This window comes from Kitasatospora cheerisanensis KCTC 2395, from assembly GCF_000696185.1.
In the GTDB taxonomy this organism is placed as follows: Bacteria; Actinomycetota; Actinomycetes; order Streptomycetales; family Streptomycetaceae; genus Kitasatospora; species Kitasatospora cheerisanensis.
The window spans coordinates 1,407,550-1,463,003 of the sequence record NZ_KK853997.1; the positions used below are offsets into that span (position 1 = coordinate 1,407,550).

General features: G+C 73.1%; 54 protein-coding genes, 2 pseudogenes and 1 riboswitch (1 of these 57 running past the window's edge). Of the genes and pseudogenes, 10 read left to right on the top strand and 46 right to left on the bottom strand.

The window, feature by feature from the left end; translation table 11 throughout:
- Both KCH_RS45875 and KCH_RS06255 read right to left on the bottom strand, forming a co-directional pair.
- A protein-coding gene (locus tag KCH_RS45875; RefSeq protein ID WP_157031918.1) for a P-loop NTPase family protein crosses the window boundary here: on the bottom strand, positions 1-1,253 show its beginning. Its footprint begins 4,726 nt before the window's first position; the window shows 1,253 of its 5,979 coding nt (coding positions 1-1,253); it begins with the start codon at positions 1,251-1,253; the stop codon falls past the left edge of the window.
- A 78-nt stretch (positions 1,254-1,331) separates the two neighbouring features.
- Positions 1,332-1,664, bottom strand: coding sequence for a trypco2 family protein (locus tag KCH_RS06255; protein WP_035859872.1), 333 nt, complete (start codon positions 1,662-1,664; stop codon positions 1,332-1,334).
- Between the two features lie 120 nt (positions 1,665-1,784).
- Between KCH_RS06255 and KCH_RS06260 the strand changes: the two genes are divergently transcribed.
- Positions 1,785-2,474, top strand: coding sequence for a TetR/AcrR family transcriptional regulator (locus tag KCH_RS06260; protein WP_035859886.1), 690 nt, complete (start codon positions 1,785-1,787; stop codon positions 2,472-2,474).
- A 174-nt stretch (positions 2,475-2,648) separates the two neighbouring features.
- Here the strand turns inward: KCH_RS06260 and KCH_RS06265 are convergent.
- The 3 genes and pseudogenes from KCH_RS06265 to def form a co-directional block, all read right to left on the bottom strand.
- Positions 2,649-4,064, bottom strand: a pseudogene (locus tag KCH_RS06265) (RsmB/NOP family class I SAM-dependent RNA methyltransferase); the annotation flags it as partial.
- Between the two features lie 141 nt (positions 4,065-4,205).
- Positions 4,206-5,138, bottom strand: coding sequence for a methionyl-tRNA formyltransferase (gene fmt, locus KCH_RS06270; RefSeq protein WP_035870922.1), 933 nt, complete (start codon positions 5,136-5,138; stop codon positions 4,206-4,208).
- A gap of 168 nt (positions 5,139-5,306) precedes the next feature.
- On the bottom strand, positions 5,307-5,852 hold the full coding sequence (gene def, locus KCH_RS06275; RefSeq protein WP_035859891.1) for a peptide deformylase: 546 nt from the start codon (positions 5,850-5,852) through the stop codon (positions 5,307-5,309).
- Positions 5,853-6,067: 215 nt separating this feature from the next.
- On the opposite strand from def, the gene KCH_RS06280 reads away from it, so the two are divergent.
- Positions 6,068-6,532: a hypothetical protein gene (locus tag KCH_RS06280; RefSeq protein WP_035859894.1), complete on the top strand. Its 465-nt coding sequence runs from the start codon at positions 6,068-6,070 to the stop codon at positions 6,530-6,532.
- 76 nt (positions 6,533-6,608) lie between these two features.
- On the opposite strand, the pseudogene KCH_RS06285 reads toward KCH_RS06280, so the two are convergent.
- From KCH_RS06285 to pyrR, 14 genes and pseudogenes are all read right to left on the bottom strand, one after another.
- A pseudogene (locus tag KCH_RS06285) lies at positions 6,609-8,710 on the bottom strand (primosomal protein N').
- 59 nt (positions 8,711-8,769) lie between these two features.
- Positions 8,770-9,981: a methionine adenosyltransferase gene (metK, locus tag KCH_RS06290; RefSeq protein WP_035859898.1), complete on the bottom strand. Its 1,212-nt coding sequence runs from the start codon at positions 9,979-9,981 to the stop codon at positions 8,770-8,772.
- A gap of 236 nt (positions 9,982-10,217) precedes the next feature.
- On the bottom strand, positions 10,218-11,435 hold the full coding sequence (coaBC, locus tag KCH_RS06295) for a bifunctional phosphopantothenoylcysteine decarboxylase/phosphopantothenate--cysteine ligase CoaBC (RefSeq protein WP_035859903.1): 1,218 nt from the start codon (positions 11,433-11,435) through the stop codon (positions 10,218-10,220).
- Positions 11,436-11,607: 172 nt separating this feature from the next.
- Entirely contained in the window at positions 11,608-11,874 is a 267-nt protein-coding gene (gene rpoZ, locus KCH_RS06300) for a DNA-directed RNA polymerase subunit omega (RefSeq protein WP_030459184.1), read from the bottom strand.
- 52 nt (positions 11,875-11,926) lie between these two features.
- The gene (gmk, locus tag KCH_RS06305) at positions 11,927-12,484 is read right to left on the bottom strand and encodes a guanylate kinase (RefSeq protein ID WP_051652815.1); all 558 of its coding nucleotides are present in this window, start codon (positions 12,482-12,484) and stop codon (positions 11,927-11,929) included.
- 48 nt (positions 12,485-12,532) lie between these two features.
- Complete coding sequence (mihF, locus tag KCH_RS06310) at positions 12,533-12,859, bottom strand: integration host factor, actinobacterial type (protein ID WP_030459182.1); 327 nt, start codon at positions 12,857-12,859, stop codon at positions 12,533-12,535.
- Positions 12,860-13,088: 229 nt separating this feature from the next.
- Positions 13,089-13,928 carry an orotidine-5'-phosphate decarboxylase gene (pyrF, locus tag KCH_RS06315; RefSeq protein ID WP_035859909.1) on the bottom strand — a complete coding sequence of 280 codons (840 nt, stop codon included), beginning with the start codon at positions 13,926-13,928 and terminating at the stop codon, positions 13,089-13,091.
- 207 nt (positions 13,929-14,135) lie between these two features.
- The gene (locus KCH_RS06320; RefSeq protein ID WP_035859913.1) at positions 14,136-15,233 is read right to left on the bottom strand and encodes a quinone-dependent dihydroorotate dehydrogenase; all 1,098 of its coding nucleotides are present in this window, start codon (positions 15,231-15,233) and stop codon (positions 14,136-14,138) included.
- An 82-nt stretch (positions 15,234-15,315) separates the two neighbouring features.
- Positions 15,316-18,624, bottom strand: a complete 3,309-nt coding sequence (gene carB / locus KCH_RS06325) for a carbamoyl-phosphate synthase large subunit (protein WP_035859914.1) — start codon at positions 18,622-18,624, stop codon at positions 15,316-15,318.
- Positions 18,617-19,774 (bottom strand): glutamine-hydrolyzing carbamoyl-phosphate synthase small subunit, encoded by a 1,158-nt coding sequence (gene carA, locus KCH_RS06330; protein WP_051652816.1) that lies wholly within the window; start codon positions 19,772-19,774, stop codon positions 18,617-18,619. The genes carB and carA overlap by 8 nt, the downstream gene beginning before the upstream one ends.
- On the bottom strand, positions 19,771-20,328 hold the full coding sequence (locus tag KCH_RS06335; protein ID WP_035859920.1) for a PH-like domain-containing protein: 558 nt from the start codon (positions 20,326-20,328) through the stop codon (positions 19,771-19,773). Before KCH_RS06335 ends, carA begins: the two co-directional genes overlap by 4 nt.
- Positions 20,328-21,620 (bottom strand): dihydroorotase, encoded by a 1,293-nt coding sequence (locus tag KCH_RS06340; RefSeq protein WP_035859923.1) that lies wholly within the window; start codon positions 21,618-21,620, stop codon positions 20,328-20,330. Before KCH_RS06340 ends, KCH_RS06335 begins: the two co-directional genes overlap by 1 nt.
- Positions 21,617-22,609: an aspartate carbamoyltransferase catalytic subunit gene (locus tag KCH_RS06345; RefSeq protein WP_035859925.1), complete on the bottom strand. Its 993-nt coding sequence runs from the start codon at positions 22,607-22,609 to the stop codon at positions 21,617-21,619. Before KCH_RS06345 ends, KCH_RS06340 begins: the two co-directional genes overlap by 4 nt.
- A 6-nt stretch (positions 22,610-22,615) precedes the next feature.
- Complete coding sequence (gene pyrR / locus KCH_RS06350) at positions 22,616-23,227, bottom strand: bifunctional pyr operon transcriptional regulator/uracil phosphoribosyltransferase PyrR (protein WP_035859939.1); 612 nt, start codon at positions 23,225-23,227, stop codon at positions 22,616-22,618.
- 263 nt (positions 23,228-23,490) lie between these two features.
- Between pyrR and bldD the strand changes: the two genes are divergently transcribed.
- Positions 23,491-23,994: a transcriptional regulator BldD gene (gene bldD / locus KCH_RS06355; protein ID WP_030459171.1), complete on the top strand. Its 504-nt coding sequence runs from the start codon at positions 23,491-23,493 to the stop codon at positions 23,992-23,994.
- A gap of 88 nt (positions 23,995-24,082) precedes the next feature.
- On the opposite strand, the gene KCH_RS06360 is transcribed toward bldD, so the two are convergent.
- The 5 genes from KCH_RS06360 to KCH_RS06380 form a co-directional block, all read right to left on the bottom strand.
- The gene (locus tag KCH_RS06360) at positions 24,083-24,937 is read right to left on the bottom strand and encodes a hypothetical protein (RefSeq protein ID WP_035859942.1); all 855 of its coding nucleotides are present in this window, start codon (positions 24,935-24,937) and stop codon (positions 24,083-24,085) included.
- A gap of 149 nt (positions 24,938-25,086) precedes the next feature.
- The gene (locus tag KCH_RS06365; RefSeq protein ID WP_035859945.1) at positions 25,087-25,908 is read right to left on the bottom strand and encodes a thioesterase family protein; all 822 of its coding nucleotides are present in this window, start codon (positions 25,906-25,908) and stop codon (positions 25,087-25,089) included.
- 106 nt (positions 25,909-26,014) lie between these two features.
- On the bottom strand, positions 26,015-26,452 hold the full coding sequence (gene nusB, locus KCH_RS06370) for a transcription antitermination factor NusB (RefSeq protein WP_035859962.1): 438 nt from the start codon (positions 26,450-26,452) through the stop codon (positions 26,015-26,017).
- Between the two features lie 2 nt (positions 26,453-26,454).
- Positions 26,455-27,018, bottom strand: coding sequence for an elongation factor P (efp, locus tag KCH_RS06375; RefSeq protein WP_035859967.1), 564 nt, complete (start codon positions 27,016-27,018; stop codon positions 26,455-26,457).
- 68 nt (positions 27,019-27,086) lie between these two features.
- Positions 27,087-28,193: a M24 family metallopeptidase gene (locus KCH_RS06380; protein WP_035859968.1), complete on the bottom strand. Its 1,107-nt coding sequence runs from the start codon at positions 28,191-28,193 to the stop codon at positions 27,087-27,089.
- Between the two features lie 132 nt (positions 28,194-28,325).
- Here KCH_RS06380 and rpmG point away from each other — a divergent pair, with 132 nt between their 5' ends.
- Positions 28,326-28,490 (top strand): 50S ribosomal protein L33, encoded by a 165-nt coding sequence (gene rpmG, locus KCH_RS06385; protein ID WP_035859972.1) that lies wholly within the window; start codon positions 28,326-28,328, stop codon positions 28,488-28,490.
- A 44-nt stretch (positions 28,491-28,534) separates the two neighbouring features.
- Entirely contained in the window at positions 28,535-28,777 is a 243-nt protein-coding gene (locus tag KCH_RS06390; protein WP_035860000.1) for a type B 50S ribosomal protein L31, read from the top strand.
- Positions 28,778-28,826: 49 nt separating this feature from the next.
- Here the strand turns inward: KCH_RS06390 and KCH_RS06395 are convergent, their stop codons facing one another.
- Positions 28,827-29,402 carry a helix-turn-helix domain-containing protein gene (locus KCH_RS06395; RefSeq protein WP_035860003.1) on the bottom strand — a complete coding sequence of 192 codons (576 nt, stop codon included), beginning with the start codon at positions 29,400-29,402 and terminating at the stop codon, positions 28,827-28,829.
- 128 nt (positions 29,403-29,530) lie between these two features.
- On the opposite strand from KCH_RS06395, the gene KCH_RS06400 reads away from it, so the two are divergent.
- The gene (locus KCH_RS06400; RefSeq protein WP_035860006.1) at positions 29,531-30,376 is read left to right on the top strand and encodes a DMT family transporter; all 846 of its coding nucleotides are present in this window, start codon (positions 29,531-29,533) and stop codon (positions 30,374-30,376) included.
- 40 nt (positions 30,377-30,416) lie between these two features.
- Here the strand turns inward: KCH_RS06400 and nicT are convergent, their stop codons facing one another.
- From nicT to KCH_RS06455, 11 genes are all read right to left on the bottom strand, one after another.
- The gene (nicT, locus tag KCH_RS06405) at positions 30,417-31,556 is read right to left on the bottom strand and encodes a Nickel transporter NicT (protein WP_425268738.1); all 1,140 of its coding nucleotides are present in this window, start codon (positions 31,554-31,556) and stop codon (positions 30,417-30,419) included.
- Positions 31,555-31,748, bottom strand: a riboswitch (cobalamin riboswitch). (Overlaps the previous gene by 2 nt.)
- 126 nt (positions 31,749-31,874) lie before the next feature.
- Complete coding sequence (locus KCH_RS06410) at positions 31,875-32,567, bottom strand: DUF6445 family protein (protein ID WP_035860010.1); 693 nt, start codon at positions 32,565-32,567, stop codon at positions 31,875-31,877.
- An 85-nt stretch (positions 32,568-32,652) separates the two neighbouring features.
- Positions 32,653-33,459: an Fpg/Nei family DNA glycosylase gene (locus KCH_RS06415; RefSeq protein WP_035870926.1), complete on the bottom strand. Its 807-nt coding sequence runs from the start codon at positions 33,457-33,459 to the stop codon at positions 32,653-32,655.
- Between the two features lie 168 nt (positions 33,460-33,627).
- Positions 33,628-34,473 carry an AAA family ATPase gene (locus KCH_RS06420; protein WP_244305203.1) on the bottom strand — a complete coding sequence of 282 codons (846 nt, stop codon included), beginning with the start codon at positions 34,471-34,473 and terminating at the stop codon, positions 33,628-33,630.
- 73 nt (positions 34,474-34,546) lie between these two features.
- Positions 34,547-34,993, bottom strand: a complete 447-nt coding sequence (aroQ, locus tag KCH_RS06425) for a type II 3-dehydroquinate dehydratase (protein ID WP_035860015.1) — start codon at positions 34,991-34,993, stop codon at positions 34,547-34,549.
- Complete coding sequence (gene aroB, locus KCH_RS06430; protein WP_035860016.1) at positions 34,990-36,081, bottom strand: 3-dehydroquinate synthase; 1,092 nt, start codon at positions 36,079-36,081, stop codon at positions 34,990-34,992. Before aroB ends, aroQ begins: the two co-directional genes overlap by 4 nt.
- Positions 36,074-36,592 (bottom strand): shikimate kinase, encoded by a 519-nt coding sequence (locus KCH_RS06435; RefSeq protein ID WP_035860018.1) that lies wholly within the window; start codon positions 36,590-36,592, stop codon positions 36,074-36,076. The genes aroB and KCH_RS06435 overlap by 8 nt, the downstream gene beginning before the upstream one ends.
- Entirely contained in the window at positions 36,589-37,773 is a 1,185-nt protein-coding gene (aroC, locus tag KCH_RS06440; RefSeq protein WP_157031919.1) for a chorismate synthase, read from the bottom strand. Before aroC ends, KCH_RS06435 begins: the two co-directional genes overlap by 4 nt.
- A gap of 193 nt (positions 37,774-37,966) precedes the next feature.
- Positions 37,967-38,791, bottom strand: coding sequence for a shikimate dehydrogenase (locus tag KCH_RS06445; RefSeq protein ID WP_035860022.1), 825 nt, complete (start codon positions 38,789-38,791; stop codon positions 37,967-37,969).
- A complete protein-coding gene (locus KCH_RS06450) occupies positions 38,788-39,282 on the bottom strand; it encodes a GNAT family N-acetyltransferase (RefSeq protein WP_035860029.1) in 495 nt (164 codons plus the stop codon). Before KCH_RS06450 ends, KCH_RS06445 begins: the two co-directional genes overlap by 4 nt.
- Positions 39,279-40,091: an ABC transporter ATP-binding protein gene (locus tag KCH_RS06455; RefSeq protein WP_035870928.1), complete on the bottom strand. Its 813-nt coding sequence runs from the start codon at positions 40,089-40,091 to the stop codon at positions 39,279-39,281. The genes KCH_RS06450 and KCH_RS06455 overlap by 4 nt, the downstream gene beginning before the upstream one ends.
- A gap of 202 nt (positions 40,092-40,293) precedes the next feature.
- Between KCH_RS06455 and KCH_RS06460 the strand changes: the two genes are divergently transcribed.
- Entirely contained in the window at positions 40,294-40,680 is a 387-nt protein-coding gene (locus tag KCH_RS06460; protein ID WP_035860030.1) for a peptidoglycan-binding domain-containing protein, read from the top strand.
- A gap of 50 nt (positions 40,681-40,730) precedes the next feature.
- On the opposite strand, the gene mltG (KCH_RS36980) is transcribed toward KCH_RS06460, so the two are convergent.
- The 6 genes from mltG (KCH_RS36980) to KCH_RS06490 form a co-directional block, all read right to left on the bottom strand.
- Positions 40,731-42,725, bottom strand: coding sequence for an endolytic transglycosylase MltG (gene mltG / locus KCH_RS36980; protein ID WP_051652818.1), 1,995 nt, complete (start codon positions 42,723-42,725; stop codon positions 40,731-40,733).
- 110 nt (positions 42,726-42,835) lie between these two features.
- Positions 42,836-43,879: an endolytic transglycosylase MltG gene (gene mltG / locus KCH_RS06470; RefSeq protein ID WP_244305205.1), complete on the bottom strand. Its 1,044-nt coding sequence runs from the start codon at positions 43,877-43,879 to the stop codon at positions 42,836-42,838.
- A 238-nt stretch (positions 43,880-44,117) separates the two neighbouring features.
- Positions 44,118-44,606 (bottom strand): Holliday junction resolvase RuvX, encoded by a 489-nt coding sequence (gene ruvX / locus KCH_RS06475; protein WP_035860032.1) that lies wholly within the window; start codon positions 44,604-44,606, stop codon positions 44,118-44,120.
- Positions 44,603-47,269 (bottom strand): alanine--tRNA ligase, encoded by a 2,667-nt coding sequence (gene alaS / locus KCH_RS06480; RefSeq protein WP_035860033.1) that lies wholly within the window; start codon positions 47,267-47,269, stop codon positions 44,603-44,605. The genes ruvX and alaS overlap by 4 nt, the downstream gene beginning before the upstream one ends.
- Positions 47,269-47,703: a DUF6167 family protein gene (locus tag KCH_RS36985; RefSeq protein ID WP_279635835.1), complete on the bottom strand. Its 435-nt coding sequence runs from the start codon at positions 47,701-47,703 to the stop codon at positions 47,269-47,271. The genes alaS and KCH_RS36985 overlap by 1 nt, the downstream gene beginning before the upstream one ends.
- A gap of 6 nt (positions 47,704-47,709) precedes the next feature.
- Positions 47,710-48,186: a DUF948 domain-containing protein gene (locus KCH_RS06490; RefSeq protein WP_035860036.1), complete on the bottom strand. Its 477-nt coding sequence runs from the start codon at positions 48,184-48,186 to the stop codon at positions 47,710-47,712.
- 459 nt (positions 48,187-48,645) lie between these two features.
- On the opposite strand from KCH_RS06490, the gene KCH_RS06495 reads away from it, so the two are divergent.
- Both KCH_RS06495 and KCH_RS41010 read left to right on the top strand, forming a co-directional pair.
- Positions 48,646-50,202, top strand: a complete 1,557-nt coding sequence (locus KCH_RS06495; RefSeq protein ID WP_157031920.1) for an ATP-binding protein — start codon at positions 48,646-48,648, stop codon at positions 50,200-50,202.
- A complete protein-coding gene (locus KCH_RS41010; RefSeq protein WP_157031921.1) occupies positions 50,130-50,498 on the top strand; it encodes a hypothetical protein in 369 nt (122 codons plus the stop codon). Before KCH_RS06495 ends, KCH_RS41010 begins: the two co-directional genes overlap by 73 nt.
- A 71-nt stretch (positions 50,499-50,569) precedes the next feature.
- Here KCH_RS41010 and rpsD read toward each other — a convergent pair whose 3' ends face one another.
- The 4 genes from rpsD to ppk2 all read right to left on the bottom strand — a co-directional run bounded on the left by rpsD (position 50,570) and on the right by ppk2 (position 54,370).
- On the bottom strand, positions 50,570-51,184 hold the full coding sequence (gene rpsD, locus KCH_RS06500) for a 30S ribosomal protein S4 (RefSeq protein ID WP_035860039.1): 615 nt from the start codon (positions 51,182-51,184) through the stop codon (positions 50,570-50,572).
- 308 nt (positions 51,185-51,492) lie between these two features.
- On the bottom strand, positions 51,493-52,842 hold the full coding sequence (locus KCH_RS06505; RefSeq protein ID WP_035860042.1) for a replication-associated recombination protein A: 1,350 nt from the start codon (positions 52,840-52,842) through the stop codon (positions 51,493-51,495).
- 61 nt (positions 52,843-52,903) lie between these two features.
- Positions 52,904-53,509, bottom strand: coding sequence for a hypothetical protein (locus KCH_RS06510; protein WP_035860045.1), 606 nt, complete (start codon positions 53,507-53,509; stop codon positions 52,904-52,906).
- 84 nt (positions 53,510-53,593) lie between these two features.
- Positions 53,594-54,370, bottom strand: coding sequence for a polyphosphate kinase 2 (gene ppk2 / locus KCH_RS06515; RefSeq protein ID WP_425268886.1), 777 nt, complete (start codon positions 54,368-54,370; stop codon positions 53,594-53,596).
- Between the two features lie 298 nt (positions 54,371-54,668).
- Between ppk2 and KCH_RS06520 the strand changes: the two genes are divergently transcribed.
- On the top strand, positions 54,669-55,454 hold a 786-nt coding region (locus KCH_RS06520), incomplete at its 3' end, for a LysR family transcriptional regulator (RefSeq protein WP_035860052.1).

The window sequence follows — 55,454 nt, forward strand, 5'->3', positions numbered from 1 at the left end:
TCCGGCAGCGCGGGCAGCGCCGCCGCGAACCGGGCCGCCACCGCCCGGTACGGCTCCGACCGGTCGGGGGGCAGGTCGTCCTCCAGGCCGCCCAGCGGCCACTCCGGCGCGCCGTCCAGCTGCTCGCCGATCCGGCTGCGCAGGTCGCGCTCCCACCAGTCGCCGCAGGCCCGGGCCAGCAGCAGCACCTTGAACGGGCGGCTCCCCGAGTGGTCCGCCGCCGCCCGGACCAGCCCGACCAGCTGCTCGGTGCGGCTCTCCGCGTAGTCGAGCACCACCAGCAGCGGCCGGGTCACCTCCCGCAGGCCGTACAGCTCCTCGCCCTCCGCCGACGGCTGCGGCCACAGCACCGCCCAGCCCCGCGCGGACAGTTCACCCGCGAACTCCTGCGCCAGCCGGGTCTTGCCCTGGCCGGCCGGCCCGTGCACCAGGCCGGCGTCGAACCCGGCCGGGGCGGACCAGGCCCGCAACTCCTCCAGCAGCGCGTCCCGGCCGTGGAACGGGACGATCCGCCGGGCCGCGTGCAGTAGCGCGACGGGCGACCGCGCGGGCGTGCCGTGCCGCTCCGGGTGGGCCGCCGGGTCCGCCAGTTCGTGCAGCTCCACGGCCTCCAGCTCCGCCGCCGGCAGCCCGCCCGCCACCAGCGCGGCCCGGAACGCCGGCTCGTGGTGCAGCGCGTACGCCGGCGACAGCACCAACTGCCCGTTGCCGGTGTGCGCCCGCTCCGCCGCCACCACGCCCGTCAGCAGCGGCCCGCAGAACACCGCCCCGCCCGACATGCCGCCCCACGGCGCCTCCGGCCGGGCCCAGTTGGGCGCCGCCTCCCGCACCGTCATCACGTACCGGTCGGCGACGTACCCGCTGCCCGGGTTCAGCCACCCCGACGGCTGCTCCACCTGCGCCGCCCAGCCGTCGCGCTGCGCGTGCTCGGGCAGGCCCCACGCCTGGCAGTCCACGCCCGTCCGGTCGGTGACCAGCCGCCCCCAGCGCACCGGCCGCGGCTCGACCCACCCCGGGTCCTCGTCCACCCGCAGCAGCGCCGCGTCGTCCCGGCCGCGCGCGCGGCCGCACCACACCACGACCGCGCCGAACCGCCCCGGCGCACCCGGCCGGAACACCCGCACCCGCACCCCGACGGCCGCCGCGCCCCCGCCCACCGCGTGCGCGGACGTCAGCACCAGCCGCCCGCCGATCGCACAGCCGGACGCCGGACCGGCCGGCGCGTCCACCCCCACCACCCGACGCCGGTCCACCCCGGCCCTCCCCTCGCCCAGGCGTACCGCCGGCCCCGGCCGGAACCGGCGGCTGATCCCCCCCGACCCGACGGGCCGTCAGTCCGGAATGCGGTCCGAGGTGTCGCCCGGGCCCGCCGGACGCGACGGACTGCCGCTCACCAGCAGGTCACCGCCGCCCGCCGCGCGCGGCGTCAGCGTGAACGAGACCCGGTGGGTGCGGCCGCGCGAGACCGCGCCCTCGGTCTCCGCGCCCACCGCGAAGATCTTGAACCCGGCCTTCGCCTTCGCGTCGGCCCGGAGTTCGACCTCGAACTCCATCTCCACCGGCCCCACCGCGAACACCAGATCCGGGTGCGCGCCCCCGACCCGCGCCGCCTCCAGCAGCTCGTCCCGCACCGCCGCCACCGCATCCACCAGCGGAATGTCCATCCCCAACCCCTTGTTCTCGACGTTCTGCCGTCCCCGCAGGCACCACGGTAGGCCACCGGAGCGGCCCGCGGACCGGCTCTCCCGTCAACTGCGTAGACTGACCGCCGAGGTGATCGAGCAATGTCGTCCGGCGAGGAATCCGAGCTGATCTGGCTGCGCCCGGAGCACTCCGGCCGCGGGCCGCGCCCGGCCCACAACCGGGTGTCGATCGCCCGGGCAGCGGTCGAGATCGCCGACCGCGACGGCCTGGACGCGGTGACCATGCGGAAGGTCGCGGCCGAACTCGGCGCCGGCACCATGTCCTTGTACAACTACGTGCCGAAGAAGGAACACCTCTTCGACCTGATGCTCGACCTGCTGGCCGGCGAGTACGACCTGCCCGAGCAGCCGTCCGGCGACTGGCGCGCCGATCTCACCCTGCTCGCCCGCCAGTTGCGCGCGATCCTCACCCGCCACGCCTGGGCCACCACCCTGATCGTCCAGCGCCCCGGCCTCGGCCCGAACGGCCTGCGCGTCACCGAGTTCCACCTCTCCGCCCTCGCCGACACCTCCCTCGACGGCACCGCGAAAATGGAAGCCTTCGCCCAACTCACCGGCTTCGTCTGCCAGTTCACCGACTGGCAGCAGCGCTCCACCGCCGCCGGCCACCGCTGGCTCAGCGACCTGATCCGCTACCTCCAGTCCGTCACCGCCACCGGCCGGTACCCCCACCTCGCCGCCGCCCTCGCCCAGAACACCACCCCGACCGCCCCCGACACCATCTTCGAACGCGACCTCCAACGCCTCCTCACCGTCCTCGTCGACGCGTAAGGCGCAAGGGGGCAGGCAGGAGCACAACCAGGGGCGCGTGGGGGCACCTCCCGGCCCGCTAGGGCTGGGGGAGAACTGCGCGAGAGGGAACGCACCCGCCGGGAAGATCGCGACGCAGGACAATGACCTGCACGTGATCGCGACCGTGCGGATGGGATGCGCTCCCCTCGCCCCCTACGCCGTACGCCGCAGCAGCGCCAAGTACATCGCGTCCGTCCCGTGCAGGTGCGGCCACAGCTGGATGTCCGGCCCGTCCCCCAGCTCCGGGACGCCGGGCAGCAGCGGCCGGGCGTCGACCCACTCGACGTCCTCGCGGCCGCGCAGCACGTCGTCGACCACGGCGCGCGTCTCGGCCAGGTGCGGCGAGCACGTCGCGTAGCCGACCACGCCGCCGACCCGCGCCGCGTCCAGCGCGTTGCGCAGCAAGTCCCGCTGCAGGGGCCCGAATCCGGCGATGTCCTCGGGCCGGCGGCGCCACCGCGCCTCGGGGCGGCGTCGCAGCGCGCCCAGGCCGGAGCACGGCACGTCGACCAGGACGCGGTCGAACGCGCCCTGCTGCCAGGCCCCTCGGGTGCCGTCGGCGGTGATGACCGCGTACGGCCCGGGGTTCCCGTTCAGCGCGCGGGCCACCAGCCGGGCCCGGTGCGGCTGCTTCTCCGAGGCGACCAGGGCCGCCCCGCGCTCGGCGGCCAGCGCGCCGAGCAGCGCGGCCTTGCCGCCGGGGCCGGCGCAGCCGTCCAGCCAGAGCCGGTCGGGGCCGTCCACGGGGGCGTTGGCGAGGGCGAGGGCGACCAGTTGGCTGCCCTCGTCCTGGACGCCGGCCCGGTTCTCGCGGACCGCGTCCAGCCCGGCGGGGTCGCCGCCCTCGGCGAGCCGCAGCGCGTACGGGGACCAGCGGCCGTCCTCGGCCTCCGGCAGGGCCTCGCGCAGTTCGGCGACGCTGGAGCGGCCGGGGCGGGCGACGAGCGTGACCTCGGGGCGGGCGTTGTCGGCGTCCAGCAGCCGTTCCATCGCGGAGCGGCCGGCGTCCTCGGGCTGCCAGCGGCCGAGCGCGTCCCACAGCGAGGAGACCACCCAGCGCGGGTGCGAGTGGACGACGGCGAGGTGGTCCTCGGCGTCGTCCTCGTACGGCGGGGCGACCTGCGCGGCCCAGCCGGCCAGGTCCTGCGCGCTGATCTTGCGCAGGACGGCGTTGACGAACTTGGCGCGGCCGTCGCCGAGCACCACGCGGGCGAGTTCGACGGTCGCGGAGACCGCGGCGTGGCTGGGGATGCGGGTGCCGAGCAGCTGGTGCGCGCCGAGCGAGAGGACGTCGAGCACCGGCGGGTCGACCTCGCGCAGCGGGCGGTCCACGCAGGCGGCGATGATCGCGTCGTAGGTGCCCTGGCCGCGCAGCGTGCCGTAGACGAGTTCGGTGGCGAGGGCGGCGTCGCGGCGGTCCATGCCCTTGCGCTCGGCCTCGCGCAGCAGCGACGGCAGGATCAGGTTGGCGTACGCGTCGCGCTCGTCGACGGCGCGCAGCGCGCGGAACGCGACGATCCGGGCCGGGTCCTTCTTGGGGCGGCGGTGCGGACGGGGGCGCGCTTGGCGCCGGGGGCGGGGGTGCTCAACGGGTGCCTCGAAACAAAGTGCTGCGGATCAGGTCCGACCCGGCAGCGCGGCCGGGTCTCACCCTGAAGTCTAGGGTGAGACCCTCCCGAACCCGGCATCCGCCGCCCGGTGGGGGGGCGCTCAGCCCTCGAAGCGCTCGCCGGACTCGATCCGCGCGCCGCGCGCCCAGTCGGCGGCCGGCATCGCCTTCTTGCCCTGCGGGCGGACCTCGCCGAGCTCCACCTCGTGGCTGCCGGTGCCGACCCGGACGCTGTTCTTGCTGACGGCCAACTCGCCTGCGGCCAGGCCGACTTCGCCCGGCAGCAGGCGCACCGGGCCGGTCACCTTGAGCCGCTCGCCGCGGAACGTGGTCCACGCGCCGGGCGCGGGCGCGCAGCCGCGCACCACCCGGTCGACCCGCAGCGCGGGGTGGGTCCACTCGATCCGGGCGTCCTCGACGGTGATCTTCGGCGCCGGCGACACCCCGTCCACGGGCTGCGGCTCGGGCCGGGCGGTGCCGTCCTCGATGGCGTCCATGGTGCGCACCAGCAGTTCGGCGCCCGCGTGGGCGAGCCGGCCGAGCAGGTCGCCGCTGGTGTCGGTGGGCTTCACCGTCTCGGTGAGGACGCCGAACACCGGGCCGTCGTCCAGGCCCTCCTGGATGCGGAAGGTGGACGCGCCGGTGACCTCGTCGCCCGCCATGATCGAGTGCTGGACGGGGGCCGCGCCGCGCCACGCGGGCAGCAGCGAGAAGTGCAGGTTGACCCAGCCGTGCACCGGGATCTCCAGCGCGCCGGGCCGGATCAGCGCGCCGTACGCGACCACCGGGCAGCAGTCGGGGGCGATCTCGGCCAGCCGGGCCATGAACTCGGGCTCGCTCGGCCGGGCCGGCTTGAGCACCTCGATGCCCGCCTCCTCGGCGCGCTGCGCGACGGGGCTGGCCACCAGCTTGCGCCCGCGCCCGGACGGCGCGTCGGGGCGGGTCACCACGGCGACCACCTCGTGCCGGGAGGCCAGCAGGGCGTCCAGGGCGGGAACAGCAACCTCGGGGGTGCCGGCGAAGACGAGACGCACGGGCATGGGCCTTTCTTGAAGTCCAACCGACCAGCGGGAAACCGCACTGGTCAGAACATCGGATTGCCGGAAAATGATCGTCCTTCGACCGGGTCTTCGCTTCGTCGACCCTCCGACAATCCCGCCGGAACACCCGGCAGGAACGAACGCTCCGTCAGCGCCGGACCGTCAGCGAATGACACCGAACGTGGAATGCGGCGAGATCTTCACCGTCGGCGCCGGAGCCCCGCCCCAGTCCGCCTCCCGGATCGCCTTCATCGCCGCCTTCCGGGTCTCCCGGTCCAGCCGGTCGATGAAGATGATCCCGTCCAGGTGGTCCGTCTCGTGCTGGATGCACCGGGCCAGCAGTTCGGTGCCCTCCACCGTCACCGCGTCCCCGTACATGTTGAAGCCCTTCGCCACCACGCCGAACGCCCGCTTGGTGTCGAACCGCAGCCCGGGCAGCGACAGGCAGCCCTCCGGGCCGTCCTGCTCCTCCTCGGTCAACGACAGGTCGGGGTTGATCAGATGCCCCACCACCCCGTCCACGTTGTACGTGAACACCCGCAGCGAGACGCCGAGTTGCGGCGCCGCGAGCCCCGCGCCCGGAGCCTCCAGCATGGTGTCGGTGAGGTCCTTCACCAGCCTCCGCAGTTCCTTGTCGAATGTCTCCACCGGCTTCGCGGTCGACCGCAGCACCGGGTCACCGAAGATCCGGATCGGCTGAACTGCCAAGACTGCGACTCCCTCTGCCACCCGAACGGGACGGAAACAACGACCTACCGGGAAGTCTATGCAATACCCGCCACCTGTTCGGAGCAGTCACCGGCATATCCCGACTCGCACTCCGGGCGTGACCCAACGACCCGACGTGCGTTGGTCAATGCGAATTGACCGGGACGCGCGAGCGCCCCGAGCACGCGACCCGACCGAGAGGTGGCAACGAGGCCATGGCCGAGCAGATCAATCACGACGCCCGGGCCCGGGCGTCCCTGCACCTGCTGGTGCGGGACATCGAGCGGGTCCGGCGCCAGGTCGACGCCCTGCGCACGCTCACCGCACAACTGGGCAACGTCTACCGTCCCCGCCGCCCCAGCACCTCCGCCGGCTTCGTGGTCTACGGCCGGGCCCCCGCCCCCACCGTCCGCCTCGCCCAGGAGCTGCGCGAGAGCGTCGAGACCCTGGTCGCCGCCGCCGTCGAGTTCGACCGCGCGCTCGGCTTCTCCTGGGACTCCGTCGGCTCGGCCCTCGGCGTCACCAAGCAGGCCGTCCACCGCCGGTACGGCGTCCGGCGCCCCTCCACCGAGCTCCTCCCCGCCCCCGCGAAACCGAGACCGCCCCCACGGCCCCGGCCCCCGCCCCCGATCCCCCAGGCCCGCCAGGCCAGCCCCCTGATGCCCCAACGAGCCCGCTAGCGAGCAGGCGGGCGCGGGTGCGAAACCAGGGGCGCGTGGGGGCACTTCCCAGACCCTGGTCTCGCGCCCTCCGCCGCTACCCGATGTCCGTCGGGTCCACCCGGATCCGCACCGTCTCCGCCCCCCGCAGCGCCAGCCGGGCAATCTGCGCCGCCTTCAACGCCGAAGCCAGCGCCGCGCCCTGCCCGGGGCGACCCGGACGAGCGCGCGCTCCGCCGTCTCGCCCTTCGGCCCGCCGTACACCGGCACCGGCCCGAGCACGTCCGCCCCTTCGGGGAGTCGCAGCAGGCCCAGCAGGTCGGCGACGGCCTGCGGAGGCCCGGTCACGGACGCCATCCGCGACACCGGCGGGAAGCGCAGCTCCTCCCGCTCGTCGAGTTCCATGCCCGCGTGCCCGGCGGGATCCCAGCGCACGAGCGCCTGCACGGCGCGCGCCGCGGCTTCCGCGACCACCACCACCGTCCCGCCCTCCCCCGCGGGGCGGACCAGGGACGCGGCCGTCAGCCACCGCCGCACGGTCTCCTCGCCGGCCCGCAGGTCGGGCCGGTTGAGCAGGGCCCACCCGTCGAGCAGCAGCGCCGCCGCGTACCCGGGGCCCTCGGCGACCGGTTCCGCGCCCGGCGTGGAGATCACCAGCGCGGGGGCGGACGGCACGGAGGCGAGCACCGCGTCCCGCCCGGAGGTCCGCACGGGGATGCGCGGGAAGGCCTTCCCGAGTTCCTCGGCCGTCCGCCGGACGCCCACCACCTGGGCCCGCAGCCGGAACGACCCGCATTCGGGGCAGTGCCAGTCGTGCTCCTCCGTCCCGCACCACGCGCAGACCAGCGCGGTGTCCGCCGCCGGGGACTCCAGCGGCCCGCCGCACGCCCGGCAGCGCACCGGCTCGCGGCAGCGCCCGCACGCCAGCCGGGGCGCGTAGCCCCGCCGCGGGACCTGGATCAGCACCGGGCCGCGGGTGAGCGCCTCCCGCGCCGTCTCCCACGCCACCGAGGGCAGTCGCGCGGCCTGCGCGGCGGCGTCCCGCGCCTGGTCGTGCTCGGTGACGGTCCGCACCCTGGGCGCGACCTGCCGGACCACGTCCCGCGGGGCGGCCAGCGGCCGTGCCCAGCCGCTGCGGACCAGTTGCGCGGCCTCGACGGTGGTCGAGACGCCGCCGAGCAGCATCGCCGCGCCCTCCTCCGCGGCGCGCAGCAGCGCCACCTCCCGCACGTGCGGGTAGGGCGCGTTGGGGTCGGCGTGGCTGCTGTCGCCGTCGGACCAGACGACGACCAGGCCGAGGTCGCGGACGGGTGCGAAGACCGCCGCCCGGGTGCCGATCGCGGCGTGCACCGAGCCCCGGCTGACGGCCAGCCAGCGCCGGTAGCGTTCCTGCGGCCCGGCCTCGGCGGCGAGCACCGCGTGCCGGCCCTCGCCGAGCACGCCGCGCAGCGCGGCGTCCACCCGCGCGACCGAGCGGCCGTCGGGCAGTACCACCAGCGCCCCGCGTCCGGAGGACAGGGTGGCGGCGACCGCCCGGGCGATCTCGAACGGCCACTCCGGTCCGGGCAGTGCCGTCCACACGGCGCGCGGGGCGTGCCCGCCCGCCAGCGAGGCGAGGAAGTCCGCGCCGTGCGCGTACCGCTCCCAGCTCCCGGCCGCCGGAGCACCCGGCGGCGGCAGCGGCCGCGGCGAGGGCTCGCCCTCGGCTCCGGCGTGGCGCGGCGGGATCGCGAGTTGCAGCACGTCCGCCAGCGTTCCCGCGTAGCGGTCGGCGACGGCCCGGCAGAGCCGCAGCAGCCGCGGTGTCAGCACCTGCTCGGGGGACAGCACCCGGGCCAGCGGGGCGAGCGGGCCGGCGTAGTCCGAGTCGTCCCGCCGTTCGACGATGTACCCGTCGTGCAGGGCGCCGCCCTCGCGCCGCCCGTGCGCGCCGACCCGCCCGCCGAAGCGGACCCGGACCCGGACGCCGGGCCGGGCGTCCTCGGACATCGCCTCGGGGACGGCGTAGTCGAAGTACTGGTCGAGGCTGAGCACGCCCTTGTCGACCAGGACCCGGGCCACCGGCTGCCGCTCCGCCATGACGACCCCGCGCGCAGCTCTCGGCTTCGCCCGGCGCACCGTCTCCCGGATGAACGCCAACTGCTCCCCGGCCCCGTCCGCGCTGCTCACGCCCCCAAACCTAGCGGACCCCGCCGACACGGAGAACGAAGCCGCCCGCCGAGGGAATCCCCTCGACGGGCGGCGACGGTGCGGAGCACTCAGCCGGCGACGGCGGCCTTCAGCGCGTCCACGCGGTCGGTGCGCTCCCAGGTGAAGTCCGGCAGCTCACGGCCGAAGTGGCCGTAGGCGGCGGTCTGGGAGTAGATCGGGCGCAGCAGGTCCAGGTCGCGGATGATGGCGGCCGGGCGAAGGTCGAAGACCTTGGTGACGGCTTCCTGGATCTTCAGGACCGGGACGGTCTCGGTGCCGAAGGTCTCCACGAACAGGCCGACCGGCTCGGCCTTGCCGATCGCGTACGCGACCTGCACCTCGGCGCGCTTGGCGAGGCCCGCGGCGACGATGTTCTTCGCCACCCAGCGCATCGCGTACGCGGCGGAGCGGTCGACCTTGGACGGGTCCTTGCCGGAGAACGCGCCGCCGCCGTGGCGGGCCATGCCGCCGTAGGTGTCGATGATGATCTTGCGACCGGTGAGGCCGGCGTCGCCCATCGGGCCGCCGATCTCGAAGCGGCCGGTCGGGTTGACCAGCAGGCGGTAGCCCTCGGTGGTGAGCTTGATGCCCTCGTCGGCGAGCGCCTTGAGCTCCGGCTCGACCACGAACTCGCGGATGTCCGGGGTGAGCAGCGACTCCAGGTCGATGTCCGAGGCGTGCTGCGAGGAGACCACGACGGTGTCCAGGCGCACGGCGCGGTCGCCGTCGTACTCGATGGTGACCTGGGTCTTGCCGTCGGGGCGCAGGTACGGGATGGTCCCGTTCTTGCGGACCTCGGTCAGCCGGCGGGAGAGCCGGTGCGCCAGGGTGATCGGCAGCGGCATCAGCTCGGGGGTGTCGTCGCACGCGTAGCCGAACATCAGGCCCTGGTCGCCGGCGCCCTGCCGGTCCAGCTCGTCCTCGACGTCGCCCTCGACACGGTGCTCGTGCGCGGTGTCCACGCCCTGCGCGATGTCCGGGGACTGCGAGCCGATCGACACCGAGACGCCGCAGGAGGCACCGTCGAAGCCCTTCTTCGACGAGTCGTAGCCGATGTCCAGGATCTTCTCCCGGACGAGCTGCGCGATCGGCGCGTACGCCTTGGTGGTGACCTCACCGGCGATGTGCACCAGGCCGGTGGTGATCAGGGTCTCCACGGCGACGCGGGAGGTCGGGTCGTCCTTGAGGAGGGCGTCCAGAATGGTGTCGCTGATCTGGTCAGCGATCTTGTCGGGGTGGCCCTCGGTGACGGACTCCGAGGTGAACAGGCGGCGAGACACAGCGCTCCCTGGGGTTGCAGCGGCTGCTGACTGAATGCGCTCGGAAGTCCCGAGGCATCCGGAAAGACTTGATTCCTGGTGTGGAGTGTAACGGTCGGCTACCGATCGCGGGCACTCTCCGTAGAGGTTCCGACGTGTCCGCGATACGGATCACATCTGCGCGAAACCGACGGAAACATTCCGGGCATGTTCGGAGCCGCTCCCAACTGGCGGAACGGCCCGGGGCGTTGCGGACGTCAGGGGGCCTGCGGGCCGGCCAGCCGGGCGGCGACCTGGTCCCAGATCGCGTCGGCCAGCACGTCCTTCGGACCGTCCGGAATGTGGACTTCCGAACCGTCGGCGCCGAGCAGCACCGCGCTGTTGGTGTCCTGGCCGAACGCCTTGCCGTCGCCGACCTCGTTGACGACCAGCAGGTCGCAGCCCTTGCGGGCGAGCTTGGCGCGGCCGTTGGCCAGCACGTCGTCGGTCTCGGCGGCGAAGCCGACCACCAGCTGCCCGGGGCGGGCCCGGTCGGCGGAGATCTCGGCCAGCACGTCGGGGTTGCGGACCAGCGCGACCGGCGCGGGCTCGACCCCGTCCACCTTCTTGATCTTTCCGGTGGCGTACTCGGCGGGCCGGAAGTCGGCGACGGCGGCGGCCATCACCACCGCGTCGGCCCCGGCGGCGGCCTCCAGCACGGCGTCGCGCAGCTGGAGCGCGGTGCCGACCCGCACCACGTCGACCCCGGCCGGGTCGGGCAGCGCGGTGTTGGCGGCGATCAGGGTGACCCGGGCGCCGCGGGCGGCGGCGGTGGCGGCCAGCGCGTACCCCTGCTTGCCGGACGAGCGGTTGCCGAGGAAGCGCACCGGGTCGAGCGGCTCCCGGGTGCCGCCCGCGGAGACCACCACCTGACGGCCCGTCAGGTCCGGTGCCTGCGCGCCGCGGGTCAGCACCCGGCGGCAGGCGGCGAAGATCTCGCCGGGGTCGGGCAGCCGGCCCTTGCCGGTGTCGACGCCGGTCAGCCGGCCGACGGCGGGCTCGATGACGATCGCGCCGCGGCGGCGCAGCGTGGCCACGTTCTCCTGGGTGGCGGGGTGCTCCCACATCTCGGTGTGCATGGCGGGCGCGAACACCACCGGGCAGCGGGCGGTCAGCAGGGTGTTGGTGAGCAGGTCGTCGGCGAGGCCGTGGGCGGCCTTGGCGAGCAGGTCGGCGGTGGCGGGGGCGACCACCACCAGGTCGGCCTGCTGCCCGATCCGCACGTGCGGGACCTCGTGCACCCGCTCCCAGGTCTCGGTGGCCGCGGGCCGCCCGGACAGCGCCGCCCAGGTCGCCTCGCCGACGAAGTGCAGCGCGGCGGCGGTCGGCACCACCTGCACCTGGTGCCCGGACTCGGTGAAGCGGCGCAGCAGTTCGCAGGCCTTGTAGGCGGCGATCCCGCCGCTGACACCGAGGACGACACGGGGCGCGGTCATGGCGGTCGATTCTCCTAACGACGGGTCAACCCGCCCACCTTACGACCCGCCGCCGGGCCGCTGCGACGTGTCGGCCCGCACAGGCCCGCGGGCCCCGGGGCGCGCCGACACACGCCGAGGGCCCGCCCGGTGCCAGTGGCATCGGACGGGCCCTCGACAGGGAACGCGGGGCTCAGGCGCCCTCGACCGCCTCGGCGGTGAGCAGGCCGGCGTTGATCTCGCGGAGCGCGATCGACAGCGGCTTCTCGTGCACGTGGGTGTCGACCAGCGGGCCGACGTACTCCAGCAGGCCCTCGCCGAGCTGGGAGTAGTACGCGTTGATCTGGCGGGCGCGCTTGGCCGCGTAGATCACCAGGCTGTACTTGGAGTCGGTGGCCTCGAGCAGCTCGTCGATCGGCGGGTTGATGATGCCCTCGGGCGCGGTCATCGAAGAGGACACGCTGAACCTTCCGAAGTGGTTTTCATGAATCGGCTGGATGCAGCCGATCCGGTCAGGCTACACCGAGCAAGGCTAGCAGTTCGGCCGCTACCTGCTCGACGGAGGTGTTGACAAGCGTCGTGTCGAACTCCGACTCGGCGGCCAGTTCGACCTTGGCCGCCGCCAGCCGCTCGTCGATGACGTCCTGCGGCTCGGTGCCGCGGCCGGTGAGCCGGCGCACCAGCTCGTCCCAGCTCGGCGGGGCCAGGAAGACCAGCTGGGCCTCCGGCATCGACTCCTTGACCTGCCGGGCGCCCTGGAGGTCGATCTCCAGCAGCACCGGCTCGCCCTTGTCGAGCTTGTCGAGCACCATCTGCCGGGGCGTTCCGTACCGGTTGCCGGCGAACACCGCCCACTCCAGCAGTTCGCCGTTGGCGACCAGCTTGTCGAACTGCTCGTTGTCGACGAAGTGGTACTGCACTCCGTCGCGCTCGCCGGGTCGCGGGTGGCGGGTCGTCGCCGACACCGACAGCCAGACCTCGGGGAACTGCTTCCTCATATGAGCGACGACCGTGCTCTTGCCGACCCCGGAGGGGCCGGAGAGCACGGTCAGCCGCGGACGCTCACTCATGTACCGATTATCCCGGATCGCGGAGGTTCCGCCGACACCGGCCTCCGCTCAGGAGGCGGCGCCGCCGAACTCCCGCTCCAGGGACGCGATCTGGTTCGTACCGAGGCCCCGCACACGACGGCTCTCGGAGATGCCGAGGCGCTCCATGATCTGCTTGGCGCGGACCTTGCCGACACCCGGCAGGGACTCCAGCAGAGCGGAGACCTTCATCTTGCCGATGACCTCGTCGTCGGACTTGCCGGCCTTGATGACGTCGTGCAGCGAGGCGCCCGAGTGCTTCAGCCGGTTCTTGACGTCGGCACGCTTCCGGCGAGCCTCGGCGGCCTTGGCGAGCGCGGCGGTGCGCTGTTCGGGAGTAAGGGGCGGAAGAGCCACGCCGTTCACCTCAGGTGTGGATGGAAGGGATGAGCCATGACTGGGTTGTGCCCGGACGCCACAGGCTCTGACCTGCGACGGTGGCCGGAACCACCGCCAACTGGCGTCCTACCGCCGGACACTACCCAACTTGGGCCGCCGCGTCAGGAAAAGAACACGAAAAGTCCAGGTCAGCAGGGGCTGACCCGGGACTTTTCCGGGCAAATCAGCCGAGTTGACCGCTTCGGGCTCACGCGTTTGTGACGGCCCTCACATCGTCGACGAACACCTGCGCGGCCTGTCGCAGCGCCGCGACGGACGGCCCGTACTTCAGCACGTCACGGCTCACGCTGGGCACCACGTTGCGCACCTGGTCGCCGAACACCCGCGGCAGGTCCTGCGCGGTGGCGCCCTGCGCGCCCACGCCGGGGGCCAGCAGCGGGCCGTTGATCGCCAGGTCCACGCCGGCGTCGGCGAGCGTCGCACCGACCACCGCGCCGAACGAACCCAGCGGCGCCGCACCGGAGTTCTCCGCCGCGAGGCGGCGCAGCACGGCCTGCGCGACGCTCTCGCCGTCCGCGCCGACCGCGCGCTGCACCTCGTGGCCCTCCGGGTTGGAGGTCAGCGCCAGCGCGAACAGGCCGCAGCCGTTGCGGTGCGCCAGGTCGACGGCGGGCTGCAGCGAGCCGAAGCCCAGGTACGGGCTGACGGTCAGCGCGTCGGAGAACAGCGGGCTGTCCGGGGAGAGGAAGGTCTCCGCGTAGGCGGCCATGGTGGAGCCGATGTCGCCGCGCTTGGCGTCCATCAGCACCAGCGCGCCGGCCTCCCGGGCCTCGGCGACGGTGCGCTCCAGCACGGCGATGCCGCGGCTGCCGAAGCGCTCGAAGAACGCCGACTGCGGCTTCAGCACGGCGACCCGGTCGGCCAGCGCCTCGACCACCGTGCGGGAGAAGCTCTCCAGCCCGGCCAGGTCGTCGTTCAGGCCCCAGGCGGTGAGCAGCGAGCCGTGCGGGTCGATGCCGACGCAGAGCTGGCCGCGGGTGTCGAGGGCGGTCCGCAGGCGGGTGCCGAAGGGCGTGGTGTCAGTCATCGGTGTCTTTCCTCAAGTCTCAAGTGGGGTCGGCAGATAGGGGCCTAGGGCCCGTCTTCAAACCCGCGTCGCAGGCCCGCGGCGTCCGGTGCGTGCTCTCGGCGTGCCGGGTGGAAGGCCTCGTACTGGATGTACTTGGTCTTTCGCCCGGTGCGGCGAGAGTGCGTGCCGGGCGTCGTGGGGCAGGCGGGGGTTTGAAGACGGGCCCTAGCGGATGCCCTTGCCGACCGCCTCGCCGATCGATGCGTAGCCGGCCGCGCGCAGGCGGGCGGACAGGCCCTTGTGGACCTTGCGCATCCAGAACGGGCCTTCGTAGATGAACGCGGAGTAGCCCTGGACCAGGTCGGCGCCGGCCAGGATGCGCTGCCAGGCGTCCTCGGCGGTCTCGATGCCGCCGACCGAGACGATCGCGAGCCGGCCGTCGGTGCGCTTGCGCAGGCGCTCCAGCACCTCCAGCGAGCGGGCCTTGAGCGGGGCGCCGGACAGGCCGCCCATGCCGATCTCCTCGATCCGCGCGGCGGGGGTCCGCAGGCCCTCGCGGCCGATGGTGGTGTTGGTGGCGATGATGCCGTCCAGGCCCAGGTGCAGCGCCATGTCGGCGATCTCGTCGATGTCCTCGTCGGCGAGGTCGGGGGCGATCTTCACCAGCAGCGGCACGTGGTGGGTGGTGACCTCGTCGGCGGCCTTGCGGACGTCCCACAGCAGCGGGCCGAGGACCTGCACGGCCTGCAGGTTGCGCAGCCCGGGGGTGTTCGGCGAGGAGACGTTGACGACCAGGTAGTCGGCGTACGGGGCCAGCGCCTTGGCGGACTTCAGGTAGTCGGCGGTGGCCTCGTCCTCGGGGACGACCTTGGTCTTGCCGATGTTGACGCCGATCACCGGGGTGCTGCTGGTGTGCGGGCGGGCGGCCAGGCGGGCGGCGACCCGGGCGGAGCCCTGGTTGTTGAAGCCCATCCGGTTGATCAGCGCGCGGTCCTCGACCAGGCGGAACAGTCGCGGCGCGGGGTTGCCGGGCTGGGGCTCGCCGGTGACGGTGCCGATCTCGACGTAGTCGAAGCCGAGCATCGACAGGCCGTCGATGCCGATGCCGTTCTTGTCGAAGCCCGCGCCGAGGCCGAACGGGCCGGGCAGGTCGAGGCCGAGCGCGGTGGTGCGGAGCTTGGGGTCGCGCGGGGCGAGGACGGCGCGCACCAGCGAGCGCAGGCCGGGCACCGAGCGGGCCAGCCGGATCCAGAAGAACGCCAGGTGGTGGGCCTTCTCCGGGTCCATCTTCTTGAACAGCAGGTTGAACAGCAGCTTGTACACGTGGCGCCTCCGACGGCTGGCTGGGAGCGGGCATGGACGTGGGGGGCACCCGGCGCGCGGTGTGCCCCCCACGGTTGTCGGCCTAGTTGCGGCCGGAGTTGATCAGCGCCGCGTGCTCCTGCAGCGACATCACGCCGACCTCGCCGCGGTGCAGCGCGTCGATGCCCTGCACGGCCGCGCCCATCGCCTGCACGGTGGTCAGGCAGGGGACGCCGCGGGAGACCGCGGCGGTGCGGATCTCGTAGCCGTCCATCCGGCCGCCGGTGCCGTACGGGGTGTTGATGATGAGGTCGATGCCGCCCTCGTGGATGAGCTGGACGATGGTCTTCTCGCCGCCCTCGCCCTCGCCCTCGGAGTGCTTGCGCACCACGGTGGCGGGGATGCCGGCCCGCTGCAGCACCTCGGCGGTGCCGGTGGTGGCGAGCAGTTCGAAGCCGAGCTCGACCAGCGCGCGGGCCGGGAAGACCAGGTTGCGCTTGTCGCGGTTGGCGACCGAGACGAACACCTTGCCGCTGGTCGGCAGCGCGCCGTACGCGCCGGTCTGCGACTTGGCGTAGGCGGTGCCGAACACCCGGTCGATGCCCATGACCTCGCCGGTGGAGCGCATCTCCGGGCCGAGCACGGTGTCGACGCCGCGGCCGTGCACGTCGCGGAAGCGCGACCACGGCATCACGGCCTCCTTGACCGAGATCGGCGCGTCGGCGGGCAGCGTGCCGCCGTCGCCCTCGCGCGGCAGCAGGCCCTCGGCGCGCAGCTCGGCGATGGTGGCGCCGAGCGAGATCCGGGCGGCGGCCTTGGCCAGCGGCACGGCGGTCGCCTTGGAGGTGAACGGCACGGTGCGGGAGGCGCGCGGGTTGGCCTCCAGCACGTAGAGGATGTCGCCGGACAGCGCGAACTGGATGTTGATCAGGCCGCGCACGCCGACGCCCTTGGCGATGCCCTCGGTGGCGGAGCGCAGGCGCTTGATGTCGAACCCGCCGAGGGTGATCGGCGGCAGCGCGCACGCGGAGTCGCCGGAGTGGATGCCGGCCTCCTCGATGTGCTCCATGACGCCGCCGAGGTACAGCTCCTCGCCGTCGTACAGCGCGTCCACGTCGATCTCGACCGCGTCGTCCAGGAAGCGGTCGATCAGCACCGGGTGCTCGGAGATCAGGCCGGCGTGCCGCTCCAGGTAGGAGGCGAGCGAGGCCTCGTCGTAGACGATCTCCATGCCGCGGCCGCCGAGCACGTAGGACGGGCGGGCGAGGACCGGGTAGCCGATCTCGTCGGCGATGGCCTTGGCCTCCTCGAAGGAGAAGGCGGTGCCGTGCTTGGGCGCGGGCAGGCCCGCCTCCTTCAGCACCCGGCCGAACGCGCCGCGCTCCTCGGCGAGGTGGATCGCCTCGGGCGAGGTGCCGACCACCGGCACGCCGTTGTCCTTGAGCGCCTGCGCCAGGCCCAGCGGGGTCTGGCCGCCGAGCTGCACGATGACGCCGGCCAGCGGGCCGGCCTGCTGCTCGGCGTGGACGATCTCCAGCACGTCCTCCAGGGTGAGCGGCTCGAAGTACAGCCGGTCGGAGGTGTCGTAGTCGGTGGAGACGGTCTCCGGGTTGCAGTTGACCATCACGGTCTCGTACCCGGCGTCGGCCAGCGCGAAGGAGGCGTGCACGCAGGAGTAGTCGAACTCGATGCCCTGGCCGATCCGGTTCGGACCGGAGCCCAGGATGATCACGGCGGGCTTGGTGCGCGGGGCGACCTCGGTCTCCTCGTCGTAGGACGAGTAGAAGTACGGGGTCTTGGCGGCGAACTCGGCGGCGCAGGTGTCGACGGTCTTGAACACCGGGCGGATGCCGAGCGCGTGCCGGACCTCGCGGACCACGTCGGTCTTCAGGCCGCGGATCTCGCCGATCTGCTGGTCGGAGAAGCCGTGCCGCTTGGCGTGGCGGAGCAGCTCCGGGTCGAGCTTGTCGCCCTCGGCGAGCTCGGCGGCGATCTCGTGGATCAGGAAGAGCTGGTCGACGAACCACGGGTCGATCCGGGTGGCGTCGAACACCTCCTCGGGGGTGGCGCCGGCCCGGATCGCCTGCATGACGGTGTTGATCCGGCCGTCGGTCGGGACGACCGCCTTCGCCAGCAGCTCGGCCTTGTCGCCGGGCTCGCCGACGAAGGTGAACTGCGAGCCCTTCTTCTCCAGCGAGCGCAGCGCCTTGTTCAGCGCCTCCGGGAAGTTGCGGCCCATGGCCATCGCTTCGCCGACCGACTTCATGGTGGTGGTCAGCGTGGCGTCGGCGGACGGGAACTTCTCGAACGCGAACCGCGGCACCTTCACCACGACGTAGTCGAGGGTCGGCTCGAACGACGCCGGGGTCTGCTCGGTGATGTCGTTGGGGATCTCGTCCAGCGTGTAGCCGACGGCCAGCTTCGCGGCGATCTTGGCGATCGGGAAGCCGGTGGCCTTCGAGGCCAGCGCGGAGGAGCGGGAGACGCGCGGGTTCATCTCGATGACGATGACCCGGCCGTCCTCGGGGTTCACCGCGAACTGGATGTTGCAGCCGCCGGTGTCGACGCCGACCTCGCGGATCACGGCGATGCCGATGTCGCGGAGGATCTGGTACTCGCGGTCGGTGAGCGTCATCGCCGGGGCGACGGTGATCGAGTCACCGGTGTGCACGCCCATCGGGTCGAAGTTCTCGATGGAGCAGACCACCACGACGTTGTCGTGCTTGTCGCGCATCAGCTCCAGCTCGTACTCCTTCCAGCCGAGGATGGACTCCTCCAGGAGCACCTCGGTGGTCGGCGAGAGGGCCAGGCCCTGGCCGGCGATGCGGCGCAGGTCCTCCTCGTCGTGGGCGAAGCCGGAGCCGGCGCCGCCCATGGTGAAGGAGGGGCGGACCACGACCGGGTAACCGCCGAGGGTGTCGACGCCGGCGAGCACGTCCTCCATGGAGTGGCAGATCACCGAGCGGGCGGACTCGCCGTGGCCGATCTTGGCGTTGACGGCCTCGACCACGCCCTTGAACAGCTCGCGGTCCTCGCCCTTGTTGATCGCCTCGACGTCGGCGCCGATCAGCTCGACGTCGTACTTCTCCAGCGTGCCGGCCTGGTGCAGGGAGATCGCGGTGTTCAGCGCGGTCTGGCCGCCCAGGGTCGGCAGCAGCGCGTCGGGGCGCTCCTTGGCGATGATCTTCTCGACGAACTCCGGGGTGATCGGCTCGACGTAGGTGGCGTCGGCGATCTCCGGGTCGGTCATGATGGTCGCCGGGTTGGAGTTGACCAGGATGACCCGCAGCCCTTCCGCCTTGAGCACCCGGCAGGCCTGCGTACCCGAGTAGTCGAACTCCGCCGCCTGGCCGATGACGATGGGGCCGGAGCCGATCACCAGGACGGACTTGATGTCGGTGCGCTTAGGCACGCTGGGCCTCCATAAGGCTCACGAAGCGGTCGAAGAGGTAGGCGGCGTCGTGCGGGCCGGCTGCCGCTTCGGGGTGGTACTGCACGCTGAAGGCGGGGATGTCGAGTGCCTGCAGGCCCTCGACCACGTCGTCGTTGAGGCAGACGTGGGAGACCTCGACCCGCCCGAAGGGGGTGTCGCTCACCTTGTCCAGCGGCGCGTTCACGGCGAAGCCGTGGTTGTGGGCGGTCACCTCGACCTTGCCGGTGGTGCGGTCCTGCACCGGCTGGTTGATGCCGCGGTGGCCGTACTTGAGCTTGTAGGTGCCGAACCCGAAGGCCCGGCCGAGGATCTGGTTGCCGAAGCAGATGCCGAAGAACGGGGTCTTCTTCGCCAGCACCTCGCGCAGCACCTCGACCTGCCGGTCGGCGGTGGCCGGGTCGCCCGGGCCGTTGGAGAAGAACACGCCGTCGGGCTGGACGGCGTAGATGTCCTCGACGGTGGAGTTGGCGGGCAGCACGTGCACCTCGATGCCGCGCTCGGCCATCCGGTGCGGGGTCATGCCCTTGATGCCGAGGTCGACGGCGGCGACGGTGAACTTCTTCGCGCCGATCGCGGGGACGACGTAGGCCTCCTTGGTGGCGACCTCGGCGCACAGGTCGGCGCCCTTCATCTCCGGCGCGGACTGCACCTTGGCGAGCAGCTCGGCCTGGTCGGCGAGCGCCGGGCCGGAGAAGATGCCGACGCGCATGGCGCCGCGCTCGCGCAGGTGGCGGGTGAGCGCGCGGGTGTCGATGCCGCTGATGCCGACGACGCCCTGGCGCTCCAGCTCCTCGTCCAGCGAGCGCTTCGAGCGCCAGTTGGAGGCGACCCGGGAGGGGTCGCGGACCACGTAGCCGGACACCCAGATCTGCTGCGACTCGTCGTCCTCGTCGTTCCAGCCGGTGTTGCCGATCTGCGGGGCCGTCATCACGACCACCTGGCGGTGGTAGGACGGGTCGGTCAGGGTCTCCTGGTAGCCGGACATGCCGGTGTTGAAGACCGCCTCGCCGAAGGTCTCGCCGACCGCGCCGTAGGCCTGGCCGCGGAACGTCCGGCCGTCCTCCAGGACGAGCACGGCGGGCACACGCTCCCGCCTGGTGCGCTGCGTGGTGGGGGCAGGTGCGGTCATGTCGCGGCCTCTTCCGTCTTCTTCGTCTTCGTACGTGTTACCAGTGCCTCGACGGCCTCGACCCAGGCGTCGTGATCGGCTGCGGAGTCCAACCGGAAACCGCTTTCCAACTGCTTTCCGCCGTGCGTCCAGCCGACCACCAGCAGGCCCGAGGGGACCACCTTGCCGGCGATGCCGGAGTCGGTGCGGGCGGCGGTGAGGGCGGCGGCGGGGATCCACAGGTCGTCCGCGCCGGGGCGGCGGGCCAGCAGGCCCTGCTCGGTGAGGGTGAGCTCGGCCAGGCTGCGGGTGCCCAGGCCGTGCGCGACGACCCGGTCCAGCCAGTTCCCGGCGGTGGTGGAGCCGTGGTACCGGCCGGGGCCGGCCAGCAGGGCGTCGCCGGGGGCGTCCGGCGCGGCGGGCAGTTCCGGCAGGTCGGACTGCATGGTCCGGCGCCAGTTCCAGCCCTGCCGCATCAGCCAGTACACCAGCGCGACCAGGATCAGCAGGCCGACCGTCGCCCCGATGTACCCGGGCCAGTCGGTCACCCGGCCCTTTTCGGTGGCGAGCAGCATCAGCGCTCGACCAGTTCGCCGGCGAGCACGGTGGCCTCGCCTCGCAGGAAGGTGGCGTGCACCCGTCCGGGCAGGTCCATGCCCTTGTACGGGCTGTTGCGGGAGCGGGTGGCGAAGGTCTCGGGGTTCACGACACCACGGTACGCGGGATCGAAGAGCACCAGGTTGGCGGGCTCACCCACCGAGATCGGACGTCCGTGGCCGGTGAGACGGCCGATCCGCGCGGGGCGGTGCGACATCCGGTCCGCGACGCCCTCCCAGTTCAGCAGGCCGGTGTCGACCATGGTCTGCTGGACGACCGACAGCGCGGTCTCCAGGCCGACCATGCCCATCGCGGCGACCGCCCACTCGCAGTCCTTGTCCTCCGCCGGGTGCGGGGCGTGGTCGGTGGCGACGGCGTCGATGGTGCCGTCGGCCAGCGCCTCGCGCAGCGCCTCCACGTCCGCGGCGGTGCGCAGCGGCGGGTTGACCTTGTACACCGGGTCGTAGCTGCGGACCAGCTCGTCGGTGAGCAGCAGGTGGTGCGGGGTGACCTCGGCGGTGACGTCCCAGCCCTTGGCCTTGGCCCAGCGGACGATCTCCACCGAGCCGGCCGTGGACAGGTGGCAGATGTGCACCCGGGAGCCGACGTGCGCGGCCAGCAGCACGTCGCGGGCGATGATCGACTCCTCGGCGACGGCGGGCCAGCCGCCGAGGCCGAGCTCGCCGGAGACCAGGCCCTCGTTCATCTGGGCGCCGGCGGTCAGCCGCGGCTCCTGGGCGTGCTGGGCGACGACGCCGTCGAAGGCCTTCACGTACTCCAGGGCGCGGCGCATGATGACCGCGTCGTCCACGCACTTGCCGTCGTCGGAGAACACCCGGACGCCGGCGGCGGAGTCGTGCATCGCGCCGAGCTCGGCGAGCTGCTTGCCCTCCAGGCCGACGGTGACGGCGCCGACCGGCTGCACGTCGCAGTAGCCGTACTCCTGGCCGAGCCGCCAGACCTGCTCGACGACGCCGGCGGTGTCGGCGACCGGGAAGGTGTTGGCCATCGCGTGCACCGCGGTGTAGCCGCCCATGGCCGCGGACCGGGTGCCCGTCAGCACGGTCTCGGCGTCCTCGCGGCCGGGCTCGCGCAGGTGGGTGTGCAGGTCGACCAGGCCGGGCAGGGCGACCAGCCCGGTGGCGTCGATCTCGATGTCCGCCGGGACGTCGAGGTTCTCGCCGATCGCGGCGAAGGCGCCGTCGACGAGGTGGATGTCCTGGGGGGAGCCGCCGAGGATCTGGGCGTTGCGGATCAGGTAGGTGGTCACTGGGCGGCCTCCAGGAGTTCGGTGGTGCGGGCGGAGTCGGCTGAGCCATCGGCAAAAACGGCTCCGCCGAGCAGCAGGTACAGGACGGCCATCCGGACCGAGACGCCGTTGGCGACCTGCTCGACCACGGTGCAGCGCGGCGAGTCGGCGACGTCGGCGGTGATCTCCATGCCGCGGACCATCGGGCCGGGGTGCATCACGATGGCGTGCTCCGGCATGGTGGCGAGGCGCAGCCCGTTCAGCCCGTAGCGGCGCGAGTACTCGCGCTCGGTGGGGAAGAACGCGGCGTTCATCCGCTCGCGCTGCACCCGCAGCATCATCACGGCGTCGACCTTCGGCAGCACCGCGTCCAGGTCGTAGGAGACCTGGCAGGGCCAGGTCTCGATGCCGATCGGCAGCAGGGTCGGCGGGGCGACGAAGGTGACCTCCGCGCCGAGCGTGGTCAGCAGGTGCACGTTGGAGCGGGCGACCCGGCTGTGCAGGATGTCGCCGACGATGGCGACCTTGCGGCCGGCCAGGTCGCGGCCGGCGCCGGGGTTGAGGTGCCGGCGCATGGTGAACGCGTCCAGCAGCGCCTGGGTGGGGTGCTCGTGGGTGCCGTCGCCGGCGTTGATGACGCTGCCGTGCAGCCAGTCGGAGTCGGCGAGGCGGGCGGGCGCGCCGGAGGCGTGGTGGCGGATCACCACGGCGTCGGCGCCCATCGCCTGCAGGGTCAGCGCGGTGTCCTTGAGGCTCTCGCCCTTGGAGACCGAGGAGCCCTTGGCGGAGAAGTTGATGACGTCCGCGCTGAGCCGCTTCTCGGCGACCTCGAAGGAGGTCTTGGTGCGGGTGGAGTCCTCGAAGAACAGGTTGACGACGGTGCGGCCGCGCAGCGTGGGGAGCTTCTTGACGGCCCGTCCGGAGAGCTGGGCGAGCTCCTCGGCGGTGTCCAGGATCAGCAGCGCGTCGTCGCGGCTGAGGTCGGCGGCGGAGACGAGGTGGCGCTTCACGCGGGTTTACTCCGGGAGCTGGGGATCGGCGGCGAGGGCCTGGGAGGAGCGTGCGGCGTAGTCGCGGTCGCCGAGCAGGACGGCGTCGCGGCCGTCGGTCTCGGAGAGCTGGACCTGCACGGCTTCGCGCAGCGAGGTGGGCAGGTTCTTGCCCACGTAGTCGGCGCGGATCGGGAGTTCGCGGTGGCCGCGGTCGACCAGGACGGCCAGCTGCACGGCGCGCGGGCGGCCGATGTCGCCGAGGGCGTCGAGCGCGGCGCGGATGGTGCGGCCGGAGAACAGCACGTCGTCGACCAGGATCACCAGCTTGCCGTCGATGCCGTCGGCGGGGATCTCGGTGTGCTCCAGGGCCCGGGCGGGCTTCAGCCGCAGGTCGTCCCGGTACATCGTGATGTCCAGCGTGCCGAACGGGATCTCCCGGCCGGTGATCTGGGTGAGCCTGGCGCGCAGCCGGTGGGCCAGGTGGACGCCGCGGGTGTGGATGCCGAGCAGCACGACGTCCTCGGCGCCCTTGGCGCGTTCCACGATCTCGTGGGCGATCCGGGTGACGATCCGGGCGACGTCGGTGGCGTCCAGCACCTGGTGCGGGGCGCGGGGGGCGGAACTGGGTGTGGTCATGCCGAAGCGGACCTCCTTCCCCGCCTCACAGGACGGGTCTTAAAGGATGTCGGGAAGGGTTTCCGGCCGCAGCCGGAGCCTCGCCCATGGTAGCAGTGCGCTGATCTCCGCCCGTTCGCCACGCGTTCGCACGAGTGCCCCATTCGGCTTGACGCGCCACCCTCACTCTACGTAACCTCACAGTGAGTTACGAAGGTGCTCCGCAGGGGGCGCTCGTCGCTCCCATTTCAGCGCACGCGAAGCAATCTCGTCCGGGGAGATCCATGTCCAGCGACTACGCGAAGCAGCTCGGGGCCAAGCTCCGTGCGATCCGCACTCAGCAGGGTCTCTCCCTGCACGGCGTCGAGGAGAAGTCCCAGGGCCGCTGGAAGGCTGTCGTCGTCGGCTCCTACGAGCGCGGCGACCGCGCCGTCACGGTGCAGCGCCTCGCCGAGCTGGCCGAGTTCTACGGCGTCCCGGTGCAGGAGCTGCTGCCCGGCGGCACCCCGGGCGGCGCGGCCGAGCCGCCGCCGCGCCTGGTGCTCGACCTGGAGCGCCTGACCCAGGTCCCGTCCGAGAAGGCCGGCCCGCTGCAGCGCTACGCCGCGACCATCCAGTCGCAGCGCGGCGACTACAACGGCAAGGTGCTCTCGATCCGCCAGGACGATCTGCGCACCCTCGCCGTGATCTACGACCAGTCCCCTTCGATCCTCACCGAGCAGCTGATCAGCTGGGGCGTGCTGAACCCGGACGCGCGGCGTGCCGTCCGCGAGGAGGACGCGAGCTGAGCCGCTCGCTCTGAAGAAACGTCACAGCGGGGCGGGCGGCCGGTTCTCCGGCGGTCCGCCCCGCTGTCGCACGTCCGGACGGGGGCGCTCAGACCACGGTGCCGAGGCTGAAGCCCGGGCCGGCGGCCACGCCGTCCACCGCGAGCTCGGCCGGCGCCCAGTCGAAGCCGGTGCTGCGCCAGGCCCAGGCGACCTGCCGGTACTCGCCGCACAGCGCGCCCGCGCCCTGGGTGCCGTGCAGCACCGCCGCGCCCGGCAGTTCGCCGTACAGGCCCGCGCAGAGCACCGCCGTGACCAGGTCGAGGTCCTCGTCGTTGATCCGGACCGCGCCGTCGTCCCAGTGCAGCACCCGGACGCCGGCCTCCAGCGGCCCGCCGGGGGCGTCCACCGCGACCCGGAACTCGTAGGCCCCGCAGCCGGCGCCGACCAGCACCCGGCGGAACACCTCGGAGGCCTGCTGGTACGTCCAGCGCACCCGCGGGTCGGCGGCGGCCCGCTCGGCGCCGCACAGCGCGCCGTCCATCACCAGGTCGGCGTGGCGGAGCGTCAGACCGCCCTCGCGGGCCCGGACCAGGCGCGGGAGGAAGTCGGCGAGCTCCTCGCCGCGGTAGCCGACCAGCTGGGTCTGCAGCGGCGGGTTGACCAGGTAGCCGTCCCGGGCGGCCTGCTCGTGCGGGTCGAGGCCGTGCAGCAGGCAGTAGTCCGCGAAGTCGTCGGGGTGGAACATCCGGGCCCGGACGGTGGCGTACGCCTCGACGGCGTCGGTCAGCAGTTCGGCGGTCTCCCGCAGGTAGGTGTCGTAGTCCGGCGCGTCGGTGAGCTGCCACTCCAGCGCCCGGGCGAAGTCGTCCTCGCTGGTCAGGATCCCGGTGACGAAGGCCTCGTCGCTGCGGCGCGGGGACTCGGCACTGCAACGGCGCGGCCGGCGGCTGTTCCTGGACATCGGTGGCTCCCGGGGGATCTCGGTCGAGCAACTGCTGCCCCACTCCTCCCCTCCCACACCCGTCCCACACACACGCACTGTCACAACTCTGCAACCGACCGTCAAGTTCGGGGCCCGACCTGCCGATTCGGGCCCCGCCGCGGGGAAGGTCAGCGCGGGGTCTTGGCGAGCTGCCGGGACTGGGCGACCAGGCGGCCGTCGGCGTCCCAGATCTCGCAGTCCTCCTCGAAGTAGCCGCCGGCCACGTTGCGGGTGGCGTGCGAGACGCGCAGCCAGCCGTCGGCGGGCAGGGCGCGCAGGTGGACGGTGAGTTCGATGGTGGGGGCCCAGCCGGGGCGGCCCAGGTCGAAGGTGACCGGGGGCAGCGCGTCGGCGGTCAGCAGCAGCGACAGCGGGTCGGCGGGGCGGCCGTCGGCCAGCTTGAACCAGCCCTGGATGCGGCCCTCCTTGGACGGCTGGCCGAGCGCCCAGCCGACGGTGGCCGGGTCGAGCCGGAGGTCCATCCGCTCCAGCAGGGCGGCCTGGGCGATGAGCTCCTTCGGCGCGTGCTCGATGCCGATGCACTGCTCGGGCGCGGGCAGCACCGGCGGCACGGCGGTGGTGGCGACCTCGTCGTCCAGCGCGGCGAGGTCGGTGAACGCGGCGGTGACCCGCAGCCGCTCCTCGCCGTCCTGGGAGAGGACGGCGCTGCCGGTGGCCAGGGTCCGGCCGCGGCGCATGATCTCGGTGCGGACGGTGGCGGGACCGGGCCGGGACGGCGAGACGTAGGTGCCGCTGACGGTGAGCGGGTGCGGGTGGCCGGGCCCGGCCTCCAGGGCGAGGGCGTGCGCCGCGAAGGCGAGCAGCAGGCCGCCGTTGACGCCGCCGCCGATCTGCCAGCCCTCGCCGAGTTCGCCGTCGTAGCGGCCGGGCTCCTCGGGGTGCGGGGTGAGCGCGATGCCGCGGTCGAACTCGCTGGTGGTCTCCGGCATGGCTGGGGCCCTTCTGCGCAGACGCCAAAACATTACTTGCCGGTAGCTTACGCGCGAAGGCCGCCGGACCAACAGGTCCGGCGGCCTTCGACGAGGTGCTGCGGGCTCAGCGACGAATGGTCGGCTTGAGCTCCAGGAAGCGGGCGAGCAGGCCGTTCACGAAGGCCGGCGACTCGTCCGTGGAGTACTCCTTGGCGATCTCGACGGCCTCGTCCAGGACGACCGCGTCGGGGGTGCCGTCCTCCCAGATCAGCTCGTACGTGCCGAGCCGGAGGACGTTGCGGTCGGCGATCGGCATCCGGTCGAGCGTCCAGCCCACCGCGTAGGTGGAGATCAGGTCGTCGATGGTGCGCGCGTGCTGCGCGTAGCCCTCGACCAGCTGCATCGTGTACTCCGCGACCTGCGGAATGCCCTCGTCCGGACGGGGGTCGCGCGAGCGCGCGATCCAGTCGGCGAGCACCCGCTCGGGGGCCACACCGCGGTGGTCCGCCTCGAACAGGATCTGGAAGGCCCGGGTGCGGGCCTTGCTACGAGCAGCGGCCACGATTACTTGACCCGGCCGAGGTAGCTGCCGTCGCGGGTGTCGACCTTGACCTTCTCGCCGGTGGTGACGAACAGCGGCACCTGGATCTCGGCGCCGGTCTCCAGGGTGGCGGGCTTGGTGCCACCGGTGGAGCGGTCGCCCTGCAGGCCCGGCTCGGTCTCGGAGATGACCAGCTCGACCGCGGCGGGGAGCTCGATGTACAGCGGGACGCCCTCGTTCTGGGCGACCAGGGCCTCGAAGCCCTCGAGCAGGTACTTGGCGGCGTCGCCGACGGTGGCGGAGTCGACCGGGACCTGGTCGTAGGTGTCCATGTCCATGAAGATGAACGCGTCGCCGTCGCGGTACGAGTACTGCATGGTCCGCTTGTCGACGTTGGCGGTCTCGACCTTGATGCCCGCGTTGAAGGTCTTCTCGACGACCTTGCCGGTGAGGACCTCCTTGAGCTTGGTGCGCACGAAGGCCGGGCCCTTGCCGGGCTTGACGTGCTGGAACTCGACGACGGACCAGAGCTTGCCGCCGTCCAGCTTGAGGACCATGCCGTTCTTGAGATCGTTCGTGGTAGCCACGGGCGCACTTACTCCTGATATGTCCGCTGTCAAAGAGCACCAAGCAGTGCGCCGCCGCGGCCCGTGGGCTACAGCGCGAGGAGCTCCTTGGTGGTGATGGTGAGCAGCTCGGGCCCGCCCTCCTCGGGAGGCCGCACCACGAGCGTGTCCTCGATCCGGACCCCGCCCCGGCCCGGGAGATGCACTCCTGGACCGACGGTGACCGGCACGCGATTGTCCAGTTTACCCATGTCGGCGGGCCCCAGGCGCGGTGCCTCCCTGATCTCCAGGCCGATGCCGTGCCCGAGCGGGTGGACGGCGTGCTCGGTGTGGCCCGCGGCCTGCAGGATCGAACGGGCCGCGTCGTCCGGCACGTGCTGCTCGACGCCCGGCCCGAGCGCCTCCCGGCCGGCCCGCTGGGCGCGGAAGACCAGGCGGTGCAGGTCGACCTGCCAGGCGGCCGGGGCGGCCCCGATCACGAAGGTGCGGGCGGTGGAGATGCCGTAGCCGCGGTACTGCGCGCCGAGCGCGACGGTGAGGAAGTCGCCCTCCTCGACCCGGCGGTCGGTGGGCTGGTGGCGCTCCAGGCCGGAGTGGCTGCCGGTGCCGACGGAGACCGGGAACGCGGCCCGGTCGGCGCCGTGGTCGATCATCCGGCGCTCCAGCTCCATCGCCAGGTGGCGTTCGGTGCGGCCGACCAGGATCGATTCGAGCAGCTCGCCGAGCGCCTGGTCGGCGATCTCGGCGGCGATCCGCAGGTCAGCGAGCTCGTGCTCGTCCTTGACCACCCGCAGCCGTTCGACCGCCCGGTCCAGGTCGAGCAGCCGGGCCGGGGCGGCCAGCCGGGCGACGGCGCGGTGCCGGGCGACCGTCAGGTCGTGCTCCTCGACGGCGAGGTCCCGCACCCGCAGCCGGGCGGCGGCCTCGGCGGCGGCGGCCGCCGCGTCGGTCTCGGCGGGGGCCGGCAGCCGGGTGACGTCCTCGTCGACCTCGCGCTCGACGGCCTCCTCGGGCGGCAGGTCCTCCGGCAGCGCGAGCACCGCGCGCTCACGGGTGAGCAGCAGCGCGGCGCCGCAGGGCGGGCAGCCGGTGAGGTAGCGGACGTTGGCGGCGCGCGTGATCAGCGCGGCGTCGGCCCCGGAGGCGCTGCAGTACTCGCGGAGGCGTTCGCGTCGGGCGGCGTGCGCGTCGGACATGCTCCGAGCGTACGAACGGGGCCGGGCGGACGCGCGCCGGGACGGGCCGTCGGACGGGCGGGAATGCCGCCGGACGGGGGTGCGTTAAGGCTTGATGAAAACGGCAATCGTTGCCGGGATCGGGAGGTTGAGATGGCGCGCAGCGAGCTGCGACCGGTGATCACGCTCCGGTCGACGGCGGGCACGGGCTTCGGCTACGTCACCCGCAAGAACCGGCGGAACGACCCGGACCGGATGGTGCTGCGGAAGTTCGACCCGGTGGCCGGGCGGCACGTGGAGTTCCGCGAGACCCGCTGACGTCCGGGGAGTTCAAGGGCTCGAAGGACTTGAAGGAGGAGCAGATGAAGCAGGGAGTGCACCCCGAGTACCGTCCGGTGGTGTTCCGGGACAGGACGGGCGGCCTGTCGTTCCTGACCAGGTCCACGGCCACGAGCGGCCGGACGGTCGAGTGGACGGACGGGCGGACGTACCCGGTGGTGGACGTCGAGACCTCCTCGGCGAGCCACCCGTTCTACACCGGCAAGGCCCGCCTGCTGGACACGGCGGGAAGGGTGGAGCTGTACCGGCGCCGGTACGGCCTCTGACGGGCACGGCGCGGAGGGCCCCGGGTGATCCCGGGGCCCTCCGCCGCTGTCACTTGCCCGGCGGGGGGACGGAGACCACCAGGGTGAGGCGGCAGTCGACGGCGCCCTCGTTGCGGTAGCTGTGGGCGGTGCCGGCCTCGTAGGAGGCGGTGGAGCCGGCCGGGATGCGGTGGGCGCGGCCGTCCAGCACCAGGGTGAGTTCGCCCTCGTCGATCCGGGCGATCTCGACGGTGCCGGCCGGGTGCGGGTCGGAGGCGTGGGTCTCGCCGGGGCGCAGGTGCCAGGTCCACAGCTCCAGCGGGCCGGGGGCCTCGATGCCGCTCAGCAGGACGCCGCTGCCGCCGTCCGGGCCGTTCCACAGCCGGACGGCCTCGTCCGCGGGAATGATCCGCACCTGGGAGGTCTCGTCGTAGTCGAGCAGCCGGGCGATCGAGACGCCGAGCGCGTCGGCCAGCCGGACCACGGTGCCGACGCTGGGGTTGGTGCGGGCCTGCTCGATCTGGACCACCATGCCGCGGCTGACGCCGGAGCGGGCCGCGAGGGCGTCCAGGGTGTGGCCGCGTTCGGTGCGCAGCCGCTTGAGGTTGCGGGCGAGGGCCTGGGTGACGAGGTCGGGTTCCGGCACGCTTGAGTCCAATATTCTGGTTGGGGCGGTTCAATGGGTTGAACTATGCTGCGGCGGCACGAGAGATCCACCGACTGTACTGCGGAGTACACCATGCTGCCCCCTTCCGTCCCCCTCGTCACCGCCTCATGAGCGCCGCCCTCGCGCTGCTGGCCAGCCTGCTCTGGGGCGTCGCCGACTACGGCGGCGGCGCGATCACCCGCCGGCTGCCCGCGCTCGGCGTCGTGGTGCTCTCGCAGACCGCGGCCGCCGCGGTCCTCGCGGTGGCCGTCACCGCCACCGGCGGCTGGGCGGACGCCGGGCCCGCGCTCTGGTACGCCGTCGCGGCCGGGGTGATCGGGCCGGTCGCGCTGCTCGCCTTCTACCGGGCGCTGGCACTCGGACCGATGGGCGTGGTCTCGCCGCTGGCCACGGTCGGCGTGCTGGTGCCGATCGGCGTCGGCCTGTTCCTCGGCGAGCGGCCCGGCGCGGTGCAGGGCCTGGGCATCCTGGTGGCGATCGCCGGCGTCGCGCTGGCGGGCGGCCCGCAGCGCGGCGGACCGGCGGTCGGCCGCCGGGTGCTGGTGCTCACGCTGTCCGCCGCGTTCGCGTTCGGCGCGGTGCTCGCGCTGATCGCGCACGCCAGCGCCGGCGGCGGCCTGCTGCTGATGCTGTGCGTGCAGCGGCTGACCAACGCCGCCGTCGGCGTCGGCATGCTGGCCGCGGCGGCCCGCCGGGAGCCGCTCGAACTGCGCGGCGCGGCCCGCTCCCTGCCCGCGCTGACCGCGGTCGGCGTCGCCGACGTGGCCGCCAACGGCATGTACGCCACCGCCACCCACCTGGGGTCGGTGGCGGTGGCCGCCGTCCTCGCCTCGCTGTACCCGGTGGTGACGGCGCTGATGGCACGCGGCCTGCTCAAGGAGCGACTGCTGCGCGTCCAGGTGGTCGGCGCCGGCCTGGCGGTGGCCGGAACGCTGATCCTGGCGGCCGGTTGACGCGGCGTCACACCGCGCCGGTACCGGCCGCCGTGCCGGCTCAGGCCCCGGCGAAGGCCTTGGAGCGGCGGGCGATCCGCCAATAGGCGATCGCCGCCGCCCAGACCACCACGAACAGGCCGACGATCACGAAGCCCACGTTGTCCAGGCCGAGTCCGGCGATCCAGCCGGAGACCGGGTCGTCCAGGCCGAGCTTGTCGTGCAGGACGGCGACCAGTTCGATGGTGCCGATCACGAAGGCCACCGCGATCGACAGTCCGGTGATGGTCAGGTTGTAGTACACCTTGCGGACCGGGTTGGAGAACGCCCACTGGTAGGCGAAGTTCATGAACGTGCCGTCCAGGGTGTCGAACAGGCTCATCCCGGCGGCGAACAGCAGCGGCAGGCAGACGATCGCGTACCAGGGCAGGCCGGACGCCGCGCCCGAGCCCGCCATCACCATCAGGGTGACCTCGGTGGCGGTGTCGAAGCCCAGGCCCAGCACCATGCCCACCGGGAACATCTGGCCGGGCCGGGTGATCGAACGGGTCGCCCGGCTCAGGACCCGGGCCAGGAAGCCCCGGGAGTCCAGGTGCTTCTCCAGCTCGGCCTCGTCGTACTGCCCGGCCCGCATCGCCCGGAACACCCGCAGGATGCCCAGCAGCGCCACCAGGTTGAGCGCCGCGATCAGGTACAGGAAGGCGCCGGACGCGGTGGTGCCGATGGTGCCCAGCACCTGATGGGTCGTCGAGTCCTCGTCCATCAGGGTGCCCGCCAGCGCCGCGCCGCCGGCCACCAGGGCGGCCATCAGGACCACCATCGAGGAGTGCCCGAGGGCGAACCAGAAGCCCACCGAGACCGGGCGGCGGCCGTCCGCCATCAGCTTGCGGGTGGTGTTGTCGATCACCGCGATGTGGTCGGCGTCGAAGGCATGGCGCATGCCCAGGGTGTAGGCGGTGATGCCCAGGCCCACGCCGAACACCTGGGTGCCGACCTGGTACTTCTCCGGCACCACCAGGAAGAACAGGGTTCCGAACGCGGCCACGTGCAGGGCCAGGATCACGGCCATCAGGCCGGCGGTGCGCAAGGTGTCCTCGCGTCGCCAGCGGAAGGACGGCAGGGGGGAGCCCGGAATGTTTCCGGGCACGGTCGAATCGGACGCGGTCATCCGCGCATCACGCTCCAGCACCTCGTGGATCACTTCGTGAGATGCCGTGGCCGGTCTCCTGGCTGACGGGGTGTTCGGCGTCGGCGCCCGGCCTTCCCGGCCGCGAGGCCAGTGGCACGAGGTGGGAGCCGACGACTCCCCGATCACAGTGGCGAGGGCCGCTCCGGACTCCTGTGACGAGCACAGTGCACCGGCTTCCCGAACACCACGGCCCGCCCACCGTAGAACCGGCGGGCGGACACCGGCAAGGGCGTGCACGCGTGCCGTCGGGTGTCGAAGATCACGCCGACCGGGCCGGGCGGCGGCCCGGATGCGCCAATCCCCCTGCTGGGACGTCTATTTGACAGTACGTCAGGCCATCCAGAAGAAGACGCAGGTCATCCGCTTCTCGTCGAGCGTCGCACCGTGGTACTCGGTCGCGGTGTGGATCAGGTTCGCGGTGTACAGCAGCAGCCGGTTGTAGCGGTGCGGCACGGCCAGGTCCTCGGTGAACGAGTCCGGCGGGACGAAACGGGTGCCGAGCGCGTCGACCAGGTTGTTGTGCGGGGCGACCACCGTGTTGCCGCCGAGCCGGCCCCCCGGCAGGCTCTGCCGGTAGAAGCTCGTCCCGCATCGCTTGGGAACGTTCGGGTTCAGGTAGAGCACGGCGGCGTACCGGCACAGCGACCGCGAATCGGTGTGCGGGCGCGGCTCGCACTCCCCCTCGCCCACCACCTGCACGCAGTTGTGGTTGAAGGTGCCGCCCTCGGCCTCGCTCAACGCCCAGATCCGCGGCGCCTGCACGGTCTCCCGCACCAGCTTCTCGACGTGCGCCAGCTCCTCCGCCTCCAGCCCGGGCATCGCCCGCAGCCCCGGCCACGACTCCGGCTTGTGCGGATACCCCTCGTCCCAGTCGGTCCGGGCCAGGTGCCGGGCGCGCACCGCGTCCGGATCCGGGAGGACGTCGTCCAGCACCCAGTAGTCGCGCCCCTTGGTGGGCTTGCGGTACGGCAGGACCGGAAGGGCAGGGGCCGGGCGGGCGCCCCGGAACGGTTGTGCGGACATGGACCCGACAATAGGAGCGCGTTCCGGGGAGCCTCGACCAAGACCCGGTCAACCTTCCGTCAAGGCTTCCCGTGGTGACGGTGCGTCAGGACTGCTGGCAGCGCGGGCACCAGAACAGGTTCCGGGCCGCCAACTCCTCCGTGCGCACCGGGGTTTCGCACACCAGGCACGGCTGGTCCTGCCGGCGGTACACGTACACCTCGCCACCGTGGTCGTCCACCCGCGGCGGGCGGCCCATCGCCTCCGGCGTGTGCTCCGGGCGGACGGTGTCGATCCGCCCCGCCGTGACGCCGTCGTGCATCAGCGCCACCAGGTCCGCCCAGATCGCGTCCCACTCCGCGCGGCTCACGTCCCGGCCGGCCCGGTGCGGGCTGATCCCCAGCCGGAACAGCACCTCCGCGCGGTACACGTTGCCGACCCCCGCGAGGATCTTCTGGTCCATCAGCAGCGCCGCCACCGTCGTCCCGCTCCGGGAGATCCGCGACCACGCGGCCTCGCCGCTCTCCCCCGCCCGCAACGGATCCGGCCCCAGCCGCCGGTGCACCGCCGCCTTCTCCGCCGGCGTCAGCAGCTCGCACGCCGTCGGCCCCCGCAGATCGGCGTAGCCCTCGTCGTTCACCATCCGCAACCGGACCTGCCCGACCGGCTCCGGGGCCTCCCCCACCCCGAAGTCGTACTTCCCGTACAACCCCAGGTGCACGTGCAGCCACGACTCGCCGAACCCCAGGAAGAGGTGCTTCCCGTGCGCCTCCGCGACGTCCAGCACCCGCCCGTCCAGCAGCGCGGCCCCCTCCGCGAAGCGCCCCTGCGGCGAGGAGACCCGCACGGCCCGCCCCCCGAACACCTCCCCGTTCACCCGCGCCAACCGATGCACCACATGCCCCTCGGGCACCCGCACCAACCCCTCGTCCGTTCCGACCCGACAACCCCATTCTCCCAGCCCACACCGACACCCCGGCAGACCCGAAAGCCGCCACCCCACGCCGACCGAACGACACCGCGCAGCGGAAGCACAGCGCAGCGACAGCGACACCGCGCAGCGGAAGCGGGCCGGGGGTGGTCAGCCCTGGTGGAGGCGGGTGAGGACGGCTTGGTCGAGGGCGGCGGCGGTTTCGGGGACGGTGAGGTTGGAGTTGTCGATGATGGGGAGGCCGGAGGTGCGCCAGCCGGCCATCCGGCCGTGGATGCGGGCGACCTCGTCGTCGGAGAGGCGGCGGTTGCCGGAGCGTTCCGCGTTGCGGGTGAGGACGCGGTCGAGGCCGGGGAGCAGGACGACGGGGATCATGCCGGGGCCGATGTGGCGTTTCCAGCCGCCGAGGCCGATCGCGGGGCGGTCGGGGAAGACGGCGTCGTCGATGATGCAGGAGATGCCGTTGGCGAGGTAGTTGCGGCAGGCGAAGCCGCAGGTGCGGCGGGCGAGCCGGTACTGCGCCTCGGAGGCGGTGTTCCAGCCGGACTGCGGGTTGGCGAAGCCGGACTGGACCCATTCGCGGACGTCGTCGAGGCTGATGTGCGCGGTGGGCGTGGGGCGGCGTTCCGCCCAGTGCCGGGCGACGGTGGTCTTGCCGGCGCCGGCGGGGCCGATCAGCAGGACGGCGATCGGGCCGGTGGGCAGCGGGGCGGGCAGTGAGGGCATCGGCGGTGGCGCGGCGGGGAGTTGGACGGTGCCGCCGGTGGCGAGCAGGAAGTGTCCGGTGCCGCCGGGCGCGACCGGGGCGACGGCGGTCAGCGGGACGGTCGGCCGGTCGGGACGGCCCGCGATCGGCCCGACGGTGGGGACGGCCTGGGTGGCGGTGGGCAGCGGCGGTGCGGGGTACGGCGGTTGAGGGGCCGTCAAGTACGGGGACGCCCCGGGTCGGGGTGGCACCTGGCCCCCCGGCTGGTGGTTCTGCGCGTACTGGCTCACCGTCACCTCCCTGCGCCGAATGTACACGTCGGCCCGGTGGCGGGCACAAGTCCGCCACCGGGCCGCTCCGCGGTCAGCGGGTGGTCAGCTGTTCGGCCAGCGCCCGGAGGGCGAGTTCGTACGAGCCGAGCCCGAAGCCCGCGATGGTGCCGGAGGCGACCGCGGCGATCACCGAGGTGTGCCGGAAGGTCTCGCGGGTGTACGGGTTGGAGATGTGCACCTCGATGAGCGGGGCGGTGCGCTGCGCGGCGGCGTCCCGCATCGCGTACGAGTAGTGCGTGAACGCGCCGGGGTTGATCACCACGGGGGTCTTGGCGTCCGCTGCCTCGTGCAGCCAACCGACCATCTCGGCTTCGGAGTTGGTCTCCCGGACGTCGACCGCGAGGCCGAGTTCCGCGCCGAGGGCGGTGCAGCGGGAGACCAGGCCCGCGTACGAGGTGGAGCCGTACACGTCGGGTTCGCGGGAGCCGAGGCGGCCCAGGTTGGGGCCGTTCAGCACCAGCACCGGGACGGCGGTCATCCGGAGACCTCCGCGTACGCGGCGACCAGCAGGGACGGGTCGGGGCCTTCGAGGACGGAGGTCTTGGCGAGGCCGTCGAGGACGATGAAGCGCAGCAGGTCGCCGCGCGACTTCTTGTCGATCTTCATGGCGTCCAGCAGCTTCGGCCAGGCGTCCGCGCGGTACGTGAGCGGCAGGCCGACGGAGGCCAGCACGGTGCGGTGCCGGTCGGCGGTGGCGTCGTCCAACCGCCCGGCCAGGCGGCCGAGTTCGGCGGCGAACACCATGCCGATGGAGATCGCCGCGCCGTGCCGCCACTTGTAGCGCTCGTTGCGCTCGATGGCGTGCCCGAGGGTGTGGCCGTAGTTGAGGATCTCGCGGCGGCCGGACTCCTTGAGGTCGCCGGAGACCACGTCGGCCTTGACCTGGATGGCCCGCCGGATCAGCTCCAGGGTGTGCGGGCCGGCGGGGGTGGTGGCGGCCTCGGGGTCCTGCTCGATCAGGTCGAGGATCACCGGGTCGGCGATGAAGCCGGCCTTGATCACCTCGGCCAGGCCGGAGACGTAGTCGTGCTTGCCGAGGGTCTCCAGGGTGCCGAGGTCGGCCAGCACGCCCGCGGGCGGGTGGAAGGCGCCGACCATGTTCTTGCCCTCGGCGATGTTGATGCCGGTCTTGCCGCCGACCGCGGCGTCCACCATGCCGAGCAGCGTGGTGGGCACCGAGATCCAGCGCACCCCGCGCAGCCAGGTGGCGGCGACGAAGCCCGCCAGGTCGGTGGTCGAGCCGCCGCCCAGGCCGACGATCACGTCGCTGCGGGTGAAGCCGGTCTGCCCGAGCACCGACCAGCAGTACGCGGCGACCTCGGCGCTCTTGGCGTCCTCGGCGTTCGGGACCTGCAGGACGATCGCCTCGTAGCCCTGGGCGACCAGGTCCTCGCGGATCGCCTCTCCGGTGGCCTCCAGCGCCTCCGGGTGGATGACGGCGACGCGCTTGGCCTTCGGTCCGATCAACGGGGCGAGCTCGCCGAGCAGTTGATGCCCGATCAGCACCTCGTACGGGGCGTGGCCGTCGCTGCCCGCGACCTGGATCCGGACGATGCTGTCAGTCATGGGGGTTCTTCAGCTCCAGTGCTTCGAGTACGGCGTCGGCGACCTGCTCGGGCGTGCGGTCCTGGGTGTCGACCACGGCGGTGGCGACCTCCAGGTACAGCGGGCGGCGGGCCTCCATCAGCTCGCGCCAGCGGGCCCGGGGGTTGACCGCGAGCAGCGGGCGGGGGGCGTCCAGGCCGACCCGCTTGACCGCGTCGGCGAGGGCGACCTCCAGGTACACCACGGGCAGCGGGGCGAGCAGTTCGCGGGTGGCGTCGGCCATCACGGCGCCGCCGCCGAGCGCGAGCACGCCGGCGAACTCCGAGGCGGCGGCCCGGACGGCGTCCCGCTCCAGCTGCCGGAAGTGCGGCTCGCCCTCGTCCACGAAGATCTCCGGGATGGGCTTGCCGGCCGTCCGCTCGATGTCCTCGTCGGTGTCGCGGAACGGCAGGCCGAGCCGCTGCGCGAGGACCCGCCCGACCGTGGACTTGCCACTGCCGGGCGGGCCGACCAGCACGACGACCGGAGTCATCGGACGATCAGGTTGTCGAGGTACGACTGCACGTTGCGGCGGGTCTCGGAGACGTTGTCGCCGCCGAACTTCTCCGCCACCGCGTCGGCCAGCACCAGCGCCACCATCGCCTCGGCGACGATGCCGGCCGCCGGCACGGCGCACACGTCGGACCGCTGGTGGTGCGCCTTCGCGGGCTCGCCGGTGCGCACGTCCAGCGTCTGCAGGGCGCGCGGGACGGTCGCGATCGGCTTCATCGCGGCGCGGACGCGCAGCAGTTCGCCGGTGGACAGGCCGCCCTCGGTGCCGCCGGAGCGGCCGGAGGCGCGCTTGACGCCGTCGGGGGTCGGCAGGATCTCGTCGTGCGCCTGCGAGCCGGGGATCCGGGCCAGCTCGAAGCCGTCGCCGACCTCGACGCCCTTGATCGCCTGGATGCCCATCAGCGCGGCGGCCAGCCGGGCGTCCAGCCGGCGGTCCCAGTGCACGTGCGAGCCGAGGCCCACCGGCACGCCGTACGCCAGCACCTCGACCACGCCGCCGAGGGTGTCGCCGTCCTTGTGGGCCTGGTCGATCTCGGCGACCATCGCCTTCGACGCGTCGGCGTCCAGGCAGCGCACCGGGTCCTCGTCCAGGCGGGCCTCGTCGGCGGGCAGCGGCAGCACGCCGGCCGGGGCCTTGGCGGCGGCCAGCTCCACCACGTGGCTGACGATCTCGATGCCGCAGGTCTCCTTCAGGTAGGAGCGGGCGACCGCGCCGAGCGCGACCCGGGCCGCGGTCTCCCGGGCGCTGGCGCGCTCCAGGATCGGCCGGGCCTCGTCGATCGAGTACTTCTGCATGCCCGCCAGGTCGGCGTGCCCGGGGCGGGGGCGGGTCAGCGGCTCGTTGCGGGCCAGGCCCGCGAGCACCTCGGGGTCGACCGGGTCGGCCGACATGACCTGCTCCCACTTCGGCCACTCGGTGTTGCCGACCATGACCGCCACCGGCGAGCCCATGGTCTCCCCGTGCCGGACACCGCCGAGGAAGGTCACCTCGTCCTGCTCGAACTTCATCCGCGCGCCGCGGCCATAACCGAGCCGCCGGCGGGCCAGCGCGTCGGCCACCATGGCGGTGGTGACCGGCACCCCGGCCGGCAGGCCCTCCAGCGTCGCGACCAGAGCGGGGCCGTGCGACTCCCCCGCCGTCAGCCAGCGCAAGCTACCCACCGAAAAGCTCCTTCGTCAGCGGCCCGCACGCCGTGAACGGCGGCCGACCCGGCGTCTCGTCCTGCCCCGGACGCGGACTGCGGCGGGGGCAGCACCGATCCTTTCACGTCCGGGGGGCCGCCGGGGGCACGGTCCGCGTGGCGGACAGCGAACGTCCGCCGACGCGCACCGCAACGGCGGGCGAAACCGCAGCTCAGGACGCCAGCGCCGCCTCGCCCGCGGCCCGCATCTCGGCCAGCGGCCCGCGCTCGACGCCGGTGAAGCGCTCGAACTGGAGCACCGCCTGGTGCACCAGCAGGTCCAGCCCGCCCAGCACGGTGCCGCCGCGCTCCAGGCAGGCCCCGGCCAGCGCGGTCGGCCACGGGTGGTACAGCACGTCGAACAGCACGCCGGGCGTGCCGGTCAGCTGCGCCGCGAAGGCGTCGGTGGCTCCGGCCGGCGTGGTGGAGACGGTCAGCGGCCCGGCCAGCGCCCGCACGCCGTCCGCCCAGTCGGCGACGCCCACCGCCACCCCGAGCTTCTCCCCCAGCTCCCGCATCTCGGCGGCCCGTTCGGCGCTGCGCACGTACACCGTCACCTCGCCGTCGCAGATCTGCCCGAGCGCGGCCAGCGCGGAGGAGGCGGTGGCCCCGGCGCCCAGCACCGCCGCCGATTCGACCCGCTCGACGCCGCGCTCGCGCAGCGCGTTCAGCAGGCCCGGGACGTCGGTGTTGTCGCCGTGCCGCCGCCCGTCCGGGCCGAACACCACGGTGTTGACGGCGCCCACGGCCTGCGCGCCGTCACTGACGGTGTCCAGCAGCGGCAGGATCGCCCGCTTCAACGGCATGGTCAGCGACAGGCCCGCCCACGCGGCGTCCAGGCCGGTGACGAACGCCTCCAGCCCGGCCTCGTCGATCTCGTACCGGTCGTAGCTCCAGCCGTCCATCCCCAGCGCGGCGTAGCCGGCCCGGTGCAGGGCGGGCGAGAGCGAGTGGGCGATCGGCGAGCCGAGCACGGCGGCGCGGTGCGGAGCGGTCACGGAGTGGCCTTTCGAGGGTGGGACGGAAGGTGGGGCGGACGGTGCAGGTGGACGTCGATCGAGTCCTCGGACTCGTACCCGAAGCCGTGCCGTTCGTACAGCCGCCGCGCCGGGCTGCCCTGCAGCACGGTCAGCCGGACGGCCAGGCCCTCGGCGTCGGCGGCGTCCAGCGCGGCGCGCAGCAGGGCGGTGCCGTGGCCGCGGCCGTGCAGCGCGGGGGCCAGGTAGAAGTGTTCCAGTACCAGCGTGCCGGGCCGCTCCCCGTCCGGACGGACCGTCAGGCAGCCCGCCGGCGGCGGGGAGCCGGGCACCTCCAGCACCGAGGTGTGCGCGGGCCGGAACGCGTCCCGCATCCGCTGCCGGACCCGGTGCTCGTCGTACCGGCCCAGCCGTTCCAGGTCGGGACGCATCGCCGCCGCCCGCAGCTCGACCAGCGGCTCCAGGTCGGCGCCGGTCGCGGGGCGCAGCGTCCGGGCCGGGGCCGTCGTCACGCGGCGCCCCGGCGGGTGCGCGCCGTCCAGCGGCCCTCGCTGTGGCCGATCCGGATCGGGTGCCGGAAGCAGTCGGACACCAGCTCGGTGGTCAGCACCTCGGCCGCCGGCCCGGCGGCCGTGACCAGTCCGTCGCGCAGCAGCAGCGCGTGGCTGGTGGTCTCCGGCAACTCCTCCAGGTGGTGCGTGACCAGCACCGACGCCACCTCGGGGAACCGGCGGCGCAGCCCGTCCAGGCTCTCCAGCAACTGCTCGCGCGCCGTCAGGTCGAGCCCCGTCGCGGGCTCGTCCAGCAGCAGCAGCCGCGGCTCCGGCATCAGCGCCCGGGCGATCAGCACCCGGCCGCGCTCGCCCTGCGAGAGCGTCGTCCACGCGCTGTCCGCGCGGTGCGCGACGCCCAGCGTGCGGATCAACTCCTCGGCGTGGTCCAGCTGCTCGGTGGTCGGCTTGCGGAACGGATCCGGCTCGATCGACTGCGTCGTCCCCGTCAGCACGACCTGACGGACCGTCAACGGCGAACGCAGCGGATGCCGCGGATTGACGTGCCCGAGGTGCGCCCGCAACTCCCGCACGTCGACCTTGCCGAGCTGCCTCCCCAGCACCTTCACCGTGCCCGCCGTCGGATGCTCCACCGCCCCCAGCAACGACAGCAGCGTGCTCTTCCCCGCCCCGTTCGCCCCGAGCACCGCCCAGTGCTCCCCGGCCCGGACGGTCAGCGACACGTCCTTCAGCAACTGCCGCCCACCACGCACCACATCCACCCGAGCGGCCTCCAGCAGCGCCGGCTCCGGATGCTCCAAGGTCTCCATCCGGCCCACGCTACCCGCACCCCCCGCCCGCCCCGCAAAGCCGTATCGGCCACCGGACGCCCCGCCCCCGGAAGCGTCGGCCGAGCGATTCGGCCAGCCGCACGGGCGGTTTCGGTCATGCCCGGCGATCGGCCGTACACCGCGTGCCGACCGGAAGAGGATTCACCGCAGTCGAACGGTTCTGACACCTGGAGGATTCGGAATGAAGCGCACAGCACGCCTCGTCGCCGCAGCGGCTCTGACCCTGTCCGGCCTGTGGCTGGGCACCGCCCAGGCCTCCGCGGCCTCACTGCCGTCCTGCACCGTCGCCGTGCCCAACCTGGGGGTCTTCTTCCCCGGCACGTCGAGCGCTTCGACCGACTGCGTGCTCGGCGTGGGTAACCAGAGCGAGGCGGTCAACGTCCTGCAGAGCGCCATGACCTACTGCAACGGCGAGAGCGTCTCCATCGACGGGGTCTTCGGCCCCGCCACCAAGGCCGCGCTCGTCCGGCTGCAGAGCCGTCTGGGGGTGAGCGCCGACGGGGTCTACGGCCCGCAGACCCGGAACGCGATGCACTTCCTGTACTTCAACGGCGGCGGGTGCCGGTAGCACCGACACGGCGGCGCGGCCGGTCGAGCAGACCGGCCGCGCCCCGTGCCTCACTTGCAGGTGGTGGTGCTCTCGTCGAGGGTCTGGCCGTGGGCGGTGCAGTACTCCCGGACGTTCTTCTTGTGCTCCTCGCCGGTGGCCGCGAAGCGCGTCTCCGAGGGGTTCATCGCGATCCAGAAGACCCAGTCGCCGGGCGTCGGGTTGAGCACCGCCTGGATCGCCGAGTCGCCGGGGTTGCCGATCGGGGTCGGCGGCAGACCGGGACGCATGAACGTGTTGTACGGCAGCGAGCCGTCGTTGATCTCCTGCTTGGTCAGCTTGGTGCGGCCCAACTGGTACTGGAGCGTGGTGTCCAGGCCGAGCTTGTGCTGCGTGGCGTTGGTCGTCAGACGGTTGCTCAGTGCCCGGGCCATCTTGCCGAAGTCGTGGTCGTTGTTGCCCTCGGCCTGCAGGATCGACGCCTCGGTGATCACCTCGTAGGCGTTCTTCAGGCCGACCTTCTGCGCGGCCTCGTCCAGCTTGAGGTCGCTGTAGTGCTTGACGGCGTTGGTCACCATCTGCTTGAGCAGTTCCTCGGGCTTCATGCCGTCGGTGATGGAGTACCGGGTCGGGTACAGGAAGCCTTCGAGGTTGTTGTTGGCGTAGGCGGGCAGGCCGAGGTTCCCGGCCTGGGCCTGGGCGACCTTCGCCGTGGCGCCCTTGTCGAGCTTCAGCTTCTCGTCGATCTTGGTGTAGATGTCGACGGCCTTCATGCCCTCGGGCAGGATCAGCACGTTGCCGCCGTTGGACTCCACCAGCTCCTGGACAGCCGCGGCGGCGGACATCTCGTGCTTCAGGGTGTAGATGCCGGGCTGGATGCCGCGGGCCTTCGGGTTCTTCTCGTAGGCGGCGGAGAAGGCCTTGATGCTCTTGACGACGCCGGCGTCCTTCAGCGTCTTGCCGATGTCGCCACCGCCCGCGCCGGAGGCGACGGTGATGTTGACGGAGCCGTTGCCGTCGCCCTTGAAGTCCGGCGGCGGGCCGAAGCGCTCCTGGTACATGCCGTAGCCCCACCAGCCGGCGCCGCCGGTCGCGCCGAGCAGCACCAGGGCGACCACCAGGCAGGCGCCGCTGTTGCGGCGGCCGGACTTCTTGCCCTTCTCCTTGCGCTTGCGCTCGGCCTCGCGGGAGTTGTCCTGCTCGGACAGGAAGGAGCTGCGCTCCTCCTCCTCGTACTCGTCCTCGGCCCACTTCTCGGGGTCGTCCGCGTGCTCGTCGTACTCGTCGGGCTCGGTGGCCGGCGCGGCCCCGGGGTTGTCGAGGGCCGCGGCCTCCGCCTCCCAGTCGATGCCGTCCGGGCCGGGGCCGGCGGCCGGCCGGCCGCGACGGGCCTGCGGCTGCGGCCCGGGGCGGCCGCCCTGCGGCATCCCGGGCTGTACGGGCTGCGGCACGCCCTGCTGCGGCATCGGCTGCTGCATGGCGGGGAAGCCGTGCGGCGGCGTGCCCTGCTGCTGTCCGCCCTGCTGCGGCATCGGCTGCTGCGCGGCCGGGAAGCCGTGCGGCGGCGTGCCCTGCTGCTGGACGAACTGCTGCTGGCCGATCTGCTGCTGGCCGCCCTGGGTGCCCATGCCCTGCTGCTGCGGGTAGCCCTGACCGCCCATCGGCATCTGCTGCTGCGGCTGCATCTGCTGCGGCACCGGCTGCCCCTGCGGGAAGCCCTGCTGCTGGCCGTAGGCCTGCTGCTGCGGTACGAACTGCTGCTGGCCCCCCTGCGTCATGCCCTGCGGGGGCATGCCCTGCGGGGGCATGCCCTGCTGCGGGTACCCCTGCTGCTGGCCGTAGCCCTGCTGCTGCGGGTAGCCCTGGGCGGCGCCCATCGGCATCTGCTGCTGCGGCAACTGCCCGGTCGGGAAGCCCTGCTGGGGCATGCCCTGGGCCGGGACCTGGCCGGGCTGCTGCGACTGCTGGTACCCCTGGGGGTACTGCTGCTGGCCGTACTCGGGCTGTTCTCCGGGGAACCACGCCTGGTCGCCCTGGGCGCCGTAGCGCCCGCTCTGATCAGTCATTGATCCCCTTACCGCGTCCAGGGTGTCTGTCGAACCGGCGTGCTAGCGCCGCCCGTGCTGGGAGACGTTACCGTACCGCAGCGTAGCCAACGGGCGTCACTCCCTGTTGTTCACGGGGTGGAAAGCGCGGACCCGGAGGCGGTCGGCGACGGGTTCTGTGCGCGGTGTGCGTTGAACTCGTCGACGTTCTTCCGCTGTTGGTCGGCGCTGTCGGTGAAGCGGGTGTCGCCGGGCTGGACGGTCACGAAGTACAGCCAGTCACCGTCGGCGGGGTGGATCGCGGCGCGCAGCGCGTCCCGGCCGGGGTTGTCGATGGGGGTGGGCGGCAGGCCGGGGTGGGCGTAGGTGTTGAACGGGGAGTCGAGCCTGGTGTCGTCGACGGTGGTGGTGAGGGTGGAGCGGCCGAGCGCGTAGTTGATGGTGGAGTCGAGCTGGAGCGGCATGTTCTTGGCGAGCCGGTTGTAGACGACGCGGGCGACCTTGGCCATGTCCTCGGGGTTGTCGGCCTCGGCCTGGGCGAGGCTGGCGACGGCGAGCAGGCCGTAGGGGGTGACGTTGTTGGCGGCGGCGGCCTCGGCGAGGGTGGCGCCGTCGAGGTGGGTGGTGGCCTCCTTCACCATCTCCTGGAGCAGGCCGAGCGCGGTGCTGTCGCCGGTGACGGGGTAGGTCGCGGGGAACAGGTAGCCCTCGGGGTGGCCGGCCGCGTCGGCGGGGAGGCCGAGGTCGGCGAGGTGCTGTTCGGCGGTGGCCTTGGTGGTGCCGGCGGGCAGGCCGAGCCGGGCGTCGACGGCGGCGTAGATCTGGGTGGAGCGCCAACCCTCGGGGATGGTCAGGGCGTTGGCGTTGGACGGGTCGAGCAGCACGTTGAGCGCGGCGACGGCCGGCATCCGCTCCTTGAGGGTGTAGGTGCCGGGGTGGATCCGGTCGCCGGCGGGGCTCTTGGCGGCGGCCTCGGTGAACGCCCGGACGGAGGCGACGACGTGTTTGGCCGTCAGGGTCTTGCCGATCTGGGTGATGCTGGCGCCCTGGGCGACGGAGACCTGGACCCGGCCGGTGCCGTTGCCGGTGTAGTCGGGGGCGGGCTGCTTGCCCTCGGGCCAGAGCAGGAACACGGCGAGCGCGGCGGCCATCGCCACGCCGAGCAGCCCGGCCACGCTGAGGCAGCAGGCCGCGCCGGTGCGGAGCCGGTCGGGGTCGGGCGGTTCGACGCCGTACGGCAGGCCGGGCGGGGCGGCCTCGGGCTCGGCGACGGGGCGCCGAGGTGGCCGGGGGTCAGTCCGGGTGCGGTGTACGGGTCGGTCAAGGCAGGGCCTTCCGGCGGCGGGCATGCGATCGGGGGCCCGTGCGGACGCGCGTCCGCACGGGCCCCCGATCGATCCTGGACCGGTCCGGTCAGGCCACCGGCTCGACACTCTCGCCGGGCGCGCGTCCGCTCACCCGTTCGGTCTCAAGCGCGGCCTGCAGGATCACCACGGCGGCGGCCTGGTCGATCACCGAGCGGCCCTTCTTCGAGGACCGCCCGGAGGCGCGCAGCCCGGCGGCGGCGGTGACCGTGGTCATCCGCTCGTCGACCAGCCGCACGCCGACCGGGTAGAGCAGCATGGCCAGCCGGCCCGCGTAGTCGCGGACCTTGGCGGCGGCCGGGCCCTCCTTGCCGTTCAGCGAGCGCGGCAGGCCGACGACGACCTCGATCGCGTCGTACTCCTCGACGATCGCCTTGAGCCGGGCCTGCGAGCGGCCCCCGGCGGGGACGGTCTCCACGGGCGTGGCGATCAGCCCGTCGGGGTCGCAGACCGCGACCCCGATCCGGGCGTCGCCGACGTCCACGGCGATCCGCCGACCGCGCCGGAAGACCTTCTCTTCGACGTGCTCCTCGCTCACGCGCGCTCGGCCACCAGCGCCCGGACGGCCTCGATCGCCTCGCCGACGGCGGCCGGGTTGCTGCCGCCGCCCTGCGCCACGTCGTCCTTGCCGCCACCGCCGCCGCCGAGGGTCTTCGCCGCGGCGCGGACCAGCTCGCCGGCCTTGATGCCGCGGGCGCGGGCGTCCTCGCTGGTGGCGATGACGGTCAGCGGGCGGTCATTGGCCACGGTGAACGCGGCGACCACGGACGGGCGGTTGCCGAGCCGGGCGCGGACGTCCAGCACCAGCTTGCGCAGCTCGTCCGCGCCGGTGCCGTCGCCGACCCGGGCGGCGACCAGCGCCACGCCCTTGATGTCCTGCGCGCCCTCGGCGAGGCCGGCGGCGGCCTGCAGCACCTTCTCGGCGCGGAACTTCTCGATCTCCTTCTCGGCGTCCTTGAGCTTGCTGAGCATGCCGGAGATCTTCTCCGGCAGCTCCTCCGGACGACCCTTGACCAGCTCGGTGAGCTGGGAGACCACGGTGTGCTCGCGCGCCAGGAACTTGTACGCGTCGACGCCGACCAGGGCCTCCACGCGGCGCACGCCGGAGCCGATCGAGGACTCGCCGAGCAGCTTCACCAGGCCCAGCTGGGCGGTGTTGCCGACGTGCGTACCGCCGCACAGCTCCTTGGAGAAGTCGCCGATGGTGACCACGCGGACCGAGTCGCCGTACTTCTCGCCGAACATCGCGATGGCGCCCTGCTTGCGGGCCTGGTCCATCGTCATGACCTCGGCGGTGACGTCGAGTTCGCGGGTCAGCACGTCGTTGATCTTCTGCTCGACGTCGACCAGCACGCTGCCGGGCACGGCGGCGGGCGAACCGAAGTCGAAGCGGAAGCGGCCCGGCGCATTCTCCGAGCCGGCCTGGGCGGCCGTCGGGCCGAGCGCGTCGCGCAGCGCCTGGTGGGTCAGGTGGGTCGCCGAGTGGGCGCGGGCGATGGCCTTGCGGCGCTCGGTGTCGATGGTGGCGTACGCGGACGCGCCGACCACCACCTCGCCGAACAGCACCCCGCCGGAGTGCACGATGACGCCCGGCACCGGCTGCTGCACGTCGCGGATCTCCACGACGGCGCCGGAGTCGAGGCGGATCCGGCCGTGGTCGGCAAGCTGGCCGCCGCCCTCGGCGTAGAACGGGGTGCGGTCGAGGATCAGCTCGACCTCGTCGCCCTCGGAGGCGGCCGGCGACGGCACGCCGTCGACCAGCAGGCCGACCACGGTGGCCTCGCCCTCGGTGTGGCTGTAGCCGGTGAAGACGGACGCGCCGGCGGTGTCGGCGACCTCGCGGTACGCGGCGACGTCGGCGTGGCCCATCTTCTTCGCCTTGGCGTCGGCCTTGGCGCGGTCCCGCTGCTCCTGCATCAGGCGGCGGAAGCCGGCCTCGTCGACCTGGAGGCCCTGCTCCTCGGCCATCTCCAGGGTGAGGTCGATCGGGAAGCCGTAGGTGTCGTGCAGCTTGAACGCCTGCTCGCCGGAGAGCACCACACCGCCGGACTGCTTGGTCTCGGTGACCGCGGCATCCAGCAGGTTGGTGCCGGAGCGCAGGGTCTGCAGGAAGGCGTTCTCCTCGGCGACCACGACCGTCTCGATGCGCTTGCGGTCGGTCTCCAGCTCCGGGTACTGCGGGGCCATCGCCTTGATCGAGACGTCGATCAGTTCCTTGGCGATCGGCTCGGTGGCGCCCAGCAGGCGCATGTTGCGGATCGCGCGGCGCAGGATGCGGCGCAGCACGTAGCCGCGGCCCTCGTTGCCGGGGGTGACGCCGTCGCCGACCAGCATCAGCGCGGTGCGAAAGTGGTCGGTGACCACGCGCAGCGAGACGTCGGACTTGTGGTCGGCGCCGTAGGTGTGGCCGGTGAGCGCGGCGGCGCGGTCGAGGATCATCCGGCTGGTGTCGATCTCGAACAGGTTGTCGACGCCCTGCAGGACGGCGGCGAGGCGCTCCAGGCCGAGGCCGGTGTCGATGTTCTTGCTCGGCAGGTCGCCGAGGATCTCGAAGCCGTCCTTGCCGTCGCCGTGGCCGCGCTCGTACTGCATGAAGACCAGGTTCCAGATCTCCAGGTAGCGCTCGCCGTTGACCGCCGGGCCGCCCTCCTCGCCGTACTCGGGGCCGCGGTCGTAGTTGATCTCCGAGCACGGGCCGCACGGGCCGGGGACGCCCATGGACCAGAAGTTGTCCTTCATGCCCAGGCGCTGGATCCGCTCGGAGGGCACGCCGATGACGTCCCGCCAGATCTGCTCGGCCTCGTCGTCGTCCTTGTAGACGGTGATCCAGAGCTTCTCCGGCTCCAGGCCGTAGCCGCCGTCCGCGACGGGGCTGGTGAGCAGCTCCCAGGCGAACTTGATGGCGCCTTCCTTGAAGTAGTCGCCGAACGAGAAGTTGCCGCACATCTGGAAGAACGAGCCGTGCCGGGTGGTCTTCCCGACCTCCTCGATGTCCAGGGTGCGGACGCACTTCTGCACGCTGGTGGCGCGCGAGAACTGCGGCTTGACCTCGCCGAGGAAGTACGGCTTGAACGGCACCATGCCGGCGTTGACCAGCAGCAGGGTGGGGTCGTCGGCGACCAGCGAGGCCGACGGTACGACGGTGTGGCCGCGCTCCTCGAAGAAGCGCAGCCAGCGGCGGCGGATCTCTGCCGACTCCATCAGTGGGGGTCCTTCCGATCGGTCGTGCTGCCCGGCAGCTCGCGCTGACGGGGCTTGGCAACGATGGTCTGGGGTGGGGTGCGGCGCGTGCCGCGAGGCGTGGGCAGGGCGGCGGCCGGGGAGCCCGGCGCCGCCGAGATAGCTCGGTCCCCGCCGGCCCCGGCCGCGCCGCTGAGGGTGCGGCGGCGGGGCGGCTCGACGACCGCGGTGCCGTCCAGGCCGAGATCGGCCCGCAGCTGCTCCTCGCGCTCGGCCATGCCGGCCTTCACGTCCCGGGCGAACTGCCGGGCGGCGTCGCCGAGTTGGAGGGCGCCGCGGGCGGCGGTGCCGGACAGCGAGTCGGGCGTGAGGCGGTGCACCGCCTCGTTGGCCTTGTTCATGGCCCAGACGGTCGCGCCCGCGCCGACCGCCATCCAGAAGATCCTGCGTACCATCGCCGGTCAGCCCCTCACGGCCCGGCGCACGCGGGCCAGCAGCCCGCCGCGCGGCGCGGTCGCGGCGCGCACCTCGGCCCGGATCAGCCGGGCCAGCTCCTCGCGCTCACCGCTCTGCTGCGGGACGGCGGGCCCGGCCTGCTGCCGGTTCACGGCCCGGCGCACGCCGTAGCTGAACGCGGCCAGCTTCACCAGCGGCCCGCCGACGGTGGCGGCCACCGTGGAGGACAGCGCCTTGGCGTCGGCCGCCGCGTCCTGGACGTTGGCGGTGATCTCGTCGACCCGCTCCAGCTGCTCGTGCGCGCTGCGGACCGCGGCGTTCGCGTCCTGCAGCAGCGGCACGGCCTGCTCGGTGACGGCGGAGACCAGGACTGTGGCCTCCCGCAGCACCTTGGACAGCCGGACCAGGACCACGGCGAGCAGGGTGACCAGGACCGCCCAGAAGACGGCGACCAGCAGCCCGGCCAGCTCTCCCACGGACACCTTCGCGCGCTCCCTCGCCTGTGCCAGTCACACTCTTGCAATCCCAGGGTTGAACCCTACCGTGACTGCCGACCGCTCCCCGACCGGATATCGGCAGGTACGCCCGGCTCCGAACCGGTCGGATGTGCGAGCACCGCGCGTAACCTACCGCCCGGTCACCTCGTTGGGGAGTTGGCTCGCGGAGTACGGGTCGGCCGGTTGAACGGGTTCCTAGTGACGGGGGCGTCCCTTGGACAGCAGCGAGGACATGCCGGGAGGGCCCGGCGGGCTGCCCGCCGAGACCACCCGCTTCGTCGGCCGGTCCGCCGAACTCGACGCGCTGGCCCGCCTGTTGGAGCACTCCCGGCTGGTCACCGTGACCGGCCCGGCGGGGTCGGCAAGTCCCGGCTGGCGCTGCGGGCCGCCGCCCGGCTCGCCGCCGGCTTCCCGGACGGCGCGCACCTCGCCGACCTCGCCCCGGTGCGGGACGCGCGGCTGCTCGCCCCCGCCGTGCTGGCCGCGCTCGACCCGGCCGGCCGCACCGCCCGCCCCTCGCCGCAGGCGCTGGCCGAGCGGCTGGCCGGCCGCCGCCTGCTGCTGGTGCTGGACGGCTGCGAGCAGCTGGCCGACGCCTGCGCCGAGCTGGTCGGCGCCCTGCTGCGCGCCGCGCCCGGCCTGCGGGTGCTGGCCACCTCCCGGCAGTCGCTGCGGGCGGCCGGCGAGCACCTGCTGCCGCTGGCCCCGCTGCCGGTCGAGCCGGCCGCGGGCCGGGCCGACTCGGAGGCGGCGCTGCTGTTCGCCGACCGGGCCGCCGCCGTCCGCCCGGGCTTCCGCCTGGAGCCCGCGAACCGGGCCGCGGTGGCCCGGCTCTGCCGCCGGCTGGACGGCCTGCCGCTGGCCCTGGAGCTGGCCGGCGGCCGGCTGCGCGCGCTGTCCGTGGAGCAGCTCGCGGCCCGGCTGGACGACCGGTTCCAGCTGCTCGCCGGCGGCGGCCCGGCCGTCCCGGCCCGGCACCGGACGATGCGCACCGCGATCGGCTGGAGCCACGAACTCTGCACCGTGCAGGAACGTTTACTCTGGGCGCGCCTGTCGGTCTTCGCCGACGGCTTCGACCTGGACGCCGCCGAGTACGTCTGCGCCGGCGCCGGACTGCCCGTCGACGACGTCCTCGACCTCCTCGACGCCCTGGTCGACAAGTCCGTCCTGGAACGCCTCGACGGCGATCCGGCCCGGTTCCGGATGCTCGACACCCTGCGCGAGTACGGCGCCCACTGGCTGCGGGCCGGCGACGAAGGCCCCCGGCTGCTGCGCCGCCACCGCGACTGGTACCTGGGCGTCGCCGACTGGGGCGAGGTCGAGTGGTTCGGCCCCCAGCAGGCCGAGACCGCCGAACGCACCCGGCTCGCCCACCCCAACCTGCGCGCCGCCCTCGAGTTCTCGCTCACCGAACCCGGCGAGGAGCAGCCCGCCCTCGCCCTGGCCGCCGCCCTCTGGTACTTCTGGGCCGGCACCGGCCGGCTCGGCGAGGGCCGGCACTGGCTCGACCGCGCCCTCGCGCTCGCCCCCGAACCCACCGGAGCCCGCGCCAAGGCGCTGTGGGCCACCGGCCACCTCGCCGCCCTCCAGGGCGACCCGGCCGCGCCCGCACCGCCCTGGACGAGTGCCGCCGCCAGGCCCTCGACACCGGCGACGACCGGGCCCTCGCCCGCGCCGTCCACCACCAGGGCTGCGCCGCCCTGGTCGGCGACGACCCGGCCCGCGCCGCCGCGCTCTTCGAGGAGGCCCTGCGCCACTACACCGCCCTCGGCGAGCTCGACTCCCACGTCCTGCTGGCCATGGTCGAACTCGCCCTCGCCCACCTGTTCCTCGGCGACGGACCGAGCGGCGCCCCCTGGGCGGCCCGCGCCCGCGAACTCTGCGAGCAGCACGGCGAACGGTGGGCCCACGGCTACTGCCTGTACGCCATGGCGCACGCCCGCCGGCAGTCCGGCGAGCCCCGGGCGGCCCGCGCCTTCGCCCGCGAGTCGGTCCGGCTGAACCACCCGCTGCGCGACCCGCTCGCCCTCGTCCTCGCCATCGACCTGCTGGCCCTGCTCGCCGCCGAGGAGCCCGACCCCGACCCGTACGAGGCCCGCGTCCTGCAGGGCGCCGCGCACCGCCTCTGGACGGGCGTCGGCACCCCGTTCTTCGGCTCCCGCACCTTCACCGGCCCGCACCACGCCTGCGCCCGCCGCACTCGCGCCGCCCTCACCGGGCAGCAGTACGAGGAGGCCTTCCGGCTCGGCGCCCGCCTCGACCTGGACACCGCCGTCCACCGCGCGCTCGGCGCCTGACGCCCCGTCAGGGCCCGGAGACGGGAAACGCCCCCGCGGTCCGAGGACCGAGGGGGCGTTCCGCTCGCGGGTCAGCGCGAGTAGTACTCGACGACCAGCTGCTCGTCGCACACGACCGGAACCTCGCGGCGCTGCGGCGCGCGGTCCAGGCGGAAGGCCAGGGCCTTCAGGTTGACCTCGAGGTACTTCGGGGTCTGGCCCTCGCCGGCGTTGCCGCCCTCGCGAGCCACCTGGAAGGGGACCTTCTCCTTGGACTTTTCCTTGACCGTGACGACGTAGCCCGGCTTCATCTGGAACGACGGCTTGTTGACCTTCGAGCCGTTGACCTCGATGTGACCGTGCACGACCATCTGGCGGGCCTGGTAGATGGTGCGGGCGATGCCCGAACGCAGGACCAGGGCGTCGAGGCGGACCTCCAGCAGGGCGACGAGCGCCTCACCGGTCTTGCCCTCGACCTTCTTGGCGGCCTCGAAGGCACGCGCCATCTGCTTCTCGCTGAGGTCGTACTGCGCGCGCAGACGCTGCTTCTCGGTCAGACGGACCTTGTAGTCAGAGTTCTGCTTGCGGCCACGGCCGTGCTGGCCGGGCGGGTACGGGCGGGCCTCGAAGTACTTGACGGACTTCGGGGTCAGCGGAACGCCGAGAGCACGGGCGATCTTGACCTTGGGGCGCTTCTGGTTCGCCATGTTTCCTTTTCCTGTTCAGATACGGCTGTCACCAGGTGTTGACGGAGGACGCTTCTCGCGGCCCGGAGAAAAACCGTCCGTCGCCGGATGGTCAGCCGCTCTCCGCGACCGGGCACTATGTGCTTGCACACGAGAGGCCCACCGACCCGGAAGAGGTGGTGGGCTGCCCGCGACACCGAAGACCGGTGCGCGCCGCTCCTGGAGAACTCCCTTGCGGGAGGCCTCCGTTGTGTTGCCCCGCTGGTGCGGCCGGTCGTTCCTCGCGGAACCCCGGGCCCGGGACACACTGCGGACAGTCTACAGGCAGTTCACTCGCCCTTGAGCCGGGCCCTGGTCCACTCCGCGATCTCCGCGTACCGGGCCTCTCCCCCGCGCCGGGTCGGCTTGTAGTACTCCTTGCCGTGCACGGCGTCCGGCGCGTACTGCTGCGCGGCGATGCCCTCCGGCAGGTCGTGCGGGTACTGGTAGCCCTTGCCGTGGCCGAGCTTCTTCGCCCCGCCGTAGTGCGCGTCCCGCAGGTGCGGCGGCACCGCGCCCGCCAGGCCCTGCCGGACGTCCGCCAGCGCGGCGTCGATCGCCAGGTACGCGGCGTTCGACTTCGGCGCCAGCGCCAGCGCGATCGCCGCCTGCGACAGGATGATCCGCGCCTCCGGGAAGCCGATCAGCGCCACCGCCTGCGCCGCCGCGACCGCCGTCGGCAGCGCGGTCGGGTCGGCCAGGCCGATGTCCTCGCTCGCCGAGATCATCAGCCGCCGGGCGATGAACCGGGGGTCCTCCCCCGCCTCGATCATCCGCGCCAGGTAGTGCAGCGTGGCGTCCACGTCACTGCCCCGGATCGACTTGATCAGCGCGCTCGCCACGTCGTAGTGCTGATCGCCGTCCCGGTCGTACCGCACCGCGGCCTTGTTCACCGCGGTCTCGGTCGCCGCCAGCGTCAGCACGCCGCCGCCCTGCTCCAGCGCCGCCCCGGCCGCCGCCTCCAGCATGGTCAGCGCCCGCCGGGCGTCGCCGCCGGCCAGCCGCACCAGGTGGTCCTCGGCCTCCTCCGCCAGCTCCACGCTGCCGCCCAGCCCCCGCTCGTCGGTGGTCGCCCGGCGCAGCAGGGTGCGGATGTCCTCGTCGGTGAGGGACTCCAGGGTGAGCAGCAGGCTGCGCGACAGCAGCGGCGAGATGATCGAGAAGTACGGGTTCTCGGTGGTCGCCGCGATCAGCGTCACCCAGCGGTTCTCCACCGCGGGCAGCAGCGAGTCCTGCTGGGCCTTGGAGAACCGGTGGATCTCGTCCAGGAACAGCACCGTCTCCCGGCCGGTCATCCCGACCGCCCGCCGGGCGCCGTCGATCACCGCCCGGACTTCCTTCACCCCGTGCGTGATCGCGGAGAGTTCGACGAACCGGCCCTCCACCGCCTGGCTGATCACGTGCGCGAGCGTCGTCTTCCCCGTCCCCGGCGGCCCCCAGAGGATCACCGAGCTCGTCGCCGCCGGGCCCTTCGCGCCCGCGACCAGCCGCCGCAGCGGAGACCCGTCCTTCAGCAGCTGCTGCTGGCCGGCCACCTCGTCCAGGGTCCGCGGCCGCATCCGCACCGCGAGCGGGGCGCGCCCCGGCTCGGCGCTCTGGCGTTCCTCGGCGGCATGGGTGAAAAGGTCGGGCTCGTCCACGACACGCAACCCTATAGCGGGCGGACGACAACCAGGGGTGCGCTTCCAGCGGCGCGGGGAGCTACCCGGGCCCGTCCATCAGCACCACGTCGAACTCCTCCAGCCCGTAGACCACCGTCCCCGCCGCCCTGCTCGCCGCGGCGCGGACCGCGGCCTGGGGTCCGCGGGAGGCCTCGAAGGCCCCGCGGTCGGCGAAGATCGCTCCGACCGCCCCGATCGACCGCCGGCGGTCGATGAGCATCGCGGACCCCACGTACCCGTCGACCTCCCGCATCGCCGGCAGGCTGTTCTCCTCGAAGCCGCGCACCAGCTCGTCCACGGTCCCCGGGTCGAACGCGAAGCGGACCAGCCGGAAGCCGCCGTTCTCGACGGCGGGGCCGGGGTTGGCGGCGGCGACCTCCCAGCGGTCGACGGCGACGGTGGCGGCAAACGGGACGAGCAGCGTGTCGCGGCGGTCCGCGAGCGCGTTGTCGCTGGCGGACTCGTGTTCGGGGGTGTCCCACCAGGAGGCCATCGTGAGGGTGCCGACCCGGCGGTTGGCGAACAGGCCGTAGCCGCGGTAGCCGGGCTGGCCGGAGAGGAGTTCGACGGCTTCGCCGCGCAGCGCGTCGAGACTGTCCTCCAGCAGAGCCGGGTCTCCGGTGGCGTAGACGGTGCGGACGTACATGGGGTGCCTCCAGCCCTTGCGGGAGCCGTTGCGGGACTTCCTCCATCGCACGCCCGCGCCGTCGCGGGGGTCAACCGGGGGCGGTCACTCGGCGAGCAGGGTGGCGGTGTGGTCGAAGACGTACTTCTGCAGGTCGCGCGGGGGCCGCTGGTAGCCGCGCGGTTCCGGCCTGGGCGGGAGGGTGATCGCGGGGCGGACCACCTCGTGGTACGGGACGGTGGACAGCAGGTGGGCGATCATGTTGAGGCGGGCGCGGCGCTTGTCGTCGCTGTCGACGACGTTCCACGGGGCTTCGGGGATGTCGGTGTAGACGAACATCTCGTCCTTGGCCCGCGAGTAGTCCTCCCAGCGGGTGATGGACTCGACGTCCATCGGGGAGAGCTTCCACTGCCGCATGGGGTCGTCGAGGCGGTCGCGGAAGCGGCGTTCCTGTTCGGTGTCGCTGACCGAGAACCAGTACTTGCGGAGCAGGATGCCCGCTTCGACGAGCATCCGTTCGAAGGTGGGGCACTGGTGGAGGAACTGCCAGTACTCCTCGTCGGTGCAGAAGCCCATCACCTTCTCGACGCCGGCCCGGTTGTACCAGGACCGGTCGAACAGCACCATCTCGCCGGCGGCCGGGAGTTGTTCGACGTAGCGCTGGAAGTACCACTGGCCGCGCTGGCGTTCGGTGGGCGCGGGGAGGGCGGCGATCCGGGCGACGCGCGGGTTGAGGTACTCGGTGACGCGCTTGATGGCGCCGCCCTTGCCCGCCGCGTCCCGGCCTTCGAAGATCACGACCATCCGGATGCCCTCGCTGCGCACCCATTCCTGCATCTTGACCAGTTCGTACTGGAGGCGGAGCAGTTCGGGCTCGTAGATCCGCTTGGGGACGCGCTTGACGCTCTTGGGGCTGCCGGTCCGCTTGCCGCGCTTGGGGTCCGCCACTTCGTGTGCCCTCCGATCACCGTGCCGCTGACGATCTCTCAGGCTACGGTCCGTCAGGTCGCGGCGCAGGCCGGGCGGCGGCCGGGGCACGGCAGGGGCACGGCAGGCCGACCCGCCGGGTCCGGCACCGGCAGTCCCCCGACCCACCGGTGCCGGACCCGGCGGGTCGGCCGGACCACTGTGGTACACCCCCGGGCGCGGGGTCCAATGCTTTGCTCCATAGCCTTGGGGCATGGATGTGGACACCCGGCTGCTGCGGTACGTGACGGTGGTGTGCGAGGAGGGCCAGCTGACCGCGGCGGCGGCCCGGCTCGGCGTGAGCCAGCCCACGCTGACCAAGCAGATGCTGGCGCTGGAGCGGGAGTTGGGGGTGGAGCTGTTCCGGCGTTCGCGGGCCGGGATGCTGCCGACCGAGGCGGGCATGGAGCTGGCGGCGCGCGGCTCGCAGCTGCTGGCCCGCTGGGAGGAGTCGCTGCGGGCGGTCCGGCGGGTGGCGGCGGAGGCCGGCGGGGAGCTGCGGGTGGGCTTCGAGGGCTCGACGATCAACCTGGTCGGCCGGGCGGTGATGGCGGACTTCACCGAGCGGATGCCGGGCTGGCGGGTGCGGATGCGGCAGAACAACTGGTTCGACGAGTCCTCCGGCCTGGCCTCCGGCGAGCTGGACCTGGCGCTGTGGCACGCCCCGGCGGAGGTCGCGAACCGCTACGCGCACGCGCTGCTGGGCCGGGAGGAGCGCTGGGTGGCGCTGGCGGCCGACCACCGGCTGGCGGCCCGGCACGAGGTGGACGCCGAGGAGCTGTGGGACGAGCCGTTCGTGGCGATACCGGAGGAGGCCGGCCTGTGGCGGGACTACTGGCTGGGCGCGCCGGAGCGCGGCGACCGTCCGGTCCGGATCGGCGCGGTGGCGCACGGCCCGGACGAGTGGCTGGCGGCGGTGGCGTGCGGGCAGGGGGTGGGCTTCGCCCCGCAGTCGATGTCCCGGCTGGCGGGGCGCCCGGACGTGCGCTGCCTGCCGGTG

Bases quoted from the DNA above. Each gene is read 5' to 3' on its own strand.
- pyrR (WP_035859939.1), bottom strand. From the start codon at position 23,227: ATGACCACACCCAGTTCCGCCCCCCGCGCCCCGCACCAGGTGCTGGAC.
- rpsD (WP_035860039.1), bottom strand. From the start codon at position 51,184: ATGGCGAACCAGAAGCGCCCCAAGGTCAAGATCGCCCGTGCTCTCGGC.
- aroQ (WP_035860015.1), bottom strand. From the start codon at position 34,993: ATGACCGCCGTCCCGGTGCTGGTGCTGAACGGCCCCAACCTGGGCCGC.
- KCH_RS06390 (WP_035860000.1), top strand. From the start codon at position 28,535: ATGAAGCAGGGAGTGCACCCCGAGTACCGTCCGGTGGTGTTCCGGGAC.
- KCH_RS06280 (WP_035859894.1), top strand. From the start codon at position 6,068: ATGGCCGAGCAGATCAATCACGACGCCCGGGCCCGGGCGTCCCTGCAC.
- KCH_RS06380 (WP_035859968.1), bottom strand. From the start codon at position 28,193: ATGTCCGACGCGCACGCCGCCCGACGCGAACGCCTCCGCGAGTACTGC.
- KCH_RS06335 (WP_035859920.1), bottom strand. From the start codon at position 20,328: ATGCTGCTCGCCACCGAAAAGGGCCGGGTGACCGACTGGCCCGGGTAC.
- KCH_RS06400 (WP_035860006.1), top strand. From the start codon at position 29,531: ATGAGCGCCGCCCTCGCGCTGCTGGCCAGCCTGCTCTGGGGCGTCGCC.
- aroB (WP_035860016.1), bottom strand. From the start codon at position 36,081: ATGACTGACAGCATCGTCCGGATCCAGGTCGCGGGCAGCGACGGCCAC.
- mltG (WP_051652818.1), bottom strand. From the start codon at position 42,725: ATGACTGATCAGAGCGGGCGCTACGGCGCCCAGGGCGACCAGGCGTGG.
- coaBC (WP_035859903.1), bottom strand. From the start codon at position 11,435: ATGACCGCGCCCCGTGTCGTCCTCGGTGTCAGCGGCGGGATCGCCGCC.
- pyrF (WP_035859909.1), bottom strand. From the start codon at position 13,928: ATGACTGACACCACGCCCTTCGGCACCCGCCTGCGGACCGCCCTCGAC.
- KCH_RS06435 (WP_035860018.1), bottom strand. From the start codon at position 36,592: ATGACTCCGGTCGTCGTGCTGGTCGGCCCGCCCGGCAGTGGCAAGTCC.
- KCH_RS06255 (WP_035859872.1), bottom strand. From the start codon at position 1,664: ATGGACATTCCGCTGGTGGATGCGGTGGCGGCGGTGCGGGACGAGCTG.
- carA (WP_051652816.1), bottom strand. From the start codon at position 19,774: ATGACCGCACCTGCCCCCACCACGCAGCGCACCAGGCGGGAGCGTGTG.
- KCH_RS06510 (WP_035860045.1), bottom strand. From the start codon at position 53,509: ATGTACGTCCGCACCGTCTACGCCACCGGAGACCCGGCTCTGCTGGAG.
- KCH_RS06460 (WP_035860030.1), top strand. From the start codon at position 40,294: ATGAAGCGCACAGCACGCCTCGTCGCCGCAGCGGCTCTGACCCTGTCC.
- KCH_RS06455 (WP_035870928.1), bottom strand. From the start codon at position 40,091: ATGGAGACCTTGGAGCATCCGGAGCCGGCGCTGCTGGAGGCCGCTCGG.
- KCH_RS06260 (WP_035859886.1), top strand. From the start codon at position 1,785: ATGTCGTCCGGCGAGGAATCCGAGCTGATCTGGCTGCGCCCGGAGCAC.
- KCH_RS06410 (WP_035860010.1), bottom strand. From the start codon at position 32,567: ATGTCCGCACAACCGTTCCGGGGCGCCCGCCCGGCCCCTGCCCTTCCG.
- KCH_RS06360 (WP_035859942.1), bottom strand. From the start codon at position 24,937: ATGTCCAGGAACAGCCGCCGGCCGCGCCGTTGCAGTGCCGAGTCCCCG.
- rpmG (WP_035859972.1), top strand. From the start codon at position 28,326: ATGGCGCGCAGCGAGCTGCGACCGGTGATCACGCTCCGGTCGACGGCG.
- gmk (WP_051652815.1), bottom strand. From the start codon at position 12,484: ATGAGTGAGCGTCCGCGGCTGACCGTGCTCTCCGGCCCCTCCGGGGTC.
- KCH_RS41010 (WP_157031921.1), top strand. From the start codon at position 50,130: ATGGCGCACGCCCGCCGGCAGTCCGGCGAGCCCCGGGCGGCCCGCGCC.
- KCH_RS06365 (WP_035859945.1), bottom strand. From the start codon at position 25,908: ATGCCGGAGACCACCAGCGAGTTCGACCGCGGCATCGCGCTCACCCCG.
- KCH_RS36985 (WP_279635835.1), bottom strand. From the start codon at position 47,703: ATGGTACGCAGGATCTTCTGGATGGCGGTCGGCGCGGGCGCGACCGTC.
- alaS (WP_035860033.1), bottom strand. From the start codon at position 47,269: ATGGAGTCGGCAGAGATCCGCCGCCGCTGGCTGCGCTTCTTCGAGGAG.
- bldD (WP_030459171.1), top strand. From the start codon at position 23,491: ATGTCCAGCGACTACGCGAAGCAGCTCGGGGCCAAGCTCCGTGCGATC.